This window comes from Kitasatospora sp. CM 4170, from assembly GCF_032110285.1.
Classification (GTDB): Bacteria; Actinomycetota; Actinomycetes; order Streptomycetales; family Streptomycetaceae; genus Kitasatospora; species Kitasatospora aburaviensis.
The window spans coordinates 7,355,001-7,412,215 of sequence record NZ_CP134877.1 but is presented as its reverse complement, the minus strand read 5'-3'; the positions used below and the strand labels follow the sequence as shown (position 1 = coordinate 7,412,215).

Below are 57,215 nucleotides of genomic sequence, written 5' to 3'. Positions count from 1 at the left end.
GCCGACTTCCCACGCCGGCAGGCTCGGATGGGCCACGCGGGGGAGCCGCGCAGGATGCCGGGCGCGGCAACCGGCAAGGCTCGCCCAGTAAGTCGGCCCGGCCGACTTACTGGGCGGGCGCGGGGCTGTCAGGCGGTGGGGGCGGGGGCGGCGAGGGTGAGGCCCTGGGGGTAGAGCAGGGCGGCCGGGGGGAAGGGGACCGGAGTGCCGGCGTGCAGGACGGTCACGGTGGCCTCCCCGGTACGGCCGGGGTCCGCGATGCGGCGCAGCGCCTGGGCCGCGACCGCGTCGGCGGACCCGTGCAGCGTCAGCCCGGGGGCCGCGAAGGGGGCGACGGCCGCGCGGATGCGGTCGGCCACCAGCTCGTAGTGGGTGCAGCCGAGCACGATGGCCGCCGTACCGGCCGGGGTCCGGGCCGCCGCGTCCGCGACGGCCGCCTCGATCGCCGCGTCGTCACCGTGCTCGACGGCGTCCGCCAGGCCCGGGCAGGCGACCTCGGTGACCGCGGCCGTCCCGGCGAAGTCGCGGATCAGCCCGCGCTGGTAGGCACTGCCGGTGGTGATCGGGGTGGCCCAGATCGCGACCGGACCGCCGAGCGCGGCCGCCGGCTTGATGGCCGGAACCGTGCCGATGACCGGCAGCGCGGGCTCCAGCTCGGCCCGCAGCGCGTCCAGCGCGTGGACCGAGGCGGTGTTGCAGGCGACCACCAGCGCGTCCGGCTCGTGGTCCGCCGCGGCCCGCGCGCAGTCCAGGGCGAGCGCCGCGACCTCCTCGGGCGTGCGCGGGCCCCAGGGCATCGAGGCAGGGTTGGAGGAGAGCACCAGATCGACGTCCGGGCGCAGGGTCCGAAGCGCGGCAGCCGCGGCCAGCAGGCCGATTCCCGAGTCCATCAGTGCGATCTTCACGGACCAAGACTTTAGTCGATGCCCCGCCGCGGGCCCCCGGTGCGGCAGACTGCCCGGGTGACCGTCCTGCTGTGGATCGCCCTGCTCTCCCTGCTGGTCTGGCTCTGGCTGGCGTGCTGCCACGGGTTCTTCTGGCGCACCGACGTGCGGCTGCCGCCGCGCCGCCCGCCGGCGCGCGCGCCGCAGGTCGTGGTGGTGGTCCCGGCCCGGGACGAGGCCGAGGTGCTGCCGCTCAGCCTGCCGAGCCTGCTCGCCCAGAAGTACCCGGGGCGGGCCCGGGTGGTCCTGGTGGACGACCACAGCTCGGACGGCACCGGCGCGCTCGCGGCCTCGCTCGCCACCCCCGAGGGGCTGGAGCTGACCGTCACCACGCCTCCCCCGCTGCCGCCGGGCTGGACCGGCAAGCTGTGGGCGCTGCGGCACGGCGTGGAGCTGGCCGGTCCGGACGCGGAGTACCTGCTGCTGACCGACGCGGACATCGCGCACGGGCCGGACTCGCTCGCCGAGCTGGTCGCCGCGGCCGAGAGCAACCGGCTCGACCTGGTCTCGCAGATGGCCCGGCTGCGGGTGGAGACCGGGTGGGAGCGGCTGATCGTGCCGGCCTTCGTCTACTTCTTCGCCCAGCTGTACCCGTTCCGCCGGTCCAACCGGCCGGGCGCGCGGACGGCGGCGGCCGCGGGCGGCTGCTCGCTGGTGCGGCGCGAGGCGCTGGAGCGGGTGGGCGGGGTGGCGGCGATCCGCGGGGCGGTGATCGACGACGTGTCGCTGGCCCGCGCGGTGAAGGCCGCCGGCGGCCGGACCTGGCTGGGCCTGGCGGACCAGGTGGACAGCGTCCGCCCGTACCCGCGCCTGGCGCAGCTCTGGCGGATGGTCTCGCGCAGCGCGTACGCCCAGCTGCGGCACTCGGTGCTGCTGCTGGCGGGCACGGTGCTCGGGCTGGCGCTGGTGTACCTGGTGCCCCCGCTGGCGACCGTGGCCGGATCGGCCGCCGGGCAGTGGGCGACGGCCGCCGCGGGCGGGGCGGCCTGGGCGCTGATGACGGGGACGTACCTGCCGATGCTGCGCTACTACCGGCAGCCCGCGCCGGCCGCGCTGCTCCTGCCGTTCACCGCGGCGCTCTACCTGCTGATGACGGTTGACTCGGCGGTGCAGCACTGGCGCGGCCGCGGAGCTTCGTGGAAAGGCCGCACGTACTGAGCCTCCTGGTCCACACTGTTCGAATGGACCGCCAGACGATCTCCCGCCTCGCCCATGCCCACCACCCGATCGCCGCGCCGATCGCCGACGAGTCGGTGGCCGGGCTGCTGGCCCGGGCCACCGGGCACACCGAGACCGGCCGGGCGCTCGACCTCGGCTGCGGCGAGGGCGGCTGGCTGATCCGCGCGCTGGCGGCGCGGCCGCGGTGGCAGGCGGTCGGGGTGGATCTGGACGCGGCGGCGCTGACCCGGGCCCGGGAGGTCGCCCTGGCCCTCGGGGTGGAGCGGCGGATCGGTCTGCACCACCTGGACGCCCAGGAGTTCAAGGCCGTCGAGCCGTTCGACCTGGTGCTGAACGTGGGGGCGACGCACGCCTTCGGCGGGCTGCTGCCGACCCTGGCCGCGGCCCGCGAGCACCTGGCGCCGGGTGGTCTGGTCATGGTCGGCGAGGGCTTCTGGGAGCGGGAACCCGGGCAGGCCGCGCTGGACGGGCTCGGCGCGGAGCGGGACGATTTCGCGGACCTCGCGACCACGACCGACCGGGTGATCGCGGACGGCTGGACACCGGTGTACGGCTATGTGAGCAGCATCCAGGAGTGGGACGACTACGAGTTCTCCTGGACCGGCTCGCTGGCCGCGTGGGCGCTGGACCACCCGGACCACCCGGACGCGGCGGCGGCCCGCGAGGCGGCGGACCGGCACCGGGCCGAGTGGCTGCACGGGTACCGGGGCACCCTCGGCTTCGTCACCTACCTGCTGCGCCGGGACTGACCGGCCGGGCCGCCGGGCCCGACGGCCCGGTGTGGCCGGGCCGGAGACGGCGGAGGTCGGAGGCGGCGCGGGCCCGACGCGGCGCGGTTCAGAGGCGGCCCAGCAGGCGCAGGGCCGCCGGTTTGGTGAACTCGTACCTGGTCATCTGCTCCAGGTCGCGCAGCCAGCGCCCTGCCCGGGCCGGTCGGGCCGGCCGGTCCAGGACGCGGGCGTAGAGCTCCTCGAACGCCGTGGTCACGCATTCCAGCGAGAACCGCCCGACCACCCAGTCCCGCCCCCAGGCGCCCAACTCGGCGCGCCGGCCCGGGTCGTCGAGCAGCCCGCGGAGCTGGCCGGCCAGCGACCCGGGCTCGCGCGAGCCGTTGCCGAAGCCGTACATGCAGCGCGAGGCATGCGGTTCGACCAGCGGGCCCGGCTCGTGCACGGCGGTGTAGCCGGCCGCCCCGTGCACCACCACCGGCTTGCCGAAGGCGAGGCCGCGCAGGGCCGACCCGCCCATGCCGAGCACGACGTCGGCGGCCTGGTAGGCGGGCCGCGGATCGGCCAACTGGCCCGGCACCAGGACGGCTTGGCGGCCGAGGGCGGTGTTGGCCGCGGCCGCGCGGGTGCGCAGCGGCTCCAGGCTCGGCCCGGCGCCGACCACGACCAGCCGGACCCGCGGGTCGTCGAGGTGCCGGACGGCGTCGACGGTGAGCTCGGCGCCGGCGTCCTTCTCCAGTGCGGGGACCAGCCGGGTGACGATGACGAGCAGCAACTCGTCGTCACCGATACCGTGTTCGCGCCGGAAGGCGGCGCCGTCGACCAGTCCGGGTGCGTCGGTGGCGGTGTTCACCGGCGGTTCGATCAGGCTGACGTCCTGGTGGCCGAAGGCCTTTCCCTCGCCCATCAGAGCGCCGAGGCCGAGGACGAGCGGCTGGTGCCGGGGCAGGCCGCGCAGCATCCGGATTCCGTAGAAGGTGGTGATCACCGGCAGTCGACCGTAACGCCCGGGCCCGAAGTAGGAGTTGCGGGCCGCCCGGACCTCCCAGGCGTGCAGCAGCTGGCTGCCGTGCTCGGCGGCGAGGCTGCCGAGGCGGCGGCGGATCTCGCCGTGCGGGGTCTGCGGTCCGCCGGCGACCACGACCTCGAGACCGTGCCCGGCGGCGACCTCGACCAGCGGGGCGGGGCCGTCCACGCCCTGCGCGAAGAGCACCGGGTCGTGGCCGCGGTCGCGCAGGGTGCGGGCGATGTCGACCGCGTTGAGCTGGGCTCCGCCCAGGGCAAGGTTGTTGAGATGGACCAGCACCCGGACAGGTCTCAAGGGTCACTCCTCCCAGTGGTGCGGGACGAAGACCGGCGCGGCCAGCACGACCGCGCGCGGCGGGGTGTCCAGCATCGGGCCGAACACGTCGAACTGGCCGACCGAGTGCCAGCTCATCAGCGTCCCGCCGTCGGTCCGGCCGATGCCGTACACGCCGGCCCAGAGCGTGTAGCGGCCGCGCGGCAGTGGCAACCTGGGTATCACACAGGCGACTTGGCGGTCGTCGCCGGTGAGGCGGATTTCGTGGCTGATCTGGAAGATGGGGCTGGAGGTGCCCTCGCTGACGCCCAGGTGCAGGGTCGCGTGGCCGCGGTAGTCGCCGCCGAGGGTGAGCTCGACGGTCATCGGCTCGTCGGTGGTCAGGCTCTCCCGGTCCTCGCCCCGGACGGCGTGATCGAGCAGCTGCAGCGGCTCGCCGGTACGGCCGCCGGCCTCGGACTGGGCCTCGATGGAGTCGCGGTAGCCGGCCATCGCGTCCTTGATGCCCGCGTCCACCCGGACCGAGCCCTGCTCCAGCCAGACGCCGCGCCGGCAGATGGACTCCACGGCGGGCAGGTCGTGGGAGACGAAGACGATCGTGGTGCCCTGCTCCGCGACCTCGCGCATCCGGTCCAGGCAGCGCTGCTGGAAGACGGCGTCGCCGACCGCCAACACCTCGTCCACCAGCAGGACATGGGGTTCCAGGTAGGCGGCGACGGCGAAGCCGAGGCGCATCTGCATGCCGGAGGAGTAGAACTTCACCTGGCGGTCGATGGCGCCGCCGAGCCGGGCGAACTCCACGATGTCGTCGAAGCGGGTGGCCACCTCGCGCCGGCGCAGGCCGAGCAGCGCGCCGAACAGGTAGATGTTCTCGCGGCCGGTCAGGTCCGGGTGGATGCCGGCCCGGATCTCGATCAGGGCGCCGATCCGGCCGCGGACGTCGATCACGCCGCCGTACGGGTACATCACCCGGGTCAGCATCTTCAGCAGGGTGGACTTGCCGGAGCCGTTCGAGCCGATCAGGCCGACGGACTCGCCCGGTTCGATGTGCAGGTTGATGTCGCGCAGCGCCCAGCGCCAGTCCTCGCCCTTCTCGCCGCGCAGCCGGCGGGCCATCGACTCGACCTTGTCGCGCAGCAGCATCCGCTGCTGGTCGGCCTTGAAGCGCTTCCACACCTGCTCGGTGCGGATGGTGCCCAGGGGGTGGGTCCGGCTAGGCGACATCGGCGATCCCCGTCTCCAGCTTCTTGAACAGCAGGTAGCCGCCGACCAGGAACACCAGCGAGGAGACCGCGGCGATCGAGGTGAGCGCGAGGTCGGGCGCGTCACCGTACAGCAGCGCACCGCGGTAGCCCTCGATGACGGCGCCCAGCGGGTTGAACCCGACGTAGATCTCCTGCAGGCGCTGCGGGATCTGCGCCAACGGGTAGGCGACGGGGGTGGCGAAGACGCCCATCTGCGTGATGATCGGCAGCAGGTGGCGGACGTCGCGCAGGTAGACCACGGCGACCGAGAGGATCAGCGCCACGCCGTAGGTGAACGCGAACTGGATCAGCAGCAGTGGCAGCACCCAGAGGAAGGTGGCGGCCGGGGCGGTCCAGAACAGCAGGAAGAGCAGGCCGAGGACGCCGATGCCGATCAGCATGTCGACGCCGGCGACCAGCATGGTGGCCAGCGGGAAGACCTCGCGCGGGCAGTAGACCTTGTTGAGCAGGCTGAGGTTGTTGGCCAGGCTCAGCGCGCCCTGGTTCATGGTGTTGCTGAAGAACTGCCAGACGATCAGGCCGACGTAGGCGAAGAGCGGGTAGGCCGCCGTGCCGGTGTCGATCTTCACCGCGCGGTGGAAGACCAGGGTGAAGATGGCGCAGAGCGCGAGCGGGGTGAGGACCGCCCAGGCGAATCCGAGCACGGCCTGCTTGTAGCGGGCGCGCAGGTCGCGTTCGGCCAGCGCGCGGACCAGTTCACGGGCGCCCCAGAGCTCCCGGGCCACCTGGGCGGGGCGCAGTCGGCGTTTGAAGATCAGTTCGGGTGGCGGCCCGTCGGCGGCCGCGGGCCGCCGTGGAGCGGCCGATGTCTGGCTGTCGCGCTCGTCGACGAGTTGCGCGCGTTGTCCCCCCACGGACCCCTGCCCTCTCCGGTACCGGCGGTATCGAGAAGTGGGCCAGCCGCCACGGCAGTTCTCCCCCGCGACGGTGCGGCCCGGCGTCCACCATGGCACAGAGTGTGGTCGCCGGGGGTCGGTTCCGTGAAGGTGATCGGAACACCGGGAGGACGGGCGTGGCGCGAGCGGGGTCGACGGGGGGACGGGGGCGGCGCGGGGAGACTCAGGGGCGGGACTGCTCCTGCTGCCGCCGCTGGTCGTCGGCGACCAGGCGGTCCATGACGGCGGGCATGGCGTCGACCCCGCCGGCCTGGGTCGGCGTGGTGCGGGCGTCGCCCTGGACCACCACGGTGGGCAGCTCGTTGATGCGGTACCGGACGAACATCTCGGCGGCCTCGTCGACCGACCGCTGGACCTGCTCGGAACGGTAGGCGTCGCGGAAGGTGCCCGCGTCGACGCCCTGGCGCATCGCCCAGTCGACGGCGGCGGCCTCGGTGGTGAGGTCCTGGTCGTTGTTGTGGATCGCGCGGAAGGCGCTGGTCTGCAGGCGCTCGACGAGGCTCAGACGCTCCAGCGTGTAGTACAGGCGCGCGTGTCCGCGCTGCACGCCCTCCTCGCGGCTGCCCGGCCAGATCGCGGGCACCCGGCGCAGGTCGACGTCGGCGCGGTGCCTCTCGGCCCAGGCCTGGAGCGGCTGCTCCAGCTGCTGGGAGTGGCCGCAGTCGTACCAGAAGAATTCGAGCGTCTCGGTGCGGGCGCCCTCGCGCACCGGCTGGAGGCGCTCGGCGAGGACGGACTGCGCGCCGTCGGTGGCGGGTTGGTGGGTGGTGGCGGCGCCGGCCTGGATCGGGGATGCGGCGATCCCGGTGGCGACGGCGAGCAGGACGGTGGACCTCAGCAGCGACTTCACACCGGGCAGTGTGTCCGTCACGGTCGGCGAGCAGCCGGCTTCTGCCTGGCGGCGCGGGTCGGATTCGCCCGTTCGGCCCAACACTGCGGAGCGGGCGCCGACGGCCGCCCTGCGGCGCGGTTCCGCCGCATGCGAAGCCGGCGGCGCCGGACCCCGCCCCGCGGGTCCGACGCCGCCGACCCGGCGTCACTCCGCGTGCGGTGTGTGCTCCGGCCGGGGCGGGACCACCGCGGCGGCCGGTGCGGGCTCCGCCTCGGCGAGCGCGGGCGGCTCGCCCGCCCCCGACTCCACGGCCGCCCCCGGCCCCACGGCCGCCGCCGGCTCGTCGGCCGACCCGGCCGGCTGCCGCGGGACGGCGCCCGCCTTCGGCGTCGCGCCCTCGAAGAAGCGGAGCAGCTCGACCGGGAACGGCAGCACGAGCGTGGAGTTCTTCTCCGCGGCCACCTCGACCACGGTCTGGAGCAGGCGCAGCTGGAGCGCGGACGGGGTGCTGTCCATCATCTCGGCCGCCCGGGCCAGCTTCTCCGCGGCCTGGAACTCACCGTCGGCGGTGATGATGCGGGCGCGCCGCTCGCGGTCGGCCTCGGCCTGCCGGGCCATCGAGCGCTTCATCGAGTCAGGCAGCGCGACGTCCTTGATCTCGACCCGGTCGATGTGCACGCCCCAGCCGACGGCCGGGCTCTCCAGCATCAGCTCAAGCCCGCGGTGCAGGTTCTCCCGGCCGGACAGCAGGTCGTCCAGCTCGCTCTTGCCGATGATCGACCGCAGCGACGTCTGGGCGACCTGCGACATGGCGAAGGCGTAGTTCTGCACGTCGACGGTGGCGAGCACCGGGTCGACCACCCGGAAGTACACCACCGCGTCGACCCGCACCGAGACGTTGTCCCGGGTGATGCCCTCCTGCGCCGGGACGGGCATGGTGACGACCTGCACGTTCACCTTGCGCATCCGGTCGACGATCGGCACCAGCAGGGTCGGGCCGGGCTGGCGCACCACCCCGCGCACCCGGCCCAGCCGGAAGACCACGCCCCGCTCGTACTGCTGCACCACCCGCACTCCGGTGGCGAGCCAGAGAACCGCCAGGGCCGCGAGGCCCGCGAGTACCACCATGTCGGTGATCCTTCCCCGTGCCGGCGCACCCGGGCGGAGTCCCTGATGGCTCCGTCGGACGAGCGCGCCGCGCAGGGAAGTATCCGCCCGCACCGCACCGGCGCCCAGAGCACCAACCGATCTTGACGCTTTGTCAGCGTCCGGTTGTCAGGCGTCCCGAGCCGCCGCCCGCCCGGGGTCGCCGGAGCTCGGTGAAGAGCTCCTGCCAGGCGTCCGCGACGACGCCGAGCTCGAAGTGGGCGAGCGCGTGCTCGCGGGCCGCGGCGCCGAGTGCGGCGCGGTCGCCGGCCAGCACCGCGGCCAGCGCCTCGGCGAGGGCGAGCGGGTCGCCCGGGGCGACCAGGGCGCCGGTGGCGCCGTCGCGCACGACCGAGCCGACCCAGCCGACGTCGGTGGCGACGGCGGGCAGCCCGGCCAGCGCGGCCTCGATCAGGACGCCGGGGACGCCCTCGCTGTCGCTGGTGAGCAGCACCGCGTCGGCGGCGCGGTAGAGCGGCGCCGGGTCGGCGAGGGTGCCGAGGAAGTGGGCCCGGGCGGCGCCCGGGTGGTGTTCGAGGGCGGCCCGCTGCGGGCCGTCGCCGGCCACCGCGAGCCGGACGTCGGGGAGCCGGTCGAGGGCGTCGAGGGCGAGGTCGAGCCGCTTCTCGGGGGCGATCGCGCCGAGCCAGGCGACCAGCGGGCCGTCCGCGGGCAGGCCGAGGGCCTGCCGGGCCGCGCGCCGGCCGGCCTCGTCCGCGACGGGCGGGTACCGGTCGGCGGCGCGGGCGTTGGGGATCGTGCGGAGCCTGGCGGCGGGCAGCTTGAACCGCTGCTGCAGCACGGCCCGGGCCTCGTCGGCGAGGGCGGTGACGGCGGCGGCGCGGTGCAGGAGGGCGCCGGTGCGCAGTCGGCGCAGCGGGCTCGCCGTCCAGTGCCGGGGGTCGCCGATGGAGACGTAGACGAAAGGCGTGCGGGTGCCGGCCAGGGCGAGCGCGCAGGCGGGGAGGGTGGACGAGCCGTGGGCGACGACCAGGTCGGCGGTGCGGGCGGCGGAGCGCAGGGCGAGCAGGGTGGCCGGGTGGAGCCGGCCGGGTCCGAGGACGGCGGTGGCGCGGGTGTCGGGCGCGTCCGGGTGGGCGTCGGGGTGCGGGGCGAGGGCGCGCAGGGCGGAGGCCTGGCCACGGCGGCGCAGCTCCCCGTGGAGGTCCCGCGCGAGGTTCTGGGCGCCGCGGCGCCGCGGGTCGGTGATCAGGTGCAGGATGCGGGGGCGGGTTCCGGTCGGCGTCGCCGGCGTCGCTTCGGGCATGGGAACGACCTTGGCACAGGCCCCGGCGCGGTACAGCCCCTTCGCACCGGCCGGTGGTGGCCGTGCGCGGGCGCGGGCGCTCCGGTCGGGCGCCGCTCGGCGCCCCCGCCCGCCGGCTGCGCCCCATGTGCGCCCAGCCGTGCGCCCTCGGCCGCCCCCGACCGACCCCGGGGGCCGGTGCCTCCTGGCCGATTCCCTGGCGAGCGGCGGTCGCCACCTGCAATGCTGATCGGCAGTCAGGGTGCCGGCCGGCATGGGAGACCGGACGCGCCCAGGAGGGCGGGGGTTGGCCTGTGCATGTGCTCTATGTGATCGACAGCGTGAGCAGGGTCGGCGGGGCCGAGCAGGGCCTGGTGGCGATGGCCCCCCAACTGGTGCGGGCCGGCGTGAAGCTGGACGTCGCGTACCTCAAGGACTCGCCCGGCGGGTTCCAGCCCGAGCTGACCGCGGCCGGTGCCGACGTCTTCGGGGTCGGCCGGGCCACCCGGGGCCGCTCCGCCGCCGCGCTCCACCGGCTGGTCCGCGAACGCCGGCCCGACCTCGTCCACACCACGCTCTACGAGTCGGACGTGCTCGGCCGGGCGGCCGCGCTGTCGGCGCGCACCCCGGTGGTCTCCAGCCTGGTCAACTCGGCGTACGGGCCGGAGCACCTGAACGCCCGCGGGCTCAGCCCGTGGAAGGTCCGGGCGGCGCAGGCCGTGGACGCCGCCACCGCGCAGGGCACCCGCCGGTTCCACGCGCTGACCCGCTACGTGGCGGGGGCGATGGCGCAGCGGCTGCGGGTACCGCGGGAGCGGATCGACGTCGTGCCGCGCGGGCGCGACCCGGAGCTGCTGGGCACCGTCACCCCGGACCGGCGGGCCGCCGTGCGGGCGGCGCTGGACCTGCCGCAGGACGCGCCGGTGGTGCTCGCGGCCGCGCGCCAGCAGTACCAGAAGGGCCTGGACGTGCTGCTGGAGGCCTGGCCGGCGGTGCTGCGCGCCGAGCCGGAGGCGGTGCTGCTGCTGGCCGGCAGCGAGGGCAGCGAGACGCCGCGGCTGACCGCGCTCGCGGAGGCCGCCGGCGGGGTGCGCTTCCTGGGGCCGCGCGACGACGTGTTCGACCTGATGGCCGCCTCCGACGCGTTCGCCGTGCCGTCCCGCTGGGAGGGGCTGGGCAGTGCGGCGATGGAGGCGATGGGCGTCGGCGTGCCGCTGGTCTGCGCGGACGTGCCCGCGCTGCGCGAGACGGTGGGATCCGAGGACTACGCCCGGCTGGTGCCGCCGGAGCGGCCGGCCGAGCTGGCGGCGGCGCTCGCCGACACCCTGGACGACCGCGCGTCGGCGCGGGTCCGGGCGAAGGCGGCGCGGGCCCGGTTCCTGACCGCGTTCACCCTGCACCAGGTGTCGGCGCAGATGGTCGACTTCTACGAGCGCTCGCTGCGGCTGCGCCCGGTCTGACGGGATCCGGCCACCCGCGAACAGTTCGTCGGGAATCGACCGGTCCCAGTATCGCCAAAGCGGTTGCGCCGCACGTCGCGGCTCGGCAAGCATCGCAAGGGGACCGGCGGGGGCGGCGGGCCGCGCACGGGCTGCCCCGGGACGCCGGACGCGGGGCTACGGGGGTAGCGCAATCGTCAGGGGGGGCGAGTTGCACCGGCCGAGGGATTCCACCGTGCCGCGGATCCGGCACAGGTAGCAGCACCCGGACCGCCGCGCTCCCGAACGGGCCGCCCCCGGGCGGGAGTTCCACAGCACCACCGCACCACGAACGCGAGGGGATCCAACCGGTGGAACCGGCAAACCACTTCACCGTCCTGCGGCGGTACTGGCGGCTGCTCGTCGGCTGCACGCTCGCCGCGCTCGTCGTCGGCTGGCTGCTGACCCCCGCCGGTGACACGGTGGACAACGCCAAATGGAAGTGCAAGGTCGCCATCACGCCGGTCGCGGGGGCCGGCGACACGGTGCGGGCCGACCAGGTGCTCTCGTACGCGCAGGGCGCGGACGTCGCGACGGCGGCGGCCCGGCAGCTCGGCATCGCCGACGCCGCCGCGGTGATCGCCCGCCGCACGGTGACGGCCGACAGTGCGCAGATGCTGTCGATAGCGACCATCGGCCCCACCCAGCAGTCCTGTTCAGACCTGGCGGCCGCCTACTCGGCCGCGATCATCAAGGGCTTCGGCGAGGAGTCCGCGAAGAGCGCCGCCGAGACGATCAAGAAGCTGCAGGCCCAGGCGGACGCGCAGCAGAAGGCGCTCGACGAGATCCAGCAGCAGTTCAACCGCTCCTCGGCCGGCGACCAGCCCAAGCTGCAGCCCAAGCTGACCGCCGCGTCCACCTCGCTCACCTCCACGCTCACCGCGATCAGCAAGCTGCAGAACGGCGCGCAGACCGACGCCATCCAGCAGTGGGGCAGCATCGACGCCCGGCAGAGCGCCGGGAACCTGCTCTCCTCCCCCAGCCGGACCGTGCGGCTGGGCCTGGCCGTGTCGCTCGGACTCGCCCTCGGGGTGGTGGCGGCACTGATGCTCAGCCGGATGGACACCCGGCTGCGCACCCGCAACCCGGTCGAGGAGGCGTTCAACCTCCCGGTGATCGGCGAGGTGCCGCAACTCTCGCGCCGGCTACGGCGGTTGCGCGAGCCGCTGGTGCGGGCCCGGCCCTCCGACCCGGCCGCGGAGGCGTACCGCTCGCTGCGCTCCACCCTGCTGCTCACCGGCCCCGACGCGCTCGCGCTGCCGGTCCGGGCGCACACCGGCTGGGATCCGGCCGAGGCGGTCTCGCGCCGGCTGGCCGACCCGGCGCCGGTGGTGCTGGTCGCCTCCGGCAGCAGCGGCGACGGCCGGACCACCACGGTCGCCAACCTGGCCGCCGCGCTGGCCGAGACCGGGCGCGAAGTCCTGGTGCTGGACTGCGACTTCCGCCACCCCCAGCTCCACTCACACCTCGGCGTGGGCGGCGGGCCGGGCATGGCCGAGCTGCTCAGCGGCGAGCAGCTCGGCGAGCTGGACGAACTGATCCGGCCGACCAACGTGGAGGGCGTCTCGCTGATCACCGGCGGGAACACCACCGCCTACCCGGCCGCCCTGGTGCTGCGCGCCGCCGAGGTACTGCGCGGGGCCCGCCGGTACGCGGACGTGATCCTGGTCGACACCTCGCCACTGCTGCACGCCAACGACGCGTTCGACCTGGTCCAGCACGCGGACGCGGTGCTGGTGACCGTGCGCAGCGGCAATGTGACCCCGGAACAGGCCGACCGGGTCGCCGAGTTGCTCTGCCGCACCGGTGTGCCGGTGGCCGGCGTGGCGCTGCTCGGCACCGTCGGGCCGGCCGGACGGCGGCGGCGCACCGCGGCGGGCGGCGGCCCGTCGGCCCCGGCCGCCCGTTCGGCGCAGCCCGCGCTGCCGCGCGCCGCGGAGCGCCCGGCCGAGCGGGCGGCAGAGCGGGCCGCCGGGCAGCGACCCACGCCCAGCTGGGCCCGGCGCGGGCCCGCCGCGGCCCCCGGGGCCGGGGCGGAGGGCCCCCGGGCCGGCGCCGCCGAGCCGCACGGCCGGCACCCGGACGACCACCGCCACCCGGACGACCACGCCCCGCCCGGGCCGGCCGAGGGCGCCGCGGGCGTCAACGGCCGGGGCCGCGCCCAGGGCCCGGCCGGGGACGGCGAGCACGGCGAGCCGGCCCTGCTGCGCGAGGCGGAGGAGCGGTGAGCGCACGGACCAGGGTGCTCTGGCTGGCCAAGGGCCTCGGCCGCGGCGGCGCCGAGCAGCTGCTGCTCAACTGCGCCCGCCACGCCGACACTTCACGCTACGAGATCGAGGTCGCGTACGTGCTGCCGTGGAAGGACGCGCTCGCCCCGGCACTCACCGAGGCCGGGGTGCGGGTGCACTGCCTCGGGGCCCCGGGCAGCGGCAGCGCCACCGGCACGCCCGGCCGGGCCGACCCGCGCTGGCCGCTGCGGCTGCGCCGACTGCTCGCCGCGCGCCGCTACGGCCTGGTGCACACCCACATGCCGGTCCCGGCCGCCGCCGCCCGGCTGCTCGCGCCCACCGCCGGCTCGCCGCGCCTGGTGCACACCGAGCACAACGTCTGGGACCGCTACCGCACGGCGACCCGCTGGGCCAACGCGCTCACCTACCGGCGCAACGACGCGGTGATCGCCGTCTCGCACGCCGTCGAGCGGGGCATCCCGGCCGCCCGGCGCCGCCCGGGCGCCTGGGTCACCGTGGTGCACCACGGGCCGGACCTCTCCGGCGCCCCCGAGGGGCCGGCCGCCCGCGCCGACGCACGGACCGGACTCGGCCTTCCACAGGACGCGTTCGTGGTCGGCACGGTCGGCAACCTGACCCCGAAGAAGGACCAGGCCACCCTGCTCGCCGCGCACGCCGAGCTGCACCGCCGCCACCCCGGCGCCCGCCTGGTGCTGATCGGATCCGGGCCGCTGGACGGGCAGTTGCGCGCCCGGGCGGCCGAACTGGGCGTCGCCGGGAGCGTGCTGTTCGCCGGCTCGCGCTCCGACGTGCCCGCGCTGCTGCCCGGCCTGGACGTCTTCACCCTGAGCTCTCGTCAGGAAGGCCTGCCGGTCGCCCTGATGGAGGCGATGACCAGCGGACTGCCGTCCGTGGTCACCCGGGTCGGCGGTATGCCGGAGGTGCTGGACGACGGCGAGCAGGGCCTGCTCGTCCCGCCGGGCGACCCGGCCGCCCTGGCCGCGGCCCTCGGCCGGCTGGCCGGCGATCCGCCGCTGCGGGACCGCCTCGGCGCGGCGGCCCGCAAGCGCGCCGAGCGCTTCGACGTGGCCGGCGCGCAGCGGGCCGTCGAGGCGGTGTACGAGCAGGTCCTGCGGCGCTGAGGCCCGCTCCCGCAGCCACCGAAGGCCCCTACCACCGAGAAGAGTGCGAGTCCGGACGTGAGTGCCCTGCCCGCCCCCGCCGAGCTGACCTTCCGCCCGCTCGCGGAGCCCGATCTCCCGGCCGTCCTCGACCTGCTGACCGCCTCCCTGGCGGGCGGCCCGACCGGTACCCGCACCGCCGGGTTCTTCCGCTGGAAGCACCGGCTGAACCCCTTCGGCGCCAGTCCCGGCCTGCTCGCCGAGACCCCGGACGGGCGGCTCGCCGGCGTGCGGCTCTTCCTCCGCTGGCAGTGGCACGAGGGTGCCACCGGCCGCACCGTCGCCGCCGTCCGGCCGGTGGACACCGCCACCCACCCGGACTTCCAGGGCCGCGGCATCTTCCGCCGGCTCACCGTCGATCTCCTCGAACAGGTCGAGGAGGAGGCGGAGTTGGTTTTCAACACGCCCAACGGCAACAGCCTGCCGGGCTACCGGAAGATGGGCTGGCAGGAGCTCGGGCAGGTCCCGGTGGCGCTGCGCCCGGTCCGCCCGACCGCGTTCGTCCGCGGGGTGCGGGCCGCGCTGGCCCGCCGACCGGCCGGCCCCGCGACCCCACCCGTCTGTCAACTCCCCACCGCCGAGGACTGGTTCGAGTCGCAGTCGGCGGACGGCCCGCTGGCCGAGCTGCTGCGCGAGCGCGCCGCCGCCGACGCCGCCGACCCGCGGCTGGCCGTCCGCCGCACCCCGGAGTTCCTGCGCTGGCGCTACGGGCGCGCCCCCGGCCTGGACTACCGGGTGCTCACCTGCCACCGCGGCGGCGAGCTCACCGGCCTGGCCGTCGGCCGGCCCCGACGGCGCGGCCCGCTGGCCGAGTTCACCCTCGCCGACGTGCTGGTCCGCCCGGGCGACCGGGACAGCGCCGCGCGGCTGCTGCGCGCCGCCGCCCGGGAGTCCGGCTGCGACCACGTCGCCACCCACCTCTCCCCCGGCACCGAGGCCGCCGCGGCCGCGCTGCGGGCCGGCTACCTGCGCGCCCCGCGCACCGGCATGACCCTGGCCGCCCGCGCCCCGGCCGGACCGACCCGCCTGACCCTGACCGACTGGCGGTTCACCCTCGGCGACCTGGAGGTCTTCTGATGCCCTGGCCGGCCCCGGCAGCCCGGGCCGCCGTGACCCGGGTGCCGTGGCCGTCCGCCGTCGCGGCCGCCTTGGTCACGGGCTACGTCGCGCTCTTCGTCGTCGCGATGGTGCACACCTCGTACGACATCTGGGGCGCACTGCTGATCCTCCCGGTGCTGATGGGGATCGGCACCCCGATCCTGGCCCGGATCGCCGCCGCCAACCCCGAGCGGGACGTGTTCCGGCTGCTGCTGCTGGCCATGACGGCCAAGCTGCTCTGCGCCTTCCCCCGCTACCTGATGGCCTTCGTGCTGTACGGCGGCGCGGCCGACTCCAAGATGTACCACCAGAAGGGCGGCGAGCTGGCCGCCTACCTGGACCAGGCCGACCTGTTAGGCGGGATCCAGTACGACCTCGGGATGAAGGTGGCCGGCACCGGCTTCATCATCGTCGTCACCGGCGTGGTCTACGCGATCACCGGCCCGTCGCTGATCGGCGGTTTCCTGGTCTTCTCCTGGCTGGGCTTCTGGGGGCTGCTGCTGTTCTGGCGGGCGCTGCAGATCGCCTTCCCGGAGGCGGACACCCGCAAGTACGCCAAGCTGGTGTTCTTCCTGCCCTCGCTGCTGTTCTGGCCGTCCAGCATCGGCAAGGACGCCTGGATGATGTTCTGCCTGGGCCTGACCACCTACGGCACCGCGCGGCTGCTCGACCGCCGGTTCGGGGCCTTCGCCTGCATCGCCCTCGGCTCGGTCGGCACCGCGATGGTCCGCCCGCACGTCACCGCCCTCGCCGGGGCCGGGCTGATGGTCGCGTACGTGCTGCGCAAGCGGCCGCAGCAGGCGAGCGCGCTCGGGCCGCTGCGGACGATCCTGACCGCCGTGGTGCTGGGTGCGATGGCGGTGCTGATGCTGCAGCAGGTGTCCACCTTCTTCGGCACCGACGGCACCGGCGGCGACGCCGTCAACCAGGTGCTCTCGGAGACCTCGCGGCGCACCAGCCAGGGCAACTCGATGATCAACGCGACCGCGCCCGAGGACACCGCGCCCAAGTTCAGCCTCAACCCGGCGGGCCTGCCGGTCGCCGTGGTCAGCGTGCTGTTCCGGCCGTTCCCGTTCGAGGCCTCCAACATCCAGAACCTGATCCAGTCGGTGGAGTGCTTCGCGCTGCTGGTGATGTTCATCCGCGGCTGGCCCCGGCTGAGCCGGCTGCCCCGGCTCTTCGTGCAGCGCTCGTACGTCGCCTTCACCGCCGTGTACACGCTGCTGTTCTGCTGGGCGTTCTCGACCATCAACAACATGGGCATCCTGTCCCGCGAACGGGTCCAGGTGCTGCCGCTGGTGCTGGTCCTGCTGGTCGTGCCGGCCGCCTCCGCCACCCGCGGGCCGGCCAAGCGCCGGCCGCCACCGGTCTGGCGGGTCGCGCCGGGCCAGTGGCGGGAGCGGCGCCCGGCCGGCCCACCGCAGGTCACCCCACCTGCGTACGCCGCACCGCCGTACGCCGCACGGCCCTACGCCGCACCACCGTTCACCTCGCCCTCTCCGTCCCCGAGCCACACCGAATCCCAGTCACCGTCCCAGGGGGGATCGACCGCGCCTTGACTTCCTCCCCCTCCTGGAAACGCAGCCCGTTGCCCCGCTCCGCAGGAGTTTCGTTTCCTCCCCCGGCGGAAGCCGGGGGCATCCACGAAAGGGCCCTGATGACCACCGACACCCACGCCCTGCCCGCCGCCCTCGGCGGAACGCCCGCCTTCCCGGACGGACTCCCGCTCACCCGGGTCCGCGTCCCCGACCGCGCCGCGCTGCTGGAGCGGCTCGGCACCGTGCTCGACAGCGGGCAGCTCACCAACGGCCGGACCGTCGCCGAGCTGGAGGAGGCCGCCGCCAAGCTGCTCGACGTGCCGCACGTGGTGGCCGTCTCCAACTGCACCGCCGGCCTGATGCTGGTGCTGCAGGCCGCCGGGGTCGGCGACGGCCGGCCGGTGGTGATGCCCGGCTTCACCTTCTCCGCCACCGCCCACGCCGCCCACTGGGCCGGCGGCACCCCGGTGTTCGCCGAGGCCCGCGAGCAGGACGTCACCCTCGACCCCGCGGACGCCGCCGCCCGGCTCGCCGCCGCGGACCGCCCGGCCGCCCTGATGGCCACCCACGTCTACGGCACGCCCTGCCAGGTCGAGCGGCTGCAGGAGGTCGCCGACGCGGCCGGCGTCCCTCTGGTGTACGACTCCGCGCACGGCTTCGGCAGCGTCCGCCGCGGGGTGCCGGTCGGCAACTTCGGCTACGCCGAGGTGTTCTCGATGAGCCCGACCAAGGTCGCGGTGGCCGGCGAGGGCGGCCTGGTCGCCACCCGCGACGCCGGGCTCGCCCAGCGGCTGCGGCACGCCCGCGACTACGGCAACCCGGGCGACTACGACACGCTCTTCCCCGGCCTCAACGCCCGGATGAGCGAACTGCACGCCGCCGTCGGCCTCAACTGGCTGGCCGACCTGCCCGAGCGGGTGGCCCACCGGGGCGCCCTCGTCGCCGAGTTCGCCGCCGCCACGGCCGGCCTGCCCGGCCTGCGGATCGCCCTGCCGGAGGAGGGCGACACCTCCACCTTCAAGGACCTCACGCTGATGCTGGACCCCGGCGCCTTCGGGCTCTCGGCGCTCCAACTCGCCGACGCCCTGCGGGCCGAGGGCATCGACTCGCGCCGCTACTTCCACCCGCCGGTGCATCGCCAGCGCGCCTACGCCCACCTCGGCCAGGCCGAGTCGCTGCCGCGCACCGACCGGCTCGCCGCCTCCGTGCTGACCGTGCCGCTCTGGTCCCAGATGGACGCGGCCGCCGTGCGCCGGATCGCCGACGCGGTGGTGCGGATCCAGCCGTACGCGGAGCGCCTGCGCACCGCCTGATCCGACCGGCGCCGGTTACGCGGTTCGGGTGAACGCCGGTTGGACCGCGGGCTCACCCGGTCGGCAGGATGGCCGGCCGGGGCCCGCGGCCTCGTCCCACCCTCCCCCGCAAGGATTTGGAGTCACCCGGTGCTCAAGGGATTCCGCAGCTTCCTGCTGCGCGGAAACGTCGTCGACCTGGCCGTCGGCATCGTCATCGGCGCGGCCTTCACCGCCGTCGTCACCGGGTTCGTCACGGCCTTCCTCACCCCGCTCGTCGGCGTGGCCACCGGCGCCGTGGGCGACTTCACCCAGAAGACCTTCGACATCGCCGGCACCCGCTTCCCGTACGGGGTCTTCGTCAACGCCCTGATCAGCTTCGTGCTGGTGGCCGCGGTCATCTACTTCGTCGTGGTGGTTCCGGTGGGCAGGCTGCAGGCGAAGCTGGAGGGTGCCAAGCCCGCCCCGGTGGCCAAGGCGGACTGCCCCGAGTGCCTCAGCCCGATCCCGGCGGCGGCGCTGCGCTGCTCGTTCTGCACCTCCGAGGTGGCCGGGCGGCCGGGCTTCCCCACCCAGGCCGCGCCGACGCAGCCGCTGCCGACCCGCTGAGCGCCCAACCGGGCACGTCGAGCCCCGCCGGGCGCCTCCCCGTCGGCCGCGCACGCCGCTGACCTCGGGTTCCGCACCCGGGCCGGCCGTCCGACCGGACCTCCGGAGCGGACTTCACGGGGACCATATCCCCGAAACATTCACGAGCCCCCGCCGGACCGCCGACGGGGGCTCGAATGCGCCAGCGCACGCCCCGCCCGCAGAAGTTTCTTCGGCGGTACCCCAACCGTCCACCGGGCCTTCACCCAACGGGCCTTCGCGGACGCCGCCCGAGCTCCGTTCGAGGGTGCACACCCCTCCCGGGCTGGCCGGAAGTCGACGCCAGAATGTCCGTTCTTCCTACTTTCGAAGCTTTTGTTCGAGCGAAGACTGTGTAAACACTCGAACTGCTCGGCCTCCCACTCTCCTCAGCAGGCGCATTGTGGGCTTACCGTATGCCCCATGACCTCGCCCCGCTCCTACGACGGAGTCGGCTACCCCTCTCCGTCCTTCTCCTCCGGCACGCCCATCTACGACAGCCTCGTCGCAGAGCGCGGTGTCCCGCAGATCGCACCCATCAACGTGCCGGCCGCCCTGCCGCCGGCGCTGTCCTCCGGTTACGGATCCGGCCTCGGCCAGTCCTACGACAACCGGTACGGCACCGGGTACGACACCCCCGGCAGCAACCTCCCCGCGCTGCCCCCCGCCCGCCTCGCCCTGGGCCCCGGCCCGAGCAGCGGCCCCTCCGCCGGCCCCGCCACGGCCTACGTCCCGGTGCAGCCCGCGCCGGCGTACGCCGCGGCGCCCCAGCCGCCCGTCCCCGGCTACGGCGGCCCCCAGCCGTACGTGCCCGGCCAGCGCCCGCAGGCCCCCGCCCCCGGCTTCTCCCAGGCCACCGGCGGCGGCGCCTACCAGCCCAGCGGCGGCCAGAGCTTCGGCGGGCAGAACACCTTCGTCGGCGCCGGCCAGAGCGGCCAGCAGTCCTTCGGCGCCCAGCCGCTCGGCGGCCCCGCCGGGTTCGGCGGCCCGCAGCAGCCGGGCGGCCAGCCGCAGGGCGGCCCGCAGAGCTTCGGCGGCCAGCAGTCCTTCACCGGCGGCCAGGGCATGGGCGGCCCCGGCTTCGCGGGCCCGTCGGGCGACCAGAGCTTCGGCGGAGCCCCGCTGCGCCCGGCCGTCTCGCCGGTCGCGCCGCTCCGCCCGATGCAGCCGCAGCGGCCCGGCCCCTACGGCGAGCCCGCCCAGTTCCAGCAGGCCTACCAGCCCCAGGGCCAGGGCTACTGAGCGAACCGCCACCACCCCCGGGCCGGCCCCACCCGGCCCGAACCCGCACCACCTGAGCACCACCCGGCGCCCCCGCGCCGGGCGTACGGAGAAACGGGTCATCCACGGACCGCCCGGACCGCCACCCCACGGCGTCCGGGCGGTCCGTGCGCGTAGGGCCGCCGCCCACCGGGCCGGGCGGGGCCCGCGGTCGGCACGGCACCGGGTGCCGGCCATCCCTGCGGTGCTGGCAGGATGGGAGAATGCTGCTCACCGGACTCCACGTCTACCCCGTCAAGTCCATGTACCGCCTGAGCCCCGAGAGCGCCCGCGTCGAACCGTGGGGCCTCGCCGGAGACCGCCGGTGGATGCTCGCCGACGCGTCCGGACGCTTCGTCAGCCAGCGCGAGAACGCCGCGCTCGGCCAGATCCGCGCCGAACTCGCCGCCGACGGCACGCTGCTGCTCACCGCCCCGGGCGGCTCCCGGATCGAGGTCCCGGCCCCCGCCGTCACGGCCGGCGACCCGATGGCCGACGTCGAGGTCTGGGGCACCCGCTTCCACGCCGCCGAGGCGGCCAAGGAGGCCCACCTCTGGATCGCCGAACACCTCGGCGACTACCGCCTGGTGCACCTGGACGACCCGCGCGCCCGCCCGGTCGACCCGCAGTTCGGCACGCCCGGCGACACCGTGTCGATGGCCGACGGGTTCCCGCTGCTGCTCGCCACCACCGCCTCGCTGGACGCGCTCAACGCGCTGATCGCCGAGGCGGACCCGGACGGCCACGAGACCCTCCCGATGGAGCGGTTCCGCCCCAACGTGGTGGTCGGCGGCGCCGACGCCTGGGCCGAGGACGGCTGGCGCCGGATCCGGATCGGCGAGCTGACCTTCAAGGTCGTCAAGCCCTGCGGCCGCTGCGTGGTCACCACCACCGACCAGGAGACCGGCGAGCGCCGCGGCCCCGAACCGCTGCGCACCCTGGCCAAGCACCACCGGCTGCTGAAGAAGGCCGCGTTCGGGCAGAACCTGATCCCCGAGCGCCCCGCCGGCGTCGAGGGCGACGCGCTCGGCACGCTGCGGATCGGCGACGAGGTCGAGGTGCTGGAGGACGGCGCGCACTGGCCGGAGAACGCGCTCGTCTGACGCCCGCGTTCCGGAGCGGCCTGCGATCCACCGCTGCGCCGGCCGTTCCGGAACCGGAACTGTGCGCGCTCGTTGAAGCATGTGGTGAAGCGGAAAACGCTCCCCGGCCGACCCGGCGCCGGAGCGACCGGACCACCCCCGCGGGCGCGCTACGGTGGGCGGACGGCCGGTGCGCCCCCGCGCGTACCGACCGTTGATCGCCGGCTCGACGAAGGTGGGGACGACAGACCGTCATGGCTGAGCACAGGGTCCGGGTCACCCAGGACAGCGCATCCCGCTGGCGGCGCCGCGCCGGCGAGTACGACACGCTCGCGGAGGCCCTCGCGGCCGCCGAACCGGGCGACACCGTCACCGTCCGCCCCGGCACCTTCCGGGAGAACGTCGTCCTGGACAAGCCGGTCACGATCGTCCCCGCCCAGGGCCCCGGCAGCGTCCGGATCGACCCGCCGAGCGGCGTGCCGCTGACCGTCACCGCCGCCGCTACCGTCCGCGACCTGGTGATCGAGGGCAGCGACAGCTCCGTCCCGGCCGTGCTGGTCACCGGCCCCGACGCGCGGCCCGCGCTCAGCGGCTGCCGGGTCGAGACCCGCTCGGCCACCGGCGTCGAGGTCACCGGCGGCGCACGGCCCACCCTGCGCAGCTGCGTGATCGCCAATCCGGCCGGCCTCGGCCTGCGGCTGCGCGGCGAGGGCACCGCGGCCGCCTTCGAGGACTGCGAGGTGGCCGCCGCCGGCCAGGCCGGGATCGCCGTCCTCGGCGGCGCCGCCGCCGCGCTGGACCGGTGCAAGGTCCACCACGCGTCCGGCGCCGGCGTGCTGCTCACCGACCCGGGCAGCGCCGCCGAACTGACCGGCTGCGAGATCTACGAGATCCGCGGCAGCGGCGTGCAGGCCGAGGCGCAGGCCGCCGGGCGGCTGGTCGACTGCGAGATCCACCGCGTCACCGGCAACGGCCTGACCCTGGACGGCGAGGCCGAACTCGTGCTGACCGGCTGCCGGGTGCACGACCTGCCGGAGAACGGCGCCGACCTGCGCGGCCGGGCCCGGCTCAGCCTGTCCAACAGCACCGTCCGGGACTTCGGGCGCGGCGCGCTCTCGGTCTGGGACCAGGGCACCGAGGCCGTCGCCGAGTCCTGCGAACTGCACGGCTCCAGCGGCGAGTACCCGGCGCTCTGGGTCAGCGACGGCGCCCGGCTCACCCTCACCGACTGTTCGCTGCACGACCTGCCGGACGCGCTCTTCGTCCTGGACCGGGACTCCGCCGCGACCGCCGAGGGCTGCTCGTTCAGCCGGATCCGCAGCTCGGCCGTCTCGGTCAGCGGCGGCGCCGGCGTGACGCTCACCGGCTGCCGGGTGCAGGAGGCCGGCACCGGGCTCTGGTTCCGCGACCACGGCAGCGGCGGCCTGCTCACCGACTGCGAGATCTCCGACGTGGCCACCGGCGTCATCGTGACCAAGGGCGCCGACCCCGTCCTGCGCGACTGCACCGTCCGGGCCAGCTCGGACGCCGGCGTCTACGTCTCCGCGCAGGGCCGGGGCACCTTCGAGGACTGCCGGGTCTCGCACGGCAAGGGCTTCGGCTTCCACATCATCGACGGCTGCCGGACGGTGCTCACCCGCTGCCGGGCCGAGCAGAACGGGCGGGCCGGCTTCGAGTTCTCCGAACCGGGCCCGGTGGTGGAGGGCTGCACCTCCGACGACGTCGCACCGGCCGCGACCGCCGAGGTGCCCGCCCCACGGAGCGTCCCGCCGGTCGGCGTGGCCCAGCCGTTGACCGCCGCGGCACTGGCGTCCGCGGTGGCGGGCGGGGCGGCGGGCACGGCCGCGATCGGCCCGATCCCGGACTGCCGGCCCGCGGAGGAGGCCCTGGCCGAGCTCGACGCGCTGGTCGGCCTGGCCACCGTGAAGCAGGAGGTCCGGACGCTGATCGACCTGATCTCGGTCGGCCGCCGCCGGCGCCAGGCCGGACTCAAGGCGCCCTCGCTCCGCCGCCACCTGGTCTTCACCGGCGCCCCCGGCACCGGGAAGACGACGGTGGCCCGGCTCTACGGCGAGATCCTGGCCGCGCTCGGGGTGCTGCAGCGCGGCCACCTGGTCGAGGTCGCCCGGGTCGACCTGGTCGGCGAGCACATCGGCTCCACCGCGATCCGCACCGCCGCCGCCTTCGACCGGGCCCGCGGCGGCGTGCTGTTCATCGACGAGGCGTACGCACTGGCGCCCGAGGACGGCGGCCGCGACTTCGGCCGCGAGGCGATCGACACCCTGGTCAAGCTGATGGAGGACCACCGGGACGAGGTGGTCGTCATCGTGGCCGGCTACACCGCCGAGATGGAGCGGTTCCTGTCGGCCAACCCGGGCGTGTCGTCGAGGTTCTCCCGGACCATCACCTTCCCCGACTACTCCGCGGACGAGCTGCTGGAGATCGCCCGCGCGCAGTGCGCGGAGCACGAGTACGCGCTGTCCGAGGCCACCGAGGGCGCGCTGCTGGACCACTTCGCGACGCTGGAGCGCGGCCCCAACTTCGGCAACGGGCGCACCGCGCGGCAGGTGTTCGAGACCATGGTCGAGCGCCACGCCATGCGCGTCGCCCAGCTCGCCGACCCGTCCACCGAGGAACTCCAGCTGCTCGTACCGGGCGACCTGCCGACAGCCCGCCTCCCCTGAGCCCCCGGACGGAGGGCCCGGCGCGGCGGGGAGCCCCCTCGCCGGCGGTCGTCGCACCGGCCGGAACCGGCCGGAACCGGCCGGCCTGGGGGCTTCCGGAGCCGGGTGGCCGGGAACTCCGTCGTGCCGGGCCCGCGTTGGACCCGGCATGGAGCTACTCCTCAGCGGTGCGGCCGGCGGGCTGTTGCTGCCGGCCGCCTTGGTCGTGCTGTTCTTCCTCGGCGCGGTCGCCCGCCGGACGCTCGCGCACCGGCTACCCGGCCGCCCGGTCACCGGTCCCGGCGGGGCCACGGCCGGCCGGCGCGGGGCCGGCGCGTACGGGACCGACCGACGCGGAGCGGGCGCGACGGCCACCGAGGAACTGCACGCCCTGCTGTACCCGGGCAAGCGTGCCCAGTTGGAGCAGCGCCGCGTCGAACTGGTGCTGCGGGACGACGAGCACGACGGCGCGCCGAAGCGGACCGGCATCGACCTCGCGGGCGGCACCGCGCTCATCCGGCGCCGGGCGGCGGACGGCGGGCGCTGAGCTCCGCCGTCCGCCTCCACCCGGGCACCGGTCCCGGTCGGTCGCAGTCCGCCCTGGTCGGCCCCGGTCCGTCCCGCTCAGTCCCGGCCCGTCCTCGTCAGTCCTCGTCGGTCGCGCCGCCGAGCATTCGCTCGACCAGCAGCTCCAGTCGGCGTTCCGCGAAGTCCGGGCGGAGCCGGCCGCCCCGGTCCAGGGTGACCAGGCCGTGCAGGGCCGACCAGACCACCTCGGTGAAGGGCTCCGGGTCCTCGCCGCCGGCCACCTCGGCGATCGGCCCGGCGAGGGCCGCGAAGGCCTCCTTGAGCGCGGTCGGCGAGTCCGGACGGCCGAACGGCAGCTCGGAGGCCATGGTGAACATGGCGTCGTAGAGCGCCGGGTTGGCGGCTCCGAAGGCGAGGTAGGCGCCGGCGACCGCGGTGAAGACCGCGACCGGCCCGTCCACCTTGTGTGCGACGTCCCGCAGTTGCGCGGCGAGCTCCGCAAAGCCCTCCAGCGCGACGGCGGCCACGATCGCGTCCTTGTTGGCGAAGTGGCTGTACAGCACGGGCTGGCTGTACTCGATCCGCTCGGCGAGCCGACGGGTCGTCACCGCCTCCCAGCCCTCGGCCTCGGCCAGTTCGCGGGCGATTCGGATGATCAGCTGATGCCGCTCGGCGCGTTCGCGCTCGCGGCGCTCCTGGATTGACATGACAGAGATCCTAGCAGCGCTAGACAAGGGAGCGCCGAACGGGCTAACTTCGCTTCAGATCCTAGCGGCGCTAGACGTCCTTGCGGCGCAAGCATCCGGTTCACTCGCCCGCACCCCCGAGGGAGATCCACCATGTCCGCCGCCACCGCCACCACCAACGCCCCGGCTGCCGCCCGCACCGCGACCCGCCCCCCAACCGGCGCCGTGCGCGCGAGGATCGCCACCGTGCTCGCCGCCCTGCTCGGCCTCGGCATCGGGTACGTCGGTATCGGCTACCTGTTCACCCCCGAGAGCATGGCCTCCAACTTCGGCCTGCCCGAGTGGCCGCACGGCGAGGCCGCCGCGTTCTTCGACGTCAAGGGCGTCCGGGACATCTCGACCGGCATCGGCGTCCTCGCCCTGCTCGCCACCGGTCACCGCCGGGCCCTCGGCTGGCTGCTGCTGGCCGACGCGCTCGTCCCGCTGGACGACGCGATCAATGTGCTGAGCCACCACGGTTCGGCGGCCGCGGCGTACGGCATTCACGGCGCGACGGCCGCTGCCGTCGCGCTGACCGGCGCCCTGCTCCTCACCGAGCGCCGGCGCGCCGCCTGAGCGCCCGGAAGGGCCATGGCGGCCGAACCGGCCCGAGCCCACCGGCCCGAGCAGCCCGGCCCCAGCAAACCGCCCGAGCGGACCGGCCCGACCCGCCCGGCCCCGCTCGCCCCGCCCCCGGCCTCAGTCCGTCCAGGCCCCGCCGGCCAGGAAGGACTCCAGCCGGGCCCGGTGCGGCGCGATGTCGATCCGCTCGCCGGCCAGCCAGTCGTCCGAGTAGTACTTGTCGAGGTAGCGATCTCCCGGGTCACAGATCAGGGTGACCACGCTGCCGCGCTCCCCCGCCTCCCGCATCTGCGCGACGATCCGCAGCGCGCTCCACAGCCCGGTCCCGGTGGAGGCGCCGGCCTTCTTGCCGAGCACCTGCTCCAGCACCCGCACCGCGGCGATGGAGGCGGCGTCCGGGACCTTCATCATCCGGTCGACCGCCCCGGGCACGAAGCTCGGCTCCATCCGGGGCCGGCCGATCCCCTCGATCCGCGAACCGCTGTCGCAGACGGCGTCCGGGTCATGGTGGACCCAGCCGTCGAAGAAGCAGGAGTTCTCCGGGTCCGCGACGCAGATCCGGGTGTCGTACTGCATGTAGTGCACGTACCGGGCGATGGTCGCCGAGGTGCCGCCCGTCCCGGCCGTCGCGACGATCCAGGCCGGCTCGGGGTGCGGCTCCAGGCGCAGCTGGGCGAAGACCGACTCGGCGATGTTGTTGTTGCCGCGCCAGTCGGTGGCCCGCTCGGCGTAGGTGAACTGGTCCATGTAGTGCCCGCCGGTCTCCTCGGCGAGCCGGGCCGAGGCCTCGTACACCTCGTCGGGGCGCTCCACGAGGTGGCACTCGCCGCCGTGGAACTGGATCAGGTCGATCTTGGCCTGGCTGGTGGACTTGGCCATCACCGCGATGAACGGCACGCCGACGAGCTGCGCGAAGTACGCCTCGGAGACGGCGGTCGAGCCGCTGGAGGCCTCGATCACCGGCTTGCCGGGCCGGATCCAGCCGTTGCAGAGCCCGTAGAGGAAGAGCGAGCGGGCCAGCCGGTGCTTGAGCGAGCCGGTGGGGTGGGTGGACTCGTCCTTGAGGTAGAGGTCGATGCCCCACTCGGCGGGGAGCGGGAACCGGAGCAGGTGGGTGTCGGCGGAGCGGTTGGCGTCCGCCTGGACCTTGCGCACGGCGTCCTTGAGCCAGCTGCGGTACGCCGGGTCGGAGCGGTCCACGTCGTCGGTCCGCTCGGCACTCAGCTGGGTGCTCATCCGTCACTCTCCTCGCTCGAACCCCCCGATTGCTCACTACGAGTGTACGAGGGTCACGATAAGTGACCGTTTCCGGCGCCCCAGGTTCCGCTTATCCCGTGGACCCGCTCACGCCGAAGCGTCGGCGCCCACCCGAGCGCCGACACCCGGCGAAGGGCCGCCGCCACGCCGAAGGGCCGACACCTACCCGAGCGCCGACGCCCCGCCGGACCGTCCGTCAGACGGCCACCGACTGCGGATCCGCGAGGTACGGGCGCCAGGCCAGTTCCGCCGCGCCGACCAGTGCGCTGTGCGCCAGCTCCGCCCCCACGATCGGCACCCGGCCACTGCGCCCCCAGAGGCAGCGCTCGGCCACCACCGCGCGCAGCCGCTCGGGCGCGGCCTCCAGCAGGTCGAGGTGGAGCCCGCTGAGCACCACCCGGTCGGGGTTGAGGATGTTCGCGACCCCGGCCAGCCCCAGTCCGAGCCGGTCGATCACGTGCTCCACGGCGGCCCGCGCCCGCTCGTCGGTGGCGGCGGCACGGCAGAGCTCACGGGCCTGGTCCAGCAACGGACGGTCCGGGTCGGGCGTGAGCCCGGCGGCGGCGAACAGCGCGTCCGGGTCGGTCTCCGCGTTGAGGCAGCCCCGGTTGCCGCACTGGCAGGGGCGGCCCAACGGGTCGACGGTCAGGTGCCCGACCTCCAGCGCGAGACCGGCGCTGCCGGTGTGCAGCCGGCCGTCGATCACCAGCGCGCCGCCGACGCCCCGGTGGCCGGAGGTGACCAGCAGCAGGTGGCGGGCGCCGCGACCGGCGCCGTGCCGGTACTCGGCGAGCGCGCCGAGGTTGGCGTCGTTGGCGATGGAGGTGGGCAGCGGGTCGAGCGCGCGCGGACCGTGGTCGGCGCGGCCGACCTCGACGTCGTACAGGTCGGCGACGGGCGTGCCGCTGGGCCAGGCGAAGTGCAGCGCGGCGAGGGCAGTGCCGTCCGGCTCGGTGACCGGGTTGGGCAGGGCGAGCGCGGCACCGAGGCAGCGACGGTCCGAGGCGCGGGCCAGCTCGGCACCGGCCTGGGCGACGGCGCGCAGCATCCGGACCGGGTCGGTGGCGGCGGGCAGCGGCCGCTGCACGGGCGGGTCGAGCAGCCCGCCGAGCCCGGCGAGGGCGACGCTCAGCCCGTCGACGTGGATCTGGCCGGCGATCACCACCGGGCCGTCCGGGTTGACGGCCAACCGGTGCGACGGGCGGCCGCGGCCGCCGCCGGCCGGGCGCGAGTCGACGGTGATCAGGCCGAGCGCCTCCAGCTCCGCGGTGACCGCGCCGGCCGTGGCCCGGGTGACGTCCAGCGCGCGGGTGAGCGCCGAGCGGGTGGGGGCCTGTCCGGTGTGGATGAGCGAGAGCGCGGGGCCGAGCAGCGTCCGGCCGCGGTCGGGGGCCGCGCGGCGGGCGTCGCGCTGCGCGTCCGGGTCGGTCCCGGGGCCGGGCCTGAGGCCCGACGACCGCACGCCCGACGGCCCCGGGTTCAACGGCCCCGGGTTCAACGGCTGCGCGCTCGACCGCCCCGGGTTCGACGACCTCGGACCCGACGGCTGCGGACCTGACGGCTGCGGACTTGAAGGAGTGGGCTGCACGCTCCTATTGTTACTTTGTGCCGCTCCGAAACAAAATCCGTGTCCATGACCCCGTCAACCGACCGTCCTCCCAGTCTCGCAGCACACCCGCCGCACCCGACAACCCGTGGAGCGCGGCCCGGCTCGCCCTCACCGCCTTCTTCGCCGTCGACGGCTTCCTCTTCGCCGCCTGGGTGGTCCGCATCCCGGACGTCCGGAGCCAGGTGAACGCCTCGCACAGCGGCCTCGGGCTCGCCCTGCTCTGCGTCTCGGCCGGCGCCGTCGCCACCATGCCCCTGGTCGGGCGGCTCTGTCTGCGGTACGGCTCGCGGCCGGTCACCGTCGCCTCGCTCGCCCTGCTCAGCCTGGCCGTGCCACTGCCCGCGCACACCCACTCGGTGGCGGCACTCGGCGGCGTCCTGTTGCTCTTCGGCGCCGGGTACGGCGGGGCGAACGTCGCCATGAACAGCGCCGCGGTCGACCTGGTGGCCGAGCTGCGGCGCCCGGTGATGCCGAGCTTCCACGCCGGCTACAGCCTCGGCGGCCTGCTCGGGGCGGGCCTCGGCGGCCTGCTGGCCGGCGCCCTCAGCGCCTCCTGGGCGCTCGCGCTCGGCGGCCTGCTGGGCGCGGCCGTCACCGCGGTCGCGGGCACCGTGCTGCTCCGCAGCCCGGAGGCGGCGCCGGTCGCCCGCGCCGGAACCGGCAGCGGCGGCGGGGCGAAGGCGAGCCGTCTCCCGCACGCACGGCTGCTCGTCCTGCTGCTCGGCCTCACCGCGTTCTGCACCGCGTACGGCGAGGGCGCGATCGCCGACTGGACCACCCTGCACCTCACCGACGACGTCCACGCGAGCGCCGGCACGGCGGCGGCCGGGTACGCCGCCTACGCCTTCGCGATGACCGGCGGCCGACTCGGCGGCACCTGGCTCTCCATCAGGCTCGGCCAGACCCGGGTGATGCTCCTCGGCGGCCTCACCGCCGCGGCCGGCATGCTGCTCGCCGCCCTGGCGCCGTCGGTGCCGCTCGCCCTGGCCGGGCTCGTGCTGGTCGGACTCGGCCTGGCCAACATCTTCCCGCTCGCCATCGCCCGGGCCGGCGCCACCGGCGGCCCGCAGGGCGTCGCGCTGGCCTCGACCCTCGGCTACGGCGGCATGCTGATCGGCCCGCCGGTCATCGGCTTCCTCGCCGACGCCGCCGGCCTGCCGCTCGCCCTGACCACCGTGGCCGTCGCGGCCACCGTCGCCGCGTTCCTCCCCCTGGCCGCCCGGAGCCGCTGACCACGCCCGACCCACCGCCCGACGCCCCGCCCGACCCACCGCCCGACCCACCGCCCGGCACCCTGCCCACCGCCCGGCGGCCGGCGTCGTCCGCGCCGACGCCCCCGAGGACCTGCCGGACCTCCCCGCAACCCCACCCGCGACCCCACCTGCGGCCCGCCGGCCCGCCCCGCCGTGCGAGGATCGCGCCATGACGACCTCCGAACGGATCCAGGTACTGCGGGCGGCCGACCGGCCGGCGACGGCGTGGCTCAACGGGGGCGGGGTGACCCGGGAGGTCGCGGGGTTCCCGGCCGGGGCCGGGGCGGCCGCCTTCGACTGGCGGGTCAGCCTGGCGGACGTGGCCTCCGCCGGGCCGTTCTCGGAGTTCGCCGGCATCGACCGCGTGATCACGCTGGTCGACGGCACGGGCATGGCGCTGACCGTCGACGGCACCGAGCACCTCGTCGACGCGCCCTTCCGGCCCTTCGCCTTCTCCGGCGACGCGGCCACCGACTGCCGGCTGCTCGGCGGGCCGGTGGTCGACTTCAACGTGATGACCCGGCGCGGCCGCACCACCGCCGGGCTCGACCTGGCCACCGCCGCCCGCACCGTCGACGTCCCGGCCGGTGCCACCGTCCTGCTGGTCTGCCTCTCCGGCGCGGCCGCCCTCGCCGCAGCCGCCACCACCACTGCCACCACCGCCGGGAGCAGCACCGCCCTCGGCCGCTTCGACGCCGCGCAGCTCGACGGCCCCGGCACGTTCGAGCTGCGGCCCGACGGCGTCACCGCCGTCGTCGTCTTCCGCTCCGAGCACTGACCCTCGGGGCTCCCGCCCCGAACACAGCTGCACAGGAAGTCGGCCGGGCCGACTTCCTGTGCAGTCCGTGGGCGACGCCCCCGCGGATCAGCCGCAGAACACCGGGGTCGCGTGCGCCGGGTCGAGCGCGTTGCCGACCAGGTGCAGCGCGGTCGGCGAGAAGGCGATCGCCACGTGCTCGGCGAGCGAGATCGGGCAGCGGTCCTGGAGGACGACGTTGTCCACGTTCGGGCCGCTGAGGAACTGGCTGCGGTAAGGCGTGACCACCTCGTCGTACACGGTGGAGATCACCGTGTAGCGGACGCCCGGCACGGTGTCCGGGACCGAGGCCATCTTCCGGTTGAACGCCGAGTCCACCACCTGGTCCCGGCACGCCTTGCACGCCGTGTAGATCAGCTCGGCGACCCTCGGGAAGTACGGCGCCAGGTTGGCGATGCCGTCCAGCGTGGTGCCGTGGTTGGACGGGGCCAGGCCGATCACCTTGTCGACCTTGGCCGCGCCGCCGAGGAACTTGACGTAGTAGTTGGGCAGCATGCCGCCCTGCGAGTGACCGACCAGGTCGACCTTGGCGGCGCCGGTCGCGGCGCGCACCAGGTCGACGAAGCGGCCGAGTTGGGCCGCCGACTCGTCGATCGGGCCGAGGCCCCCGATCGGCAGCAGCAGGCCGCTGCCGGAGGAGGTGATCCCCGGGACCATGCCGTAGTCCAGGGCGAAGACGCAGTAGCCCTGGCTCTTCAGCAGCGGCGAGAGGGCGAGCCAGTTCTCGTACCGGTTGGCGAAGGTGCCGTGCACCAGGACCACCGGGTCGGGGTGCGCGGCGGTGGGCCGGCAGCTCCAGTCGTTGGCACCCGGCGGCGAGGCCACCGTGTCACCGTCCGGCGGGAGTTGAGCCGACGGGGCGGACGCGGTGGGGGTCGCGTCCGCCCCGTCGGCAGCTGCGGCGGCGCCGGCCGCCGGGCCGCCGACGAGCAGCGCTGTTGCCAGCAGGCCCGAACCGAGTGCACCGATCAGCCTGCGCCGCACCGGTCTTGCGGAGAAGCGGAGAAGTGGGGTTCCCAACTGTTGCCTCCACAGCGGAAGTTTGTTACCAACAGGTAACCCGAGTGCCTCCATCATGCGGTCGCCCCTCCGACCCGGCCCTTGGGCGTCCCCCAGACCTGGACGGTGTTTTCTGTGACCGGTCACAATTCACCCGTTTGCGCGCCCGGTTGGCGGATCCCGGTGATCGGCGGCGTACCCGCCGACCAGCGGCTGCTCGGCGCCGTACCCGAGTTGGTCGAGACGGTCATCTCGGCCCTGCTGGAGCGCGTTCCCACGTATCGCCGGCTGCCCCGCGAACAGATCACCGGCGAGCTGGCCCAGGTCACCGAACGCCGGATCCGCGCCCTCGCCCAGGCCGTCCGCACCGGACTGCCCGCCCCCGAGGCCGAGTTCGCCGCCGTCCGGGAGGCCGCGGCCCGCCGCGCGGAGGAGGGACTGCCACTGGACGCCGTCCTGCTCGCCCACCACCTCGGGATGGAGGTCTGCTGGGAGCTGGTAACCCGGCAGGCCGGCGACGGGGACGCGGCCGACCTGCTCGTCCTCAACCGCCTCCTGCTCGACCAGCTCCGCCAGGCCACCGCCGCGGCCGGGGCCGGCTACTTCGACGAACGGCGGCTCCCGGCCGACGACCGGGGCCCCGCCCGGCACGCCCTGTTCGCCGCCCTGCTGGACGGCGCCCCCGCCGAGGAGGCCGCCCACCGCGCCGGGGTCCGGCTGCCGCCCGCCTACGCCGTCCTCCGCCTGGCCGTCGCCGCACACCCCGACGAACAGGCGCCCGACGTCGACACCTCGGTGGCCGGCCGCCGCAAGCTCCGCCGACTGCGCACCGAACTCGACCACCGCACACGGCAGTCGGTCCTCACCGAGCTCTCGCCCTCCGGCGGCGTGGCGCTCGTCCCGCTGGACTGCCGGCCGGACGCCGTCCCCGCCGCCACCTGGCGGCTCCTCGCGGACACCGTCCACCGCGCGGCACGCGCCGCGGGCGCCGCCGTCCAGGCCGGCGCAGCGGCCGCCGCGCCGGCCGCCGTGCCCGGCGCGGCCGTGCTCGCGCTGGAGGTCCTGGAGGTCGCCCGGGCCTTCGGCCGGCCGCCCGGGCTGCACCGCCTCGACGACGTGCTGCTGGAGTACCAGCTCAGCCGGCCCAGCGAGGCCAGGTCCCGGCTCGCCTCACTGATCGAGCCGTTGGAGGACGGCGGCGAACTGCTCGTCACCCTCCGCACCCACCTCGCAGGCGGACTCAACCGCCGCCACACGGCCCGTGCGCTCCACCTCCACCCCAACACCGTCGACTACCGGCTGCGCCGGATCGCCGTCCTCACCGGCCTCGACCCGACCCGCCCGGCCGACCTCCTGCGCATCACCGCCGCCATCGCCGCCCGCGACGCCGGCCCCGCCCCCGGACCGGCGTAGGCCCGTCCGGTCGATCCGGCCGGGCGCAGCACGCCGGGCGCCCCGCCGGATCGACCGGACGGGACCCGGATTCTCCGGCGCCCGGCGCCCCCTCAGGCGCCGGTCTCTCCCGGGAGACGGAGGTCCCAGCCGGCGAGTGCGCGCAGTTGCTCGGCGGTGATGCCGTCGGGGAGCGGGTTCGGCGGGTCGTTGCGGAACGGCGGCTGCCAGCCGTCCTCCTGCGTCCAGCGGCGGACGACCTTCGCCGGGGCGCCCGCGACCACGCTGTGGTCGGGCACCTCGCCGCGCACCACCGAGCCGGCCGCGACCACCACGTTGCGACCCAGCCTGGCGCCGGGGAGGATCACCGCGCCGGTGCCGATCCAGCTGCCGGCGCCGATCTCCACCGGCTCGTTGCGCGGCCACTGCTTGCCGATCGGCAGCTCGGTGGCGCGGTACTCGTGGGCCTGGTCGGATATGTAGACACCGGGGCCGGTCCACACGTCGTCACCGAGCACGATGGACTGGTGGCCGACGATGTGGCTGTCCCGGCCGATCACGCAACCGCCGCCGATCCGGACGATCGGCTCGGGTCCGAGGTCGAGGCCGGGCAGGAAGCCCGCGCTGATGGTGACGCGCTCACCGATGATCGAGAACGGGCCGATGGTGATCCACTGCTCGTTGAAGACCGCCCCGAGCGGGAACGTCAGCTTCGTCCCGGCGCCCAGCTCACCGAACCGGTACGGACCGGGGCTCTCACTGGAGACCGCACCGGCCCGCTGCACCCACTGCCAGCCCCGGTGGACGAGGCGGCCGGCGGCGCGCCGGCTGCCGGTCCGGACGGCGGAGTACAGGGAACGCGTGATCGACATGCGGCCACGCTACCGGTCACCGCACCACCGCCAGCCGGGAGGCGGCCAACATCACATCCGCGCCGCGGCCGGCACCCGCGCCGCCCGACCACCCACCCGGTCGCGCCGCCCGGCGCCTGTCCGATTTCCGCGACCGATCACCGTCCGAGCTGCCAGACTCCTCGATCATGGACATCACCGAGCACCTCGCCGCGCTGCGCCGTGAGGGCGCCCTCCTCGCCGACGCCGCCGCCCGCACCGACCCCGGCGCCCCGGTCCCGACCTGCCCCGACTGGCGGCTGCGCGACCTCGTGCTGCACACCGGTCAGGTGCACCGCTGGGCCGCCGCCCACGTGCGGGACGGCCGGCGGCAACCGCTCGACGCCGACGGCGAGCGCGCCGCCCGGGGGCCGGAGCCGTCGGACGGCGAGCTGGTGGACTGGTTCCGCGCCGGCCACACCGCGCTGGTCGAGGCGCTCGCCGCGGCACCGGCCGACCTCGACTGCTGGAGCTTCCTGCCGGCGCCGAGCCCGCTGGCGTTCTGGGCCCGGCGCCAGGCGCACGAGACGGCCGTGCACCGCTTCGACGCCGACGCGGCCGCCGGGGCGGCCGGACCGGAGACGGCCGCCGACCTGGCGCTGGACGGGATCGACGAGCTGTTGCAGGGGTTCATGGCCCGCAGCCGGGCCCGGGTGCGCAGCGAGAAGCCGCGGACGGTCCTGGTCCGGCCCACCGACGGCACGGTCTCCTGGCTGCTGACCATCGGCCCGGAGCCGCTCACCGTCACCACCGCCGACGGGGCCGGGCACGCGGACGGCACCGAAGCAGCGGACGGCACCGGCGCACCGGCCGACCTCACGCCGGCCGACCTCACGCTGGCCGGCCGGGCCCGCGACCTCTACCTGCTGCTCTGGAACCGGCTGCCGGCCGCGCAGGTCGAGCGGACCGGCGACGAGTCGCTGCTCGACCTGTGGCGCGAGACGGCCGTGGTCCGCTGGAGCTGACCGTCCCACCGCACACGCCCACCGTGTCCGGGAGTGCCACCACACCCGGGAACGGCCCGGCACCCGCGCACCCGCCCCCACGACGGCTCGGACAGGCCCGGGGCCGGCCCCGGCCGGTTCCCGGCGCCGGCCGGGGCCGGCCACCGCCCTCAGCGCACCCAGGCCGCCGGTCGCTTCTCCAGGAAGGAGCGCATGCCCTCCTGGGCCTCGTCCGACCCGAAGAGCCGGGCGGAGAGCGCCACCAGCTCGTCGGCGTCCCGCTCGAAGGAGCGCACGACCTCGGCGTTGGCGAGCCGCTTGGACTGCGCGAGGCCCTGCGGCGACCCGAGTCGCAGGGCGTCCAGCAGGCCCTTGAGCGCGGTGGCGGTGGACTCCGCGGAGTCGGTCGCCTCCGTGACGAGACCGATCCGCGCGGCTTCGGCGGCGTCGAAGACCTCGCCGGTCAGGTAGTAGCGGGAGGCGGCGCGCGGCTCCAGCTTGGGGCGCAGCGGCAGCGAGATGACGGCGGGCGCGAGGCCGAGCCGGACCTCGGTGAACGCGAAGGTGGCGGCCGGACCGGCCAGCGCGAGGTCGGCCGAGCCGACCAGGCCGAGGCCGCCCGCCCGGACGTGCCCGTCGATCACCGCGATGACCGGCTTCGTGCAGTCGACGATGGCGCGCTGGAGGTCCACCAGGCCGCGCGGGCCGACCGTCGGGTCCGCCCCGGTCGCCTCGGAGAGGTCCGCGCCCGCGCAGAACACCTTGCCGGCGTGGCCGAGCACCACGGCGCGGACCTCCGGGTCGGCCGCCGCGGCGGCCAGGCCGGCGGTGAGCTCGGCCATCAGCCGGGTCGACAGCGCGTTCCGGTTGTGCGGCGAGTCGAGGGTGAGGGTCGTGACGGCGTCGGCGGTGCTGACGCGGACGAGGGGCACTTCGCGGGTCATCGGTGCGGGCCTGCTTTCCGGCTGAGGGTGGGTCGGACTGCGGCGGCGTCCGTCCTGCTCGGACGGCGCCCGGACGACTCTGACATGCCCACCCTCCGCTCGGCCAGAGCCACCCGCGGGGAATCCGCGCGGCGGCCCGCCGGGGAAAACGGGTGGTGGGCCGCGTCCGGGGACGGCAGCATCGGTGCGCGTGACCACCGAAAGCGTTCTCCTCCTCTCGCCCCGGATCAACGACACCGGCCTGCAGCTGCGCGCGGCCGCCGGCCGGCGCGGCCTGCGGTCGCACACCGCGACCGCGTGGCGCGCACCCGCCGAGCTGATCGGAACGCCCGTGCACGTCTACGGCGGGCCGCTCTTCGCGGACGCGGTCGGCAGCGCGCTCGGCCTGGCGCTGACGCAGCCGCCGCACGACTGGCTGACCGTCCTGCCGCGGGAGCTGACGGGCCGGCGCGTCGAGCTCACCACGCTGGCCGAGGCACGCGCGCTGCGCAGCCCGGCGTTCGTCAAGCCGCCGGGGGACAAGCTGTTCCCGGCCAAGGTGTACCGGGACGGTTCCGGCCTGCCCGGTCCGGACGCGATGGACGACGACAGCCCGGTGCAGGTCAGCGAGGTGGTGCGGTTCCTCCGCGAGTACCGGCTGTTCGTGCTGGACGGCGAGGTGCGCGCCGCCTCCCGCTACGCGCTGGACGGCGACCTGGACGAGGCGCCGCTGGCCGAGGACCCGTACCGGGCGGAGGTGTCCGCCTTCGCCGCCGACGTGCTGGCCGCCTCGGTGGGGAGGCTGCCGAGCGCCGTGGTCGTCGACGTCGGCCTGCTGGAGGACGGCGGCTGGGCGGCGGTCGAGGCGAACACGGCCTGGGCGAGCGGCGGCTACGCGTGCGACCCGGACGCCGTGCTGGACGTGGTGCTGCGCGCAGGCGGACCGGCGGAGCGGCTCGCGGAGGCGGACCGGCGGTACTGCCGCGCGTCGGCCTCGGTGGTCGGCTGACCCTGCGGGCCGGGGGCACCCGGCCCGGGCGGGCCCGTCGGGGCCGGGACCGAAAGCCGGTGGTGCGCTGATCACCCATCAGCAACGATGACGTCCATGACTTCCGCCTCCCAGCACCCCGCGCCCCAGCACCTCACCCACATCGCCGAGCCGCCCGGGGTCGCCCCCGGCACCGGCTACACGCAGGTCGTCACCGGGACCGGCCGCCTGGTGGTCGTCTCCGGCCAGGTCGCCTTCGACGAGCAGCGGCAGCTGGTCGGGGCCGGCGACCCCGAGGCGCAGGCGCGCCAGGTCTTCGAGAACCTGCGCCGCTGCCTGGCCGCCGCCGGGGCCGGCTTCGGCGACGTCGTGAAGCTCACCTACTTCCTCACCGACATCGGGCACCTGCCCGCCGTCCGCGAGGCCCGGAACGAGTACTTCGGCGACACGCCGCTCCCGGCCAGTTCGGCGATGCAGGTCGCCGCGCTGTTCCTGCCCGAGGTGCTGATCGAGATCGAGGCGCTCGCCCTGGTCGACGACCGGGCGTAGCCGCGTCCGGCGCCCGGGCCGACCCGATCCGCCGGGCCGGCCCGGGGCGACCCCCGCCCCGGCCGCCCGGCCGCGATCAGCGGCAGCCCGCCTCGTCCGGGCCCCGCCGCCGGGCCCACCGGACGGTGGGGCCCATGGCCAGCCCGGCCCCGGCGAGCAGCGCGCCGAGCGCGGCCCAGCCGAGCAGGCCGTACCCGATGACGGCGGTGGAGACCACGGCCGGTCCGATCATCAGCGCGGCAGCCGTGCCCGCGTTGTAGACGCCCTGGTAGGCGCCGTGGTCGCGCTCGCCGGCGAGGTCGTAGCTGAGCGCCCAGCCACCGGCCTGCGCCAGCACCTCGCCGAGGGCCTGCAGCGCCACGCCGCCGAGCACCACGGCCGCCGCGACGGTGGCCGGCAGGCCGTGGGCGAGGGCGATGACCAGGCAGGACGCCGCGAGGATGAGCCCGGCCCGGCCGCAGGCCCGGGCGGCGGTGGCCGGGTCCTCGGTGCCCCGGGTGGCCCGGACCTGCAGGGCGATCACCAGCACGGTGTTGACGACCAGGGTGCCGGCCACCGTGATCCGGGGGGCGTCGGTCTGCTGGACGACCCAGAGCGGCACGCCGACCTCCAGCACCGCGAACTGCAGGCAGAGCAGCGCGTTCAGCACCGTCACGACCAGGAACGGCGCGTCCCGCAGCGCCGGGTTGCGCCGCCGCTCCCCCGCCGCACGTCCCGTCGCGTCCGCGGTCCCGGCCCCGCTCCCACCGGCGCCCCCGTCCCCGGCTCCGGCTGCGCCCCGGCGCCGCACCCCCGGCACCGGCAGTCGCTGGAACAGCACCGCGACCGCCAGGTAGGAGACGGCGTCGGCCAGGATCGCGGCCAGATAGGCCCCCCGGGTGTCCGCCTGCAACGCGATCGCGCCGAGCGCGGTGCCGAGGCAGATGCCGATGTTGGTCACCACGCGCAGGTAGGCGCGGCCCGCCACCCGCCGGTCGGCCGGCAGCACCTGGGCGTAGAGGGCGTTGCGCACGGCGGCCGAGCCGCGGTCGACGGCGGACACCACGCAGGCCAGCGGCAGGAAGGCCGCGTAGCTGTGCACCAGCGCGTAGCCCGCGGTGCCGAGCGCGTTGACCGTCACCAGCACCACCAGGACCGGGCGGGCTCCCCACCGGTCGGCGGCCCGGCCGGCCGGCACGCTGGCGGCGACCCCGCAGAGCCCGGCGGCCGTGAGCCCGAGGCCGAGCTGGGCGGCGGTGAGTCCGAGGACGCGGGTGAAGAAGAGCACCCCGACGGAGAGCGAGAGCCCGCTGCCGACGGTGTTGACGAGGGTGATCGCGGCGAGCCGGCGCACCGTCGGGTCGGGGTGCAGCAACCGCGCGGCCAGGCCGGTCCGGCCGGGCTCGGACGGACCGGGCGAGGCCGGGCCGGGTTCGGGCAGGCCGGGTTCGGGCAGGCCGGACGTGGCCGCGGAGGTCTCCGCCGAAGGGGTGGTCATGCCTCGATCCCACCCCCGCCCCCCGGCCGGGCAGTACTGATTTAGGCTCTGCCTGAAACCACGGGCAGTGCGGCCGGCCGGAACGGCGGCCGGGGAGGGAGGGCCGTCCGTGCACCGGTTCCGGCTCGGCCTCGCCGACCTGGCGACCACCTGGTTCGCCTGCTCGCCGATCCAGGAGGCGGCGCTCAGCCTGCGGATGTGGACCCACCCGGGCCACTACCCGCTGCAGACCCCCGCCTTCGAGCGACTGCGGCCGGCCTTCGAGCGGCTGGACACCGTGCTGCTGCGCTCGCTGGTCTCCGAGGTCCGCTGGATCCCGGACTTCCTGACGCCCCGCCCGGCCGGACCCGCCCCCGACCTCCGCGCCGAGCTGGCGATGGTCCGGGCCCTGCCGCCCGAGCGGCTGCGCCCGGAGCTGGAGCAGACCTTCCGGCCGCACGGGCAGCCGCTGCCGCCACCGCTGGCGGCCGGGCTGGCCGATCCGGCCCGGCTGCTGGCCCGGATCGCGGACGCCCTGGAGGAGTACTGGGAGGTCTGCCTGGCACCGGCCTGGTGGCCGCAGGCCCGGGCGGTGCTGGAGGCCGACCTGGTCTACCGGGCGCGCGTGCTGGCCCAGCACGGCGCGGCGGCGCTCTTCGCCGACCTGTGCCACCGGCTGCGCTGGGAGGACGGGGTGCTGTCGATCGACCGCCGCTGGACGGCGCAGGACCGCGACATCACCGTGGACGGCCGCGGGCTGGTGCTGACCCCGACCTTCTTCGCCCACGGCGTGGTCACGATGATCGGCAACGACCGGGCGCCGCAGCTCAGTTACCCGGCACGGGGCCAGGGTGCCATGGCCGGCCCGCCGGCGCCGGTGACCACCCGGGCGCTGGCGCTGCTGGTCGGCGCACCGAAGGCCCGGCTGCTGGCGCTGCTGGCCGAGCCGGCCTCGACCACGGATCTGGCCTACCGGCTGGGCGTCACCCCCGGCGCCGTCAGCCAGCACCTGGCCGTGCTGCACCGGACCGGCCTGGTCACCCGGGCGCGGAACGGCCGTTCGGTGCTCTACAGCCGCAGCCCGCTCGGCGACGAGCTGACCGGCGGCCCGCGCCGGCCCTGACCCACGGCGCGCCGGGGCGGTCCGCCCGTCCCGACCGTCCACCACGGCACCCGGTCGGTCGCCGCCGACGGCTGCGCCGGGTCGGGCGGCCGTACCCCGACCGGCGCCCGTCACGGCCCTCGTCCAACAGCCTCAGGTGAGCACCGGGGTCCCGGGGACCACCCCCGGGGAGCCCGGCCGGGCCCGCCGGCCCGAAGCCGGAGCAGGGGCCGCAGCCGGACCAAGGCCCGGAGCCCGAGCAGGGCCCGGAGCCGAACGCCGGCCCGCACCGCTCAGCTACCGCTACCGCGAGGCGAGCGAGGCCAGCCGGCGCGCCGAGCGGTACTGCCGCAGCACCTGGGCGAAGGTGGTGTGCCCCTGGGTGGTCCGGGCGAACGCCCGCCAGGCCGGCTTCACCAGGCAGACCGCCGCGTGGAACAGGTACGGCCGGCGCTCGAAGGCGGCCAGCATCCGCTTGCCCGCCCGCATCTCCACGCCCAGTCCGGCCTTGATCGCGAACGCGTAGTTCAGCGCCTCGCGCCGCACCTCGGCCGCCGTCCCCGCCTCGGCCACCTTGACCGCCCACTCCCCGGCCAGCCGGCCCGAGCGCAGCGCGTACGAGATGCCCTCGCGGGTCCACGGCTCCAGCAGGCCGGCCGCGTCGCCGGCCACCAGGACCCGGCCGCGCGAGAGCGGCGAGTCCTCGGCCCGGCAGCGGGTCAGGTGCCCGGACTCCACGCTCGGCTCGAAGCCGGCCAGCCCGAGCCGGCGGATGTAGTCGGCCAGGTACTGCTTGGTCCGCTCGCCGTCGCCGCGGGCCGAGATCACCCCGACGGTCAGGCTGGCGGACTCGGTCTTCGGGAACACCCAGCCGTAGCTGCCCGGCAGCGGGCCCCAGTCGAGGTGGATCCGGCCGGCCCAGTCGGCGGCCACCGAGGGCGGGACGGGGATCTCCGCCTCCAGCCCGAGGTCGATCTGGTCGAAGGAGACCCCGACGTGGCGGCCGATCCGGCTGGCGCTGCCGTCCGCACCGACCACCGCGCGCGCCTCGAAGCTGCGCCCGTCGGCGGCGGTGACCAGGGCGGTGCGGTGCTCGCCGCCGCGCTGCTCCACCCCGGTGACGGTCACTCCGGTGACCAGGACCGCGCCCGCCTGCTTCGCCGCCTGGACCAGGCGCAGGTCGAACTCGTCGCGGTTGACCAGACCGAACAGCATCCGGTCGGAGCGCCGCGTCCGGGTGAACCGGCCGCCGTACGCGAAGGTGACGGCGTAGACCCGGTCCTGCAGCGGCAGCTTGAAGTCCGGCGGCAGACTGTCCCGCGAGGGGCCGATGATGCCGCCGCCGCAGGTCTTGTAACGGGGGTGCTCGGCCTTGTCGAGCAGCAGCACGCGGCGGCCCTGGACCGCGGCGGCGTGTGCCGCCGACGCCCCGGCCGGGCCGGCGCCGACCACGACGACGTCCCAGACACCGTCGAGGTGGTCCGGCCCGGCCGCCGGCTGGTCGGGCTGCGGCTCGGACGGCTGTCCGGACGCCGCGGCGTCGAGCGGGCTACGGGAATCGGAGCTTCCGGAGTCAGTCACGTCGAGCAATCCTATGCGGCCCGGTGATCCACCGTCCGCCACGGCACCGCGAACATTCGAGCGATCCCGGCGGCTGCCCGTTCGACTCGGCCTATGATCGGTACACCCCCCAGTCAACGCGTCCGCCCCGACCATCCTCCCGGCCGGACCGACCCTCCCGGAGCAGCCCGATGCCGCAGCAGCCCCTGGCCGACGCCGTCCGGTCCCTGATGGACCGTGCCCGCACCGACCTCGCCGAGCTGGTCGCCTTCCCCTCGGTGGCCGACCCGCGCCAGTTCCCGGTCGAGGAGTGCCGCAAGGCCGCCCAGTGGGTGGCCGACGCCTTCGCGGCCGAGGGCCTGACGAACGTGCAGCTGCTGGACACCCCCGACGGCACCCAGTCCGTCTATGCCGAGCTGCCCGGCCCGGTCGGCGCGCCGACCGTGCTCCTCTACTCCCACTACGACGTCCAGCCCCCGCTCGACGAGAGCGGCTGGCTGAGCCCCGCGTTCGAGCTGACCGAGCGCGACGGCCGCTGGTACGGCCGCGGCGCCGCCGACTGCAAGGGCAACATCCTGATGCACCTGACGGCCCTTCGGGCGCTGCGCCAGGTCCACGGGGACGCCTACCCGGTCGGGCTGAAGATCATCGTCGAGGGCTCCGAGGAGCAGGGCACCGGCGGCCTGGAGCGCTACGCCGAGGCGCACCCCGAGCTGCTCACCGCCGACGCCATCGTGATCGGCGACACCGGCAACTTCGCCCCCGGCCTGCCCACCGTCACCGCCTCGCTGCGCGGCATGACCGTGGTCGAGGTGTCGATCACCACGCTGGCCGGCAACCTCCACTCGGGCGCCTTCGGCGGCGCCGCCCCGGACGCCCTGCAGGCGCTGGTGAAGGTGCTGGCCTCGCTGCACGACGAGCACGGCGACGTCGCCGTGGCCGGTCTGACCAGCGACCAGACCTGGCCCGGTGTGGAGTACTCCGACGAGCAGTTCCGCGCCGACGCCAAGGTGCTCGACGGCGTCGAGCTGACCGGCACCGGCACCGTCGCCGACCGGCTCTGGGCCCGCCCGTCCGTCACCGTCCTCGGCATCGACGCCCCGCCGGTGATCGGCGCCACCTCCTCCGTGCAGTCCGCCGCCAAGGCGCTGGTCAGCCTGCGGGTGCCGCCGGGCACCGACACGGCCGCCGCCCAGGACGCGCTGGTCGCCCACCTGGAGGCCCAGGTGCCGTTCGGCGCGCAGGCCCGGATCGAGCGCCAGGGCAACGGCGCGCCGTTCAGCGCGGACACCTCCGGCCCGGCGTACGAGGCGATGGGCGAGGCCATGGCCGAGGCCTTCGGCACGCCGATGGTCGCCTCCGGCGAGGGCGGCTCGATCCCGCTCTGCAACACCCTGCAGACGCTCTACCCGCAGGCCGAGATCGTGCTGATCGGCGTCGAGGAGCCGACCACCCAGATCCACGCCGTCAACGAGAGCGTCGACCCGCTGGAGCTGGAGCGGATGGCGCTCACCGAGGCGCTCTTCCTCCGCCGCTACGCCGAACTCCACTCGGCCTGACGCAGCGCCAGGGGCCGGACGCCCGGCCCCTGGCGCGCCCCGGGAGGGCCTTGACCCGCCGGCCGGCGGGCCGGGCGCCCTCCCGGGTGCCGGGCCCTCCCGGGTGCCGCACCGACCACACCTGCGCCCCGCCGCGCCCGGGCAGCACCCCGGGCGCCGTCTCACACCCCGGCCCGCTCGACCGCCCGGTCCCGGTCCGCCGGGCGGGGCCGCGGCCGGTGCCGCCGGGCCAGCCGGGCCGCCGCCGCGTGCACCAGCGCGTACCCGGCCGCGCCGACCGCCAGGCCCGCACCGGCCCCGAAGCAGAACTCCGGGATCAGGTTCCGCCGCAGCGGCACGAGCCGGTGGACCACCCCGACCGCCGTGGCCGCGCCCAGCGCCGCGACGGCGGCCCGCCGCGCCCCGCCCGGGAGCGCCACCGCGGGCCGTACCGGCTCCACCTCCCGGGCAGCGCGCGACGCCCACCCGGCCAGTGCGGCCAGCGCCAGCGCCGACGTCCCGTACTGCAGCACCGTGTACAGCGGCAGCCCGGCGACCTTCCGCTCCAGCACCGGCAGCAGGGCGACGCCGAGCCGGCCCTCGTGGGTGAAGGCGTCCCAGCCGACGTGGGTCGCCGCGCCCACCGCAGCCGAGGCGGCGAACCACGCGACCGCCGTGCCCGTGCCGGTGTCGGCGTCGGCGTCGCTGCCCCGGCCCGCCCCCGTGCCACCGGTCCGGCGGACCGTCAGTGCCTCGGCCGCGCCCGCCCACCGCTCGGGCAGCAGACCGACCAGCGGCCCGCGCAGCAGACCGTGCCACCCGGCGACCAGCGCACCGGCGATCGCCACGTCCACCGTCGGCACCGCCCACCAACGGTGGGTCAGCCCGCCCTGCTCGTAGACCCCGGGCAGCAGCGACTCCGCGAAGAACGGCACGTCGGGCGCCATCGAGCCGGCGACCAGCGCGGAGGCGACCAGCGGCCCGCGCCGGCCCGCCGTACGCAGCAGGGGCAGGACGGCGGCGGGGTGGCTCAGTGTGAAAGGCATGCCCTCATCCTGCCGCCCCGGTCCGGCCGCCGCCGCACCACCCACCCCGTCACACGGCCCCTGTCGCGTCCTACCGGTGCGCCGCCGAACCGCCGGGCGACCACCGGCACGCTCCCGCACGCCGCGCCACGCCGACCACACCGCGTACCGCCGTGCCGCGCCGACCGCTACGCCGCGTCGACCACGCGCGCCATGCCCAGCGCCGCCCGCCGGCCGGCCTCCAGGTAGCGCAGCTCGCCGCTGCGCCGGGCGTCGAGCGCGGCGGCGAGCCGGCGGTAGCGCCCCGGCGGCAGCAGGCCGGCGGCCTCCTCCAGGCTGACGAAGCGCCAGCCGCGCAGCTCCTCCTGCTGGAGCAGCAGGTTCTGGCGGGCCGCGGCGTCCAGCAGGCCGCCGTCGTAGACCAGCCGCAGGCCGCCGCGGCGCGGGCCGGTGCGCGGTTCCCAGTCGACCGCGAGCAGGCGCAGCGCAGCCGGATCGAGCCGCAGGCCGAGCTCCTCGGCGGTCTCCCGCAGGGCCGCGTCGGTCGGCGCCTCGCCCCGCTCGACCACGCCGCCGGGGAACTCCCAGTCCGGCTTGTAGACCGGGTCGACCAGCAGCACCCGGTCCTGTTCGTCGAAGAGGAGCACCGCCGAGGCCACGGTGTCCCCGGTCGGGTCGGGGGTCTGCACGATGGGGCAGCGGGCCGAGCCGTCCCGGACGAGCTGGGCGAGCCGGGCGGCGGTCTCGCCCGGGGTCAGCGCGCTGGTGTCTACCAGCCGGGCGTCCCGGCCGAGCCAGCGCCGGGCGGCCCGGTAGCGGGGGACGTGGTCCAGGCACCACTCACGGACGCGCGAGCTGCGCTCGGGATCGCCGGGACACTCCTCGCGCTGGGCTATCCGCTCTCGCAGGATCGTTTCTTCAGGGTCCAGGACGAGGTGGTGCACGGTGATCCCGTTCGAGGCGAGCGCACCGAAGATCTCGTCCCGGTAGTCCTCGCGCAGCAGCGTCATCGGGACGACCAGCGGGCCCGGCACCTCGCCGAGCAGCGCGGCCGCCGTCTCGGGGACGAGCCGGCGCCAGGCCGGCAGGTCCTGGAAGTCGGACACCGCCGCCATCCGGTCGGCCGGGAGCATCCCTCTCAGCCCGAACCCGACCAGCTCCGGGTCGAACAGCATGCTCCCGGGCAGCAGCTCGACCAGTTCCCGGCAGGCGCTCGTCTTGCCCGCGCCGAACGTGCCATTGACCCAGACGATCACAGTGTCCCCTGCCCCTCGACCTCCCCCGGTGCCGTTCGCACCGGGCGGGCGCCCCCGTCAGCCGAACCGGCGCCACCCGAGGTGGTACCCCCGCCGCGCCGGTCCCCATGCCTCCGATCCGTTCCGGCCGGACGCACCGTGGTGCGCCCTTTGACAGCGGCATGTGCCCAGGCCAGAGGCCCTACCGGTGCACCCGCACGCCCGCGTGACCGCCGGTTCACGCGCCCCCGAAAACCGGCGTCCGATCCCTCCGTGCGCGCCCCTTCCACACCGCACACGCCCCCTCCGTACCCGACCCCCGCGTCACCTGCCGGGGGCCTCCGATCCCGAAGTCGGCCGGGCCGACTTCCCGCGCGCCGGAAGCCCCCGGGCCGGGCGGGAGGCAGTGCCTCCCGCCCGGCCCGGGTCGCGCCACCCGTGCGCAGCCCTCAGGGCCGGCCCATGTGGGTGGGGTAGTAGCCGCTGCTGATGCCCGAGACACGGATGTTGGTGCCGGGCCGGGCGGCCTCCACGTACTGGTTGTTGCCCAGGTAGATCGCCACGTGCTGGATGCCCCGGGCGGTGCCGTCGGTCGACCAGAAGAGCAGGTCGCCGCGGCGGAGCTGGCTGGCACGGACCGGCGTGGTCGCCGCGTACTGGTCGTTCGCGACCCGCGGCAGCTCGATCCCGCCGCGCCGGAAGGCCTGCTGCACCAGGCCGGAGCAGTCGTAGCCGTCCGGGCCGTTGCCGGCCGTCCGGAACGGCTTGCCGAGCTGGGCCAGCGCGAACTGCACCGCCGTCTCGACGTCCCCGTCGGCCGCCGGCTCGGCGGAGTCCGCCGAGGCCGAGGTGGCGGAGCCCGCGGAGGACGACGAGGAGCCGCCGCCGGTGCGGTCCAGGTAGATGTCGTAGTGGGTGGTCCAGCGCCACTCGCCCTTGCTGTTCCTGAACCAGTACCGCGAGCCGTCCCAGCCCTGCTTGATCCCGCCGGAGGACGCGGTGGAGGACGAGGACTTGGCCGCGGAGGACGAGCCGCCGGTCCGGGCCCGGTAGATGTCGTAGTGGGTGGTCCAGCGCCACTCGCCCTTGCTGTTCTTGAACCAGTACCGCGAGCCGTCCCACCCGGCGTGGGCGGGAGCGGCCTCCGCGGCGGCGGTGCCCACGCCGGTGCCGAGGCCGATCACGCCGGCTCCGGCCGCGACCACGGCCACCATGGCTATCCCGCGACGGATCCGCCCCGCCCGGGAGGGACGGGCGGTACGGGTCCGCCCGTCGGTGACGGCGTGCTGCCCGGTCGGGTCGTCGGCGGCGCCCGGTGCGCCGGTGTTGACGGTCGTCATCCTGCTGTCTTCCTTTGCTGAACGGGAACCGCAGAACCGCTCCGGTCGACGTGCCGCGGCTCCCGGTCCTGCGACCGGAAGCCGCGGCGTGTCGTCCAGCTATTCGGTTTCTGCCTGCGTGTCACGTTAGGCACGCGTCCGCTCACGGCGCGCAGTGGAGTGCGCCAAAGGAAGGGTTCACGGATGGTGAGCGCCTCGACGGGCGATCAGGTGAGCGACCGTCATCGGTTGACCGCCCGTCACCCGGGTGCCGTCACCCCGCGGACCCCGCGAGCAGCTGCTTCTTCAGCACCTTCCCCATGGCGTTCCTGGGCAGTTCGGGTACCAGCACCACCTTCCGGGGCCGCTTGTGCACCGACAGCCGTTCCGCAACGAAGGCCGCCAGCTGGTCCCCCGTCACCGGGCCGTCAGGGATGACGTAGGCGACCACCGCCTGGCCGAGGTCCTCGTCGGGCGCGCCCACGACGGCCGCGTCGGCGACCGCCGGGTGGTCGCGCAGCGCGGCCTCCACCTCGCCGGCGCCGATCCGGTAGCCGCCGCTCTTGATCAGGTCGACCGAGGCACGGCCGACGATCCGGTGGAAACCGTCCGCCCCGATCACCGCGACGTCGCCGGTGCGGAACCAGCCGTCGGCGGTCCAGGCCTCCGCGTCGGCGTCCGGCCGGTTCAGGTAACCGGAGAACAGCGTCGGCCCGGCGACCTGCAGCTCGCCGACGCTCTCGCCGTCGGAGGCCACCGGCTCGCCGTCCTCGCCGACCAGCCTGGTCCGCACGCCCGTCAGCGGCAGGCCGACGCTGCCGGGGCGGCGCTCGCCGTCCGCCCGGGTGGACACGGTGATCAGCGACTCGGTCATGCCGTAGCGCTCGATCGGCGCGTGGCCGGTCAGCGCGGCCAGCTTCTCGAAGACCGGTACCGGCAGCGGTGCACTGCCGGAGACCAGCAGCCGGGCCGAGGCCAGCTGCCCGGCGGCCTCCGGGTCCGCGGCCAGCCGGGACCAGACGGTCGGCACGCCGAAGAAGAGGCTGCCGCCCGAGGCCGCGTACCCGGACGGGGTGGGCCGTCCGGTGTGGACCAGCCGGCTGCCGGTGCGCAGGGCGCCGAGCACGCCGAGTACCAGGCCGTGCACGTGGAACAGCGGCAGACCGTGCGCCAGGGTGTCCTCGGCGGTCCACCCCCAGGCCTCGGCCAGCGCGTCGAGGTCGGCGCCCACGGCCGCGCGGCGGAGCACCGCCCCCTTCGGCGCCCCGGTGGTGCCCGAGGTGTAGAGCACGAACGCGGTCGCCGCCGCGTCGGGCTCGGCGTAGGTGGTGGCCGAGCGCTCGGCCGGGTCCACCGGCAGCGCGGCGATCCCGGCGTCCGCCGGCACGGCGTCCCCGGCGGCGTGCGCGAGCAGGGCCGCACCGGAGTCCCGCAGGATGTGCGCGCGCTCCTTGGGGCCGGAGTCGGGCGGCAGCGGCACCACCGGCACCCCTGCCAGCAGGCCGCCCACCACGGCGACGACGGTCTCCACGGTGGGCCGGGCCAGCACCGCGAGTCCGGGCGCGCCGGCCACCCGGTCGGCCACCGCGGTAGCCGCGCCGAGCAGCTCCTCGCGGGAGAGCGCCCGCCCGTCGACGCGCAGCGCGTCGCCGGAGTCCCCGTAGTCGCCCTGAAGTGCCGTCAGGAGTGTCATGCCTTCGCCCTCGCCCTCGCTCGCGGGTGTGCCGCCCGGCCTCGGCCGGCCCGGCGCCACCGGTCGCGTCGCCACCGGTCGGGGCCGACTCTACGGGCCGCCTCCGCTGACCGGGCTGAACGGGCTGAACGGCCCGCAACGGCCCGCAACGCCGCAGGGCGCGCCCGGGAGGTCTCCCGGACGCGCCCTGCGCGTGCGCCTGTCGGCGGATCAGCCCTTGCGGGCCTTCACCTCGGTGGTGAGCTGCGGCAGCACGGCGAACAGGTCGCCGACCACGCCGTAGTCGACCAGCTCGAAGATCGGGGCCTCGGGGTCCTTGTTGACGGCCACGATGGTCTTCGAGGTCTGCATGCCGGCCCGGTGCTGGATGGCACCGGAGATGCCCGCCGCGATGTAGAGCTGCGGGGACACCTGCTTGCCGGTCTGGCCGACCTGGTTGGTGTGCGGGTACCAGCCGGCGTCGACGGCGGCACGGGAGGCACCGACGGCCGCGCCGAGCGCGTCCGCGAGCTCCTCGACCACGCCGAAGCCGGCCGCCTCGCCGACGCCGCGGCCGCCGGAGACCACGATGGCGGCCTCGGTCAGCTCGGGGCGGCCGGTGGAGACGCGCGGGGTGCGCGAGGTGACCTTGGCGGCGTTGCCGGTGAACGCGACGGTGACGTTCTCGACCGCGCCGGCCGCCGGGGCGGCCTCGGGCGCGACGGCGTTCGGCTTGACCGTGATCACCGGGGCGCCGTGCGACACCTTGGACTTCACCTGGAACGAGGCGGCGAACACCGACTGGGTGGCGACCGGGCCGTCCGCACCGGCCTCCAGGTCCACGGCGTCGGTGATGATGCCGGAGCCGAGGCGCAGCGCGACGCGGGCGGCGACCTCCTTGCCCTCGCCGGAGGAGGTGACCAGCACCGCCGCGGCCTCGGCGGCCTTGGCGATCTGGGCCAGCGCGTCGACCTTGGGGACGACCAGCTGGTCGGCGAACTCGGCGCCGTCGGCGACGTACACCTTCGCCGCACCGAACTCGGCGGCCTTGGCGGCGATGTCGGCGGCGGCCGCACCGGCGCCCAGGACGACGGCCGACGGCTCGCCGATCCGGCGGGCCAGGGTCAGCAGCTCCAGGGCCGGCTTGCGGACCGCGCCGTCGGCGTGGTCCACGAGAACCAGGATCTCAGCCATGATTCGTTGCTCCTGATCGATCGTTGGGAACGCGAACGGGGGTTAGATGAACTTCTGGTCGGCGAGGAACGCGGCGAGCTGCTTGCCGCCCTCGCCCTCGTCCTTGACGACCGTGCCCGCGGTGCGCGCCGGACGCGCCGCGACCGACTCCACCGCCGTCCACGCACCCGCCAGACCGACCTCGTCCGCCTCGATGCCCAGGTCGTCCAGGTCCAGGGACTGCACCGGCTTCTTCTTCGCCGCCATGATCCCCTTGAACGACGGGTAGCGGGCCTCGCCCGACTGGTCCGTCACCGAGACCACCGCCGGCAGCGCAGCCTCCACCAGCTCCGTCGCCGCGTCACCGTCGCGACGGCCCTTGACCACACCGCCCTCGACCGACACCTCCGACAGCAGCGTCACCTGCGGCACGCCCAGCCGCTCCGCCAGCAGCGCCGGCAGCACACCCATCGACCCGTCCGTCGACGCCATACCGCCGACCACCAGGTCGAACCCGGTCTTCTCCAGCGCCTTCGCCACGATCGCCGACGTGCCGATCACGTCCGTGCCGTGGATGTCGTCGTCGTTCACGTGCACGGCCTTGTCCGCACCCATCGACAGCGCCTTGCGCAGCGCGTCCTTCGCGTCGTCCGGCCCGACCGTCAGCACCGTCACCTCGGCGTCGCCGTGCGCCTCCGCGATCCGCAGCGCCTGCTCCACGCCGTACTCGTCCAGCTCCGACAGGAGGCCGTCCACGCCCTCCCGGTCGGTGGTGTGGTCGTCCGCGAACCGACGGTCACCCGTCGCGTCCGGCACGTACTTCACACAGACAACGATCCTCAAGCTCACGGCCTGTCTCCTGTACTGGTCTCGTCCGGCGGCTGCGGCTGTGCAAGCGGGCGCGAATACGGCACGCACCCGCTCCGGGCAGCGTGTTCCCGTGCCGGTCCGGAACTCTCTGGCAGCATACTCGCCGGTAGCTCAGTGGTCACTACTGGCCAGTAGCTTACGCCGCCGGGCCCGGCCCGGACGCCCCACCCGGAGGCCCGGACGGCCCGGAACACGCCCGGACCGGACCCCGCCGGCGGAACGGCCCGCACTGCCGTCGTCGCCCATCCTGCCCCAGGCCGCGCCGGACACCACCTGACGGGGCGGCGTATCCGGGGCGAGATTCACCGCCGGAACGGCGGGATCGACCCCCGGCCGCCCCGGCCGCCCGGTCCGGCGCGCTCCGCCCGCGTGCGCAGGCGCCCGCCCGCTTCAGAGGGCCTCGCCCAGGGCCGCGATCACGTCCGCCCTGCGCGGGAGCCCCGCGGCCCGGCGCACCACCCGGCCCTCCGCGTCCAGCACCAGCACGGTCGGCGTCCGCAGGACGTCCAGCCGGCGGACCAGCTCCAGCCGCGCCTCCGCGTCCAGCTCGACGTGCGCCACCCCCTCGACCATCCCCGCCACCTCGGCCAGCACCCGCCGGGTCGCCCGGCAGGGCTGGCAGAAGGCCGTCGAGAACTGCACCAGGGTGGCTCGCTCCCCCAGCGGCCCGCCCAGCTCCGCCGCCGACAGCCGAACCGCCCCGTCCTTCGTGCGCACCCGCAGCCTCCCGTCGTGCTTGGCCCGCAGCAGCCCGAACGCGCCCGCCAGCACGAGCACGACAACGCACACCACCAACCCGGTCATCCCCCCAGTCTGCGGCAGGCCCGCCGCGCCCCGGCAAGGTGCCCCGGCACGGCGTCCGGCCGGCGGGCGGTCACGCCGGGCCCCGGCCGGGCGAAGGCGTCGACCGCCGGACCCGCGCCCGCGTACGATCGCCGCGTGGACTCCGACCGCCCCGCACAGCCCCTGCTGACCACCCGCCGCGTGGTCGACCTGTGCCGGTCCACCGCCTCGCGCTGTCGCTGACGCACCACGTCGCCGCCCCCGCCACGCGCCCCTCCCGGAGTCCCCGTGCAGATCGACCCCCGCGGCCCGCGCTTCGCCGCCGCGCTCACCACCCTCGTCCTGATCGCCGTCCTGCTCACCGGCAGCGGCCTGCTGCTCGCGCTGCAGGCCGTCGTCTTCGCCCTCGGCACCATCGGCGGCCTGCGCCGTTCCCCCTACGGCTGGGTGTACCGGACGCTGGTCCGCCCCCGACTCGCGCCACCGACCACGACCGAGGACGAGCGGCCCCCGCGCTTCGCCCAGGGCGTCGGCCTGGCCTTCGCCGCCATCGGCACGCTCGGCTTCCTCACCGGTGTGGCCTGGCTCGGCCTGCTCACCGCCGGCTTCGCGCTCGCCGCGGCGTTCCTCAACGCCGTGTTCGGCTACTGCCTCGGCTGCGAGATGTACCTGGTCGTCCGCCGCGCCCAGGGCCGCCTCGACCCGACACCCTGACGCCGTCCCGCCCGGGTGCCGGGGGGCTCCCGGGCGGGACGGCTCCCCCCACCGGGCGCCGCCGACCGGACGGCTCCCGACGGACAGCTCCCGACGGCCTGCGAAGCCGGGCGACGGGCCAGGTGCCGGAGGCCGCCGCAAAAGGTTCCCGCCCGCCCCATCACGGAGATCACACCGCTCGACCGAGCCCGGCGGCCCGGCTCAGGTGACAGCGGGCACTCGTTCGGGGGATCATCTCCGTGTATCACCCGTGCCGCCGCGGCGTGCCGCGCCTCCGGTCGGCCCCCACGCCCGGTCCGGGTACCGCCTTACCGGGCCGCCAGGGCCCGTGGAAGTCAGGACTGACCGTGGCAGAGTTCGTCTACCCGCCGGTGATCGGCGCCGCACTGACCGTCTTTCGCGCCCTCGACGTGCGCATCAAGATCGTCGGCGCCGAGAACATCCCCGCCAAGGGCGGAGCAGTCCTGGTCAGCAACCACATCAGCTACCTGGACTTCCTCTTCGCCGGCCTCGGCGCCTACCGCGGCGGCAAGCGCAAGACCCGCTTCATGGCCAAGGACGACGTCTTCAAGCACGCGATCTCCGGCCCCCTCATGCGCGGCATGAAGCACATCCCGGTCGACCGCACCGACGGCCAGCCCGCCTACGAGGCCGCCGTGCGCGCGCTGCGGGCGGGCGAGGTGGTCGGTGTCTTCCCCGAGGCGACCATCAGCCGCTCCTTCATGCTGAAGAAGTTCAAGACCGGCGCCGCCCGCATGGCCGCCGACTCCGGCGCCCCGCTGCTGCCGGTCGTGCTCTGGGGCACCCAGCAGCTCTGGACCAAGGGCCGGCCGAAGACCCTCACCAAGCGGCACGTCCCGGTCACCATCATGATCGGCGAGCCGATCGAGCTGAGCGACACGGACAAGCCGGTCATGGTCACCCGCCGGCTCCGCGCCGCGATGAGCGAGATGCTGGACCGCGCCCAGCGCGAGTACCCCGGCAAGCCGGCCGGCCCGGACGACACCTGGTGGCTCCCCACCCACATGGGCGGCACGGCACCGACGCTGGAGGCCGCCGAGGCCGAGGACGAGGCGGAGGCCGCCGCCAAGGCGGAGCGCCGCGCCGCCCGGGGCTGACCGCCGCGCTCGTCGGCCGGGGGCGGCCCGCCCCCGGCGCACGCGGCCGGGGTACAGCGGCGAAACCTCCGTACTCCATCGGTCAACCAGACGGTCCGCTCTTCATACTCCATGTGACCGATCGACGCCGGAGCGTCGCGTGTCGCCCGCTCACCCGCACCCTCCGTCTGCCACAGTGGCAGCTCCCCGGGGCCTCGTCCTGCGGCGGAGACGGAGAGGACACGCCGATGACCGGCACACGGCAGCTGCCACCCACCACCACGGCCCGCACCCGCACACGCGCAGGTGCGGGCCTCCTGCTGGCCGGCGCCCTGCTCACCGGATGCGGAGCCGAGCCGGGCGAGATCCCGCTCAGCGAGATCCGGGCGGAGACGCCACCCGCCGCCCCCACCCCCACTCCGGCGCCCGAACCCGCCGTCGCCGTCTCGGCCGCGCCCGACCCGGCCCTCGCTGCCGCGGCGAGCGCCCGGCACAACGGCCTGATCGTCGGCCGGATCTTCCTCACCGCCGACCGCACCAACAGCGCCGTCTTCACCATCGCCCCCGACGGCAGCGGCGCACAGCAGCTCACCCGGCCGCCCGCGCAGACCCGCGACGACCACCCCGACTGGTCCCCCGACGGCACCACCGTCGCCTTCGACCGCACCGGCCCCGAGTCCGCCGGCCGGATCTGGACGATCGGCGCCGACGGCGAGAACCCCCACCAGGTCGGCCAGCTCTGCGAAACGGGCGCCCCCGACTGCACCAACGAGGAGGAGGTCACCCCGGCCTTCTCCCCCGACGGCAAGCAGATCGCCTTCAGCCGCACCTGGGGCAGCGCCGACCCGACGGCCAATCAGACCCAGTACAGCGACCTCTACCTGATGAGCCCGGACGGCACCAACGCCCAGCGGCTGACCTTCCTCACCAACGACAAGCCGTACTCCGGCCTGGTCACCGATCCGGCGTGGTCGCCCGACGGCAGGCAGCTCGTCTTCTCCTACCAGACCAGCGCCACCGGCCAGCCCGCCAACAGCCGGGCCCTCTACATCGTCAACATCGACGGAACCGGCCTGCGCCGGCTCACCCCCTGGGAGCTACGCGCCGGCGACCGGGCCAGCTGGTCCCCCGACGGCACGCAGATCGTCTTCACCACCTACCCCGCCGGCGCCGACAACACGCCGGGCGGCGGCATCTACACCGTCCGCCCCGACGGCACGGCCATCGGCGCCCTCACCCCCGGCCCGTCCGACGTCTTCTACGGTGCCGCCACCTACTCCCCCGACGGCACGTCGATCGCCTTCACCCAGGCACCGGCCAACGGCAGCGCCGAGCTGTACACCATGAAGAGCGACGGCTCGAACGTCGCCCCGCTGACCAACAGCCCCGACTATTGGGAGAGCCGCCCCAACTGGGGCACCGCGGTGGGGACTCCGCGCGGCTGACCCGGGGTCAGGACGAGGTCGGGCACGGCATGGCGCCGTGCCCGACCCCTTTTCCGGGAATCTCCGGGAAATGTGAAGAACCCCCGATCCGTGAATGGATCGGGGGTTCTTCGTGAATGATTGTTCGGCGGCGTCCTACTCTCCCACAGGGTCCCCCCTGCAGTACCATCGGCGCTGTGAGGCTTAGCTTCCGGGTTCGGAATGTAACCGGGCGTTTCCCTCACGCTATGACCACCGAAACACTATGAAACTATCGCACCGCCCACCCGCAGAGCGGTGGGGGTCGTTGTTTCAGAACAACACAGTGGACGCGAGCAACTGAGGACAAGCCCTCGGCCTATTAGTACCGGTCAACTCCACCCCTCACAGGGCTTCCATATCCGGCCTATCAACCCAGTCGTCTACTGGGAGCCTTACCCTCTCAAGGAGGTGGGAGTGCTCATCTCGAAGCAGGCTTCCCGCTTAGATGCTTTCAGCGGTTATCCCTCCCGAACGTAGCCAACCAGCCATGCCCTTGGCAGAACAACTGGCACACCAGAGGTTCGTCCGTCCCGGTCCTCTCGTACTAGGGACAGCCCTTCTCAACACTCCTACGCGCACAGCGGATAGGGACCGAACTGTCTCACGACGTTCTAAACCCAGCTCGCGTACCGCTTTAATGGGCGAACAGCCCAACCCTTGGGACCTACTCCAGCCCCAGGATGCGACGAGCCGACATCGAGGTGCCAAACCATCCCGTCGATATGGACTCTTGGGGAAGATCAGCCTGTTATCCCCGGGGTACCTTTTATCCGTTGAGCGACGGCGCTTCCACAAGCCACCGCCGGATCACTAGTCCCTACTTTCGTACCTGCTCGACCCGTCAGTCTCACAGTCAAGCTCCCTTGTGCACTTACACTCAACACCTGATTGCCAACCAGGCTGAGGGAACCTTTGGGCGCCTCCGTTACCCTTTAGGAGGCAACCGCCCCAGTTAAACTACCCACCAGACACTGTCCCTGATCCGGATCACGGACCCAGGTTAGACATCCAGCACGACCAGAGTGGTATTTCAACGACGACTCCACAACAACTGGCGTTGCTGCTTCAAAGTCTCCCACCTATCCTACACAAGCCGAACCGAACACCAATATCAAGCTATAGTAAAGGTCCCGGGGTCTTTCCGTCCTGCTGCGCGAAACGAGCATCTTTACTCGTAATGCAATTTCACCGGGCCTATGGTTGAGACAGTCGAGAAGTCGTTACGCCATTCGTGCAGGTCGGAACTTACCCGACAAGGAATTTCGCTACCTTAGGATGGTTATAGTTACCACCGCCGTTTACTGGCGCTTAAGTTCTCAGCTTCGCCCCACCGAAATGGAGCTAACCGGTCCCCTTAACGTTCCAGCACCGGGCAGGCGTCAGTCCGTATACATCGCCTTACGGCTTCGCACGGACCTGTGTTTTTAGTAAACAGTCGCTTCTCGCTGGTCTCTGCGGCCACCCCCAGCTCAGAGTGCAAGACTCGTCACCAGGAATGGCCCCCCTTCTCCCGAAGTTACGGGGGCATTTTGCCGAGTTCCTTAACCATAGTTCACCCGAACGCCTCGGTATTCTCTACCTGACCACCTGAGTCGGTTTGGGGTACGGGCCGCCATGAAACTCGCTAGAGGCTTTTCTCGACAGCATAGGATCATCCACTTCACCACAATCGGCTCGGCATCAGGTCTCAGACTATGTGAACGGCGGATTTGCCTACCGTTCGTCCTACACCCTTACCCCGGGACAACCACCGCCCGGGCTGGACTACCTTCCTGCGTCACCCCATCGCTCACCTACTACCCCGTTGGGTCACCGGCTCCACCACGTCCCATCGTCCGAAGACTCCGGGCCGGCTTCACGGGCTTAGCATCAAGAGGTTCAGCGTTGGCGCTTCAAAGCGGGTACGGGAATATCAACCCGTTGTCCATCGACTACGCCTGTCGGCCTCGCCTTAGGTCCCGACTTACCCTGGGCAGATCAGCTTGACCCAGGAACCCTTGGTCAATCGGCGCAAGAGTTTCCCACTCTTGTATCGCTACTCATGCCTGCATTCTCACTCGTATACCGTCCACGACTGGTTTCCACCGCCGCTTCACCCGGCACACGACGCTCCCCTACCCATCACAGCAGGCGTTGGCCCTTCATGCTGCAATGACACGACTTCGGTGGTGTGCTTGAGCCCCGCTACATTGTCGGCGCGGAATCACTTGACCAGTGAGCTATTACGCACTCTTTCAAGGGTGGCTGCTTCTAAGCCAACCTCCTGGTTGTCTCTGCGACTCCACATCCTTTCCCACTTAGCACACGCTTAGGGACCTTAGTCGGTGTTCTGGGCTGTTTCCCTCTCGACCATGGAGCTTATCCCCCACAGTCTCACTGCCACGCTCTCACTTACCGGCATTCGGAGTTTGGCTAAGGTCAGTAACCCGGTGAGGCCCATCGCCTATCCAGTGCTCTACCTCCGGCAAGAAACACGTGACGCTGCACCTAAATGCATTTCGGGGAGAACCAGCTATCACGGAGTTTGATTGGCCTTTCACCCCTAACCACAGGTCATCCCCCAGGTTTTCAACCCTGGTGGGTTCGGTCCTCCACACGGTCTTACCCGCGCTTCAACCTGCCCATGGCTAGATCACTCCGCTTCGGGTCTTGGGCATGCAACTCAAACGCCCTATTCGGACTCGCTTTCGCTACGGCTACCCCACACGGGTTAACCTCGCTACACACCGCAAACTCGCAGGCTCATTCTTCAAAAGGCACGCAGTC

The 57,215-nt window shown here is 74.6% G+C and carries 47 protein-coding genes and 2 rRNA genes (1 of these 49 only partly in view); 25 read left to right on the top strand and 24 right to left on the bottom strand.

What is annotated here, in order from left to right:
* Positions 1-128: 128 nt before the first annotated feature.
* Positions 129-905 carry an aspartate/glutamate racemase family protein gene (locus RMN57_RS31245; RefSeq protein WP_313766643.1) on the bottom strand — a complete coding sequence of 259 codons (777 nt, stop codon included), beginning with the start codon at positions 903-905 and terminating at the stop codon, positions 129-131.
* Between the two features lie 18 nt (positions 906-923).
* Here RMN57_RS31245 and RMN57_RS31240 point away from each other — a divergent pair, with 18 nt between their 5' ends.
* Both RMN57_RS31240 and RMN57_RS31235 read left to right on the top strand, forming a co-directional pair.
* Positions 924-2,102: a glycosyltransferase gene (locus RMN57_RS31240; protein WP_313766642.1), complete on the top strand. Its 1,179-nt coding sequence runs from the start codon at positions 924-926 to the stop codon at positions 2,100-2,102.
* A 23-nt stretch (positions 2,103-2,125) separates the two neighbouring features.
* A complete protein-coding gene (locus RMN57_RS31235) occupies positions 2,126-2,872 on the top strand; it encodes a class I SAM-dependent methyltransferase (RefSeq protein WP_313766641.1) in 747 nt (248 codons plus the stop codon).
* 88 nt (positions 2,873-2,960) lie between these two features.
* Here RMN57_RS31235 and RMN57_RS31230 read toward each other — a convergent pair whose 3' ends face one another.
* From RMN57_RS31230 to RMN57_RS31205, 6 genes are all read right to left on the bottom strand, one after another.
* Positions 2,961-4,172 carry a glycosyltransferase family 4 protein gene (locus RMN57_RS31230; protein WP_313766640.1) on the bottom strand — a complete coding sequence of 404 codons (1,212 nt, stop codon included), beginning with the start codon at positions 4,170-4,172 and terminating at the stop codon, positions 2,961-2,963.
* Between the two features lie 3 nt (positions 4,173-4,175).
* The gene (locus RMN57_RS31225; protein ID WP_313766639.1) at positions 4,176-5,375 is read right to left on the bottom strand and encodes an ABC transporter ATP-binding protein; all 1,200 of its coding nucleotides are present in this window, start codon (positions 5,373-5,375) and stop codon (positions 4,176-4,178) included.
* Positions 5,365-6,270, bottom strand: a complete 906-nt coding sequence (locus RMN57_RS31220; protein ID WP_313766638.1) for an ABC transporter permease — start codon at positions 6,268-6,270, stop codon at positions 5,365-5,367. Before RMN57_RS31220 ends, RMN57_RS31225 begins: the two co-directional genes overlap by 11 nt.
* Before the next feature lie 205 nt (positions 6,271-6,475).
* A complete protein-coding gene (locus tag RMN57_RS31215) occupies positions 6,476-7,162 on the bottom strand; it encodes a thiol:disulfide interchange protein DsbA/DsbL (RefSeq protein WP_313766637.1) in 687 nt (228 codons plus the stop codon).
* Between the two features lie 186 nt (positions 7,163-7,348).
* Positions 7,349-8,272, bottom strand: coding sequence for a slipin family protein (locus tag RMN57_RS31210; protein ID WP_313766636.1), 924 nt, complete (start codon positions 8,270-8,272; stop codon positions 7,349-7,351).
* A 133-nt stretch (positions 8,273-8,405) separates the two neighbouring features.
* Positions 8,406-9,557, bottom strand: a complete 1,152-nt coding sequence (locus RMN57_RS31205; protein ID WP_313766635.1) for a glycosyltransferase family 4 protein — start codon at positions 9,555-9,557, stop codon at positions 8,406-8,408.
* A gap of 320 nt (positions 9,558-9,877) precedes the next feature.
* Here RMN57_RS31205 and RMN57_RS31200 point away from each other — a divergent pair, with 320 nt between their 5' ends.
* From RMN57_RS31200 to RMN57_RS31150, 11 genes are all read left to right on the top strand, one after another.
* Positions 9,878-10,996, top strand: coding sequence for a glycosyltransferase family 4 protein (locus tag RMN57_RS31200; RefSeq protein WP_313766634.1), 1,119 nt, complete (start codon positions 9,878-9,880; stop codon positions 10,994-10,996).
* 329 nt (positions 10,997-11,325) lie between these two features.
* Entirely contained in the window at positions 11,326-13,242 is a 1,917-nt protein-coding gene (locus RMN57_RS31195; protein ID WP_313766633.1) for a P-loop NTPase, read from the top strand.
* The gene (locus RMN57_RS31190; protein ID WP_313766632.1) at positions 13,239-14,384 is read left to right on the top strand and encodes a glycosyltransferase; all 1,146 of its coding nucleotides are present in this window, start codon (positions 13,239-13,241) and stop codon (positions 14,382-14,384) included. The genes RMN57_RS31195 and RMN57_RS31190 overlap by 4 nt, the downstream gene beginning before the upstream one ends.
* A gap of 57 nt (positions 14,385-14,441) precedes the next feature.
* Positions 14,442-15,500 carry a GNAT family N-acetyltransferase gene (locus RMN57_RS31185; RefSeq protein WP_313766631.1) on the top strand — a complete coding sequence of 353 codons (1,059 nt, stop codon included), beginning with the start codon at positions 14,442-14,444 and terminating at the stop codon, positions 15,498-15,500.
* On the top strand, positions 15,500-17,080 hold the full coding sequence (locus RMN57_RS31180; RefSeq protein ID WP_313766630.1) for a hypothetical protein: 1,581 nt from the start codon (positions 15,500-15,502) through the stop codon (positions 17,078-17,080). The genes RMN57_RS31185 and RMN57_RS31180 overlap by 1 nt, the downstream gene beginning before the upstream one ends.
* 98 nt (positions 17,081-17,178) lie before the next feature.
* Entirely contained in the window at positions 17,179-18,372 is a 1,194-nt protein-coding gene (locus RMN57_RS31175; protein ID WP_313766629.1) for a DegT/DnrJ/EryC1/StrS family aminotransferase, read from the top strand.
* 129 nt (positions 18,373-18,501) lie between these two features.
* Complete coding sequence (mscL, locus tag RMN57_RS31170; protein WP_313766628.1) at positions 18,502-18,960, top strand: large conductance mechanosensitive channel protein MscL; 459 nt, start codon at positions 18,502-18,504, stop codon at positions 18,958-18,960.
* A gap of 441 nt (positions 18,961-19,401) precedes the next feature.
* On the top strand, positions 19,402-20,220 hold the full coding sequence (locus RMN57_RS37135; protein WP_380237573.1) for a DUF6643 family protein: 819 nt from the start codon (positions 19,402-19,404) through the stop codon (positions 20,218-20,220).
* A 242-nt stretch (positions 20,221-20,462) separates the two neighbouring features.
* Positions 20,463-21,341 carry an MOSC N-terminal beta barrel domain-containing protein gene (locus RMN57_RS31160; RefSeq protein WP_313766627.1) on the top strand — a complete coding sequence of 293 codons (879 nt, stop codon included), beginning with the start codon at positions 20,463-20,465 and terminating at the stop codon, positions 21,339-21,341.
* A gap of 233 nt (positions 21,342-21,574) precedes the next feature.
* The gene (locus RMN57_RS31155) at positions 21,575-24,004 is read left to right on the top strand and encodes a right-handed parallel beta-helix repeat-containing protein (protein WP_313766626.1); all 2,430 of its coding nucleotides are present in this window, start codon (positions 21,575-21,577) and stop codon (positions 24,002-24,004) included.
* 148 nt (positions 24,005-24,152) lie between these two features.
* Positions 24,153-24,530, top strand: coding sequence for a DUF6191 domain-containing protein (locus tag RMN57_RS31150; protein WP_313766625.1), 378 nt, complete (start codon positions 24,153-24,155; stop codon positions 24,528-24,530).
* A gap of 97 nt (positions 24,531-24,627) precedes the next feature.
* Here the strand turns inward: RMN57_RS31150 and RMN57_RS31145 are convergent, their stop codons facing one another.
* The gene (locus tag RMN57_RS31145) at positions 24,628-25,218 is read right to left on the bottom strand and encodes a TetR/AcrR family transcriptional regulator (protein ID WP_313766624.1); all 591 of its coding nucleotides are present in this window, start codon (positions 25,216-25,218) and stop codon (positions 24,628-24,630) included.
* Positions 25,219-25,350: 132 nt separating this feature from the next.
* On the opposite strand from RMN57_RS31145, the gene RMN57_RS31140 reads away from it, so the two are divergent.
* On the top strand, positions 25,351-25,812 hold the full coding sequence (locus tag RMN57_RS31140; RefSeq protein WP_313766623.1) for a DUF4267 domain-containing protein: 462 nt from the start codon (positions 25,351-25,353) through the stop codon (positions 25,810-25,812).
* 123 nt (positions 25,813-25,935) lie between these two features.
* Here RMN57_RS31140 and RMN57_RS31135 read toward each other — a convergent pair whose 3' ends face one another.
* A complete protein-coding gene (locus RMN57_RS31135) occupies positions 25,936-27,054 on the bottom strand; it encodes a PLP-dependent cysteine synthase family protein (RefSeq protein ID WP_313766622.1) in 1,119 nt (372 codons plus the stop codon).
* A 217-nt stretch (positions 27,055-27,271) separates the two neighbouring features.
* Positions 27,272-28,447 (bottom strand): ROK family protein, encoded by a 1,176-nt coding sequence (locus RMN57_RS31130; RefSeq protein WP_313768031.1) that lies wholly within the window; start codon positions 28,445-28,447, stop codon positions 27,272-27,274.
* A 233-nt stretch (positions 28,448-28,680) separates the two neighbouring features.
* On the opposite strand from RMN57_RS31130, the gene RMN57_RS31125 reads away from it, so the two are divergent.
* Complete coding sequence (locus tag RMN57_RS31125) at positions 28,681-29,916, top strand: MFS transporter (RefSeq protein WP_313766621.1); 1,236 nt, start codon at positions 28,681-28,683, stop codon at positions 29,914-29,916.
* Between the two features lie 190 nt (positions 29,917-30,106).
* Positions 30,107-30,715 (top strand): HutD family protein, encoded by a 609-nt coding sequence (locus RMN57_RS31120; protein WP_313766620.1) that lies wholly within the window; start codon positions 30,107-30,109, stop codon positions 30,713-30,715.
* Positions 30,716-30,802: 87 nt separating this feature from the next.
* Here the strand turns inward: RMN57_RS31120 and RMN57_RS31115 are convergent, their stop codons facing one another.
* Complete coding sequence (locus RMN57_RS31115) at positions 30,803-31,774, bottom strand: alpha/beta fold hydrolase (protein ID WP_313766619.1); 972 nt, start codon at positions 31,772-31,774, stop codon at positions 30,803-30,805.
* A 162-nt stretch (positions 31,775-31,936) separates the two neighbouring features.
* On the opposite strand from RMN57_RS31115, the gene RMN57_RS31110 reads away from it, so the two are divergent.
* Positions 31,937-33,166 carry a helix-turn-helix domain-containing protein gene (locus tag RMN57_RS31110; protein ID WP_313766618.1) on the top strand — a complete coding sequence of 410 codons (1,230 nt, stop codon included), beginning with the start codon at positions 31,937-31,939 and terminating at the stop codon, positions 33,164-33,166.
* A gap of 92 nt (positions 33,167-33,258) precedes the next feature.
* On the opposite strand, the gene RMN57_RS31105 is transcribed toward RMN57_RS31110, so the two are convergent.
* Positions 33,259-34,017, bottom strand: a complete 759-nt coding sequence (locus RMN57_RS31105; RefSeq protein WP_313766617.1) for a DapH/DapD/GlmU-related protein — start codon at positions 34,015-34,017, stop codon at positions 33,259-33,261.
* A gap of 167 nt (positions 34,018-34,184) precedes the next feature.
* On the opposite strand from RMN57_RS31105, the gene RMN57_RS31100 reads away from it, so the two are divergent.
* Entirely contained in the window at positions 34,185-35,000 is an 816-nt protein-coding gene (locus RMN57_RS31100; protein ID WP_313766616.1) for a maleylpyruvate isomerase family mycothiol-dependent enzyme, read from the top strand.
* Between the two features lie 149 nt (positions 35,001-35,149).
* Here RMN57_RS31100 and RMN57_RS31095 read toward each other — a convergent pair whose 3' ends face one another.
* Entirely contained in the window at positions 35,150-35,923 is a 774-nt protein-coding gene (locus RMN57_RS31095; protein WP_313766615.1) for an enoyl-CoA hydratase family protein, read from the bottom strand.
* Positions 35,924-36,113: 190 nt separating this feature from the next.
* On the opposite strand from RMN57_RS31095, the gene RMN57_RS31090 reads away from it, so the two are divergent.
* Together RMN57_RS31090 and RMN57_RS31085 are read left to right on the top strand one after the other, a co-directional pair.
* Positions 36,114-36,911: an ATP-grasp domain-containing protein gene (locus RMN57_RS31090; RefSeq protein WP_313766614.1), complete on the top strand. Its 798-nt coding sequence runs from the start codon at positions 36,114-36,116 to the stop codon at positions 36,909-36,911.
* A gap of 96 nt (positions 36,912-37,007) precedes the next feature.
* Positions 37,008-37,439: a RidA family protein gene (locus RMN57_RS31085; protein ID WP_313766613.1), complete on the top strand. Its 432-nt coding sequence runs from the start codon at positions 37,008-37,010 to the stop codon at positions 37,437-37,439.
* A gap of 76 nt (positions 37,440-37,515) precedes the next feature.
* Here RMN57_RS31085 and RMN57_RS31080 read toward each other — a convergent pair whose 3' ends face one another.
* Complete coding sequence (locus tag RMN57_RS31080; RefSeq protein WP_313766612.1) at positions 37,516-38,916, bottom strand: MFS transporter; 1,401 nt, start codon at positions 38,914-38,916, stop codon at positions 37,516-37,518.
* Between the two features lie 109 nt (positions 38,917-39,025).
* Between RMN57_RS31080 and RMN57_RS31075 the strand changes: the two genes are divergently transcribed.
* Positions 39,026-40,018 carry a helix-turn-helix domain-containing protein gene (locus RMN57_RS31075; RefSeq protein ID WP_313766611.1) on the top strand — a complete coding sequence of 331 codons (993 nt, stop codon included), beginning with the start codon at positions 39,026-39,028 and terminating at the stop codon, positions 40,016-40,018.
* Between the two features lie 282 nt (positions 40,019-40,300).
* Here the strand turns inward: RMN57_RS31075 and RMN57_RS31070 are convergent, their stop codons facing one another.
* On the bottom strand, positions 40,301-41,578 hold the full coding sequence (locus tag RMN57_RS31070) for a geranylgeranyl reductase family protein (RefSeq protein WP_380237564.1): 1,278 nt from the start codon (positions 41,576-41,578) through the stop codon (positions 40,301-40,303).
* 170 nt (positions 41,579-41,748) lie between these two features.
* Between RMN57_RS31070 and RMN57_RS31065 the strand changes: the two genes are divergently transcribed.
* On the top strand, positions 41,749-43,116 hold the full coding sequence (locus RMN57_RS31065; RefSeq protein WP_313766610.1) for a dipeptidase: 1,368 nt from the start codon (positions 41,749-41,751) through the stop codon (positions 43,114-43,116).
* Positions 43,117-43,277: 161 nt separating this feature from the next.
* On the opposite strand, the gene RMN57_RS31060 is transcribed toward RMN57_RS31065, so the two are convergent.
* The 7 genes from RMN57_RS31060 to RMN57_RS31030 form a co-directional block, all read right to left on the bottom strand.
* On the bottom strand, positions 43,278-44,141 hold the full coding sequence (locus RMN57_RS31060; protein ID WP_313766609.1) for a DUF4184 family protein: 864 nt from the start codon (positions 44,139-44,141) through the stop codon (positions 43,278-43,280).
* 167 nt (positions 44,142-44,308) lie between these two features.
* Complete coding sequence (locus RMN57_RS31055; RefSeq protein ID WP_313766608.1) at positions 44,309-45,376, bottom strand: NUDIX domain-containing protein; 1,068 nt, start codon at positions 45,374-45,376, stop codon at positions 44,309-44,311.
* A 428-nt stretch (positions 45,377-45,804) separates the two neighbouring features.
* Complete coding sequence (locus RMN57_RS31050) at positions 45,805-46,695, bottom strand: C40 family peptidase (protein WP_313766607.1); 891 nt, start codon at positions 46,693-46,695, stop codon at positions 45,805-45,807.
* A gap of 253 nt (positions 46,696-46,948) precedes the next feature.
* Positions 46,949-48,367 carry an acyl-CoA synthetase gene (locus tag RMN57_RS31045; protein ID WP_313766606.1) on the bottom strand — a complete coding sequence of 473 codons (1,419 nt, stop codon included), beginning with the start codon at positions 48,365-48,367 and terminating at the stop codon, positions 46,949-46,951.
* Between the two features lie 210 nt (positions 48,368-48,577).
* A complete protein-coding gene (locus tag RMN57_RS31040) occupies positions 48,578-49,540 on the bottom strand; it encodes an electron transfer flavoprotein subunit alpha/FixB family protein (RefSeq protein WP_313766605.1) in 963 nt (320 codons plus the stop codon).
* 42 nt (positions 49,541-49,582) lie between these two features.
* Entirely contained in the window at positions 49,583-50,368 is a 786-nt protein-coding gene (locus RMN57_RS31035) for an electron transfer flavoprotein subunit beta/FixA family protein (protein WP_313766604.1), read from the bottom strand.
* A gap of 411 nt (positions 50,369-50,779) precedes the next feature.
* Positions 50,780-51,193 (bottom strand): thioredoxin family protein, encoded by a 414-nt coding sequence (locus RMN57_RS31030; protein WP_313766603.1) that lies wholly within the window; start codon positions 51,191-51,193, stop codon positions 50,780-50,782.
* Between the two features lie 267 nt (positions 51,194-51,460).
* On the opposite strand from RMN57_RS31030, the gene RMN57_RS31025 reads away from it, so the two are divergent.
* The 3 genes from RMN57_RS31025 to RMN57_RS31015 all read left to right on the top strand — a co-directional run bounded on the left by RMN57_RS31025 (position 51,461) and on the right by RMN57_RS31015 (position 54,428).
* Entirely contained in the window at positions 51,461-51,886 is a 426-nt protein-coding gene (locus RMN57_RS31025) for a DUF4395 domain-containing protein (protein WP_313766602.1), read from the top strand.
* Positions 51,887-52,233: 347 nt separating this feature from the next.
* Positions 52,234-53,004, top strand: coding sequence for a lysophospholipid acyltransferase family protein (locus tag RMN57_RS31020; protein ID WP_313766601.1), 771 nt, complete (start codon positions 52,234-52,236; stop codon positions 53,002-53,004).
* A gap of 227 nt (positions 53,005-53,231) precedes the next feature.
* Positions 53,232-54,428 carry a hypothetical protein gene (locus RMN57_RS31015; protein ID WP_313766600.1) on the top strand — a complete coding sequence of 399 codons (1,197 nt, stop codon included), beginning with the start codon at positions 53,232-53,234 and terminating at the stop codon, positions 54,426-54,428.
* A 122-nt stretch (positions 54,429-54,550) separates the two neighbouring features.
* On the opposite strand, the gene rrf is transcribed toward RMN57_RS31015, so the two are convergent.
* Both rrf and RMN57_RS31005 read right to left on the bottom strand, forming a co-directional pair.
* A 5S ribosomal RNA gene (gene rrf / locus RMN57_RS31010) occupies positions 54,551-54,667 on the bottom strand.
* Between the two features lie 81 nt (positions 54,668-54,748).
* A 23S ribosomal RNA gene (locus RMN57_RS31005) occupies positions 54,749-57,215 on the bottom strand; it runs 654 nt beyond the window's last position.

What these genes read in the sequence shown, in the direction of transcription:
- RMN57_RS31240 (WP_313766642.1), top strand. Translation starts at nt 924, where the DNA reads ATGCCCCGCCGCGGGCCCCCGGTGCGGCAGACTGCCCGGGTGACCGTC.
- RMN57_RS31235 (WP_313766641.1), top strand. Translation starts at nt 2,126, where the DNA reads ATGGACCGCCAGACGATCTCCCGCCTCGCCCATGCCCACCACCCGATC.
- RMN57_RS31225 (WP_313766639.1), bottom strand. Translation starts at nt 5,375, where the DNA reads ATGTCGCCTAGCCGGACCCACCCCCTGGGCACCATCCGCACCGAGCAG.
- RMN57_RS31210 (WP_313766636.1), bottom strand. Translation starts at nt 8,272, where the DNA reads ATGGTGGTACTCGCGGGCCTCGCGGCCCTGGCGGTTCTCTGGCTCGCC.
- RMN57_RS31205 (WP_313766635.1), bottom strand. Translation starts at nt 9,557, where the DNA reads ATGCCCGAAGCGACGCCGGCGACGCCGACCGGAACCCGCCCCCGCATC.
- RMN57_RS31180 (WP_313766630.1), top strand. Translation starts at nt 15,500, where the DNA reads ATGCCCTGGCCGGCCCCGGCAGCCCGGGCCGCCGTGACCCGGGTGCCG.
- RMN57_RS31175 (WP_313766629.1), top strand. Translation starts at nt 17,179, where the DNA reads ATGACCACCGACACCCACGCCCTGCCCGCCGCCCTCGGCGGAACGCCC.
- RMN57_RS37135 (WP_380237573.1), top strand. Translation starts at nt 19,402, where the DNA reads ATGACCTCGCCCCGCTCCTACGACGGAGTCGGCTACCCCTCTCCGTCC.
- RMN57_RS31160 (WP_313766627.1), top strand. Translation starts at nt 20,463, where the DNA reads ATGCTGCTCACCGGACTCCACGTCTACCCCGTCAAGTCCATGTACCGC.
- RMN57_RS31155 (WP_313766626.1), top strand. Translation starts at nt 21,575, where the DNA reads ATGGCTGAGCACAGGGTCCGGGTCACCCAGGACAGCGCATCCCGCTGG.
- RMN57_RS31150 (WP_313766625.1), top strand. Translation starts at nt 24,153, where the DNA reads ATGGAGCTACTCCTCAGCGGTGCGGCCGGCGGGCTGTTGCTGCCGGCC.
- RMN57_RS31145 (WP_313766624.1), bottom strand. Translation starts at nt 25,218, where the DNA reads ATGTCAATCCAGGAGCGCCGCGAGCGCGAACGCGCCGAGCGGCATCAG.
- RMN57_RS31140 (WP_313766623.1), top strand. Translation starts at nt 25,351, where the DNA reads ATGTCCGCCGCCACCGCCACCACCAACGCCCCGGCTGCCGCCCGCACC.
- RMN57_RS31135 (WP_313766622.1), bottom strand. Translation starts at nt 27,054, where the DNA reads ATGAGCACCCAGCTGAGTGCCGAGCGGACCGACGACGTGGACCGCTCC.
- RMN57_RS31120 (WP_313766620.1), top strand. Translation starts at nt 30,107, where the DNA reads ATGACGACCTCCGAACGGATCCAGGTACTGCGGGCGGCCGACCGGCCG.
- RMN57_RS31105 (WP_313766617.1), bottom strand. Translation starts at nt 34,017, where the DNA reads ATGTCGATCACGCGTTCCCTGTACTCCGCCGTCCGGACCGGCAGCCGG.
- RMN57_RS31100 (WP_313766616.1), top strand. Translation starts at nt 34,185, where the DNA reads ATGGACATCACCGAGCACCTCGCCGCGCTGCGCCGTGAGGGCGCCCTC.
- RMN57_RS31095 (WP_313766615.1), bottom strand. Translation starts at nt 35,923, where the DNA reads ATGACCCGCGAAGTGCCCCTCGTCCGCGTCAGCACCGCCGACGCCGTC.
- RMN57_RS31085 (WP_313766613.1), top strand. Translation starts at nt 37,008, where the DNA reads ATGACTTCCGCCTCCCAGCACCCCGCGCCCCAGCACCTCACCCACATC.
- RMN57_RS31080 (WP_313766612.1), bottom strand. Translation starts at nt 38,916, where the DNA reads ATGACCACCCCTTCGGCGGAGACCTCCGCGGCCACGTCCGGCCTGCCC.
- RMN57_RS31065 (WP_313766610.1), top strand. Translation starts at nt 41,749, where the DNA reads ATGCCGCAGCAGCCCCTGGCCGACGCCGTCCGGTCCCTGATGGACCGT.
- RMN57_RS31060 (WP_313766609.1), bottom strand. Translation starts at nt 44,141, where the DNA reads ATGCCTTTCACACTGAGCCACCCCGCCGCCGTCCTGCCCCTGCTGCGT.
- RMN57_RS31050 (WP_313766607.1), bottom strand. Translation starts at nt 46,695, where the DNA reads ATGACGACCGTCAACACCGGCGCACCGGGCGCCGCCGACGACCCGACC.
- RMN57_RS31045 (WP_313766606.1), bottom strand. Translation starts at nt 48,367, where the DNA reads ATGACACTCCTGACGGCACTTCAGGGCGACTACGGGGACTCCGGCGAC.
- RMN57_RS31040 (WP_313766605.1), bottom strand. Translation starts at nt 49,540, where the DNA reads ATGGCTGAGATCCTGGTTCTCGTGGACCACGCCGACGGCGCGGTCCGC.
- RMN57_RS31030 (WP_313766603.1), bottom strand. Translation starts at nt 51,193, where the DNA reads ATGACCGGGTTGGTGGTGTGCGTTGTCGTGCTCGTGCTGGCGGGCGCG.
- RMN57_RS31015 (WP_313766600.1), top strand. Translation starts at nt 53,232, where the DNA reads ATGACCGGCACACGGCAGCTGCCACCCACCACCACGGCCCGCACCCGC.